At 45.6% G+C, this 57,671-nt stretch carries 48 protein-coding genes, 1 tRNA gene and 1 riboswitch; of the genes, 27 read left to right on the top strand and 22 right to left on the bottom strand.

All coding sequences use genetic code 11. From position 1 onward, the window contains the following. Nucleotides 1-15: 15 nt before the first annotated feature. Nucleotides 16-1,758, top strand: a complete 1,743-nt coding sequence (locus ACYVGR_RS11230) for a hypothetical protein (RefSeq protein ID WP_460956558.1) — start codon at nt 16-18, stop codon at nt 1,756-1,758. 151 nt (nt 1,759-1,909) lie between these two features. On the opposite strand, the gene ACYVGR_RS11225 is transcribed toward ACYVGR_RS11230, so the two are convergent. The 3 genes from ACYVGR_RS11225 to ACYVGR_RS11215 all read right to left on the bottom strand — a co-directional run bounded on the left by ACYVGR_RS11225 (nt 1,910) and on the right by ACYVGR_RS11215 (nt 4,911). After that, nucleotides 1,910-2,794: a hypothetical protein gene (locus tag ACYVGR_RS11225; RefSeq protein ID WP_460956556.1), complete on the bottom strand. Its 885-nt coding sequence runs from the start codon at nt 2,792-2,794 to the stop codon at nt 1,910-1,912. A 391-nt stretch (nt 2,795-3,185) separates the two neighbouring features. Continuing rightward, nucleotides 3,186-3,980: an SDR family oxidoreductase gene (locus tag ACYVGR_RS11220; RefSeq protein ID WP_460956554.1), complete on the bottom strand. Its 795-nt coding sequence runs from the start codon at nt 3,978-3,980 to the stop codon at nt 3,186-3,188. 136 nt (nt 3,981-4,116) lie between these two features. After that, on the bottom strand, nt 4,117-4,911 hold the full coding sequence (locus tag ACYVGR_RS11215; protein WP_460956552.1) for a TetR/AcrR family transcriptional regulator: 795 nt from the start codon (nt 4,909-4,911) through the stop codon (nt 4,117-4,119). A gap of 66 nt (nt 4,912-4,977) precedes the next feature. Here ACYVGR_RS11215 and ACYVGR_RS11210 point away from each other — a divergent pair, with 66 nt between their 5' ends. The 3 genes from ACYVGR_RS11210 to ACYVGR_RS11200 all read left to right on the top strand — a co-directional run bounded on the left by ACYVGR_RS11210 (nt 4,978) and on the right by ACYVGR_RS11200 (nt 8,088). Then, entirely contained in the window at nt 4,978-5,922 is a 945-nt protein-coding gene (locus ACYVGR_RS11210) for an AraC family transcriptional regulator (RefSeq protein ID WP_460956550.1), read from the top strand. Between the two features lie 165 nt (nt 5,923-6,087). Further along, nucleotides 6,088-7,527 (top strand): MFS transporter, encoded by a 1,440-nt coding sequence (locus ACYVGR_RS11205; RefSeq protein WP_460956549.1) that lies wholly within the window; start codon nt 6,088-6,090, stop codon nt 7,525-7,527. Between the two features lie 243 nt (nt 7,528-7,770). Then, a complete protein-coding gene (locus tag ACYVGR_RS11200; protein ID WP_460956547.1) occupies nt 7,771-8,088 on the top strand; it encodes a hypothetical protein in 318 nt (105 codons plus the stop codon). A 292-nt stretch (nt 8,089-8,380) separates the two neighbouring features. Here ACYVGR_RS11200 and ACYVGR_RS11195 read toward each other — a convergent pair whose 3' ends face one another. Then, the gene (locus ACYVGR_RS11195) at nt 8,381-9,133 is read right to left on the bottom strand and encodes an SDR family NAD(P)-dependent oxidoreductase (protein ID WP_460956545.1); all 753 of its coding nucleotides are present in this window, start codon (nt 9,131-9,133) and stop codon (nt 8,381-8,383) included. 103 nt (nt 9,134-9,236) lie between these two features. Here ACYVGR_RS11195 and ACYVGR_RS11190 point away from each other — a divergent pair, with 103 nt between their 5' ends. The 8 genes from ACYVGR_RS11190 (at nt 9,237) to ACYVGR_RS11155 (ending at nt 19,655) form a co-directional block, all read left to right on the top strand. Next, on the top strand, nt 9,237-9,620 hold the full coding sequence (locus tag ACYVGR_RS11190; RefSeq protein ID WP_460956543.1) for a winged helix-turn-helix transcriptional regulator: 384 nt from the start codon (nt 9,237-9,239) through the stop codon (nt 9,618-9,620). Between the two features lie 423 nt (nt 9,621-10,043). Beyond that, nucleotides 10,044-11,387 (top strand): M16 family metallopeptidase, encoded by a 1,344-nt coding sequence (locus ACYVGR_RS11185; RefSeq protein ID WP_460956541.1) that lies wholly within the window; start codon nt 10,044-10,046, stop codon nt 11,385-11,387. A 76-nt stretch (nt 11,388-11,463) separates the two neighbouring features. Further along, entirely contained in the window at nt 11,464-12,840 is a 1,377-nt protein-coding gene (locus ACYVGR_RS11180; protein WP_460956539.1) for a M16 family metallopeptidase, read from the top strand. 118 nt (nt 12,841-12,958) lie between these two features. Further along, a riboswitch (cobalamin riboswitch) is annotated at nt 12,959-13,168 on the top strand. Nucleotides 13,169-13,257: 89 nt separating this feature from the next. After that, nucleotides 13,258-15,210, top strand: a complete 1,953-nt coding sequence (locus tag ACYVGR_RS11175; RefSeq protein WP_460956537.1) for a TonB-dependent receptor plug domain-containing protein — start codon at nt 13,258-13,260, stop codon at nt 15,208-15,210. 3 nt (nt 15,211-15,213) lie between these two features. After that, the gene (locus ACYVGR_RS11170; RefSeq protein ID WP_460956535.1) at nt 15,214-16,269 is read left to right on the top strand and encodes a YncE family protein; all 1,056 of its coding nucleotides are present in this window, start codon (nt 15,214-15,216) and stop codon (nt 16,267-16,269) included. Next, nucleotides 16,266-16,997, top strand: a complete 732-nt coding sequence (locus ACYVGR_RS11165) for a Dph6-related ATP pyrophosphatase (RefSeq protein WP_460956533.1) — start codon at nt 16,266-16,268, stop codon at nt 16,995-16,997. The genes ACYVGR_RS11170 and ACYVGR_RS11165 overlap by 4 nt, the downstream gene beginning before the upstream one ends. 307 nt (nt 16,998-17,304) lie before the next feature. Beyond that, the gene (locus ACYVGR_RS11160; RefSeq protein WP_460956531.1) at nt 17,305-17,835 is read left to right on the top strand and encodes a gluconate 2-dehydrogenase subunit 3 family protein; all 531 of its coding nucleotides are present in this window, start codon (nt 17,305-17,307) and stop codon (nt 17,833-17,835) included. A 107-nt stretch (nt 17,836-17,942) separates the two neighbouring features. Beyond that, entirely contained in the window at nt 17,943-19,655 is a 1,713-nt protein-coding gene (locus ACYVGR_RS11155; protein ID WP_460956529.1) for a GMC oxidoreductase, read from the top strand. 96 nt (nt 19,656-19,751) lie between these two features. Here the strand turns inward: ACYVGR_RS11155 and ACYVGR_RS11150 are convergent, their stop codons facing one another. From ACYVGR_RS11150 to ACYVGR_RS11140, 3 genes are all read right to left on the bottom strand, one after another. Next, nucleotides 19,752-20,312, bottom strand: coding sequence for an RNA polymerase sigma factor (locus tag ACYVGR_RS11150; protein WP_460956527.1), 561 nt, complete (start codon nt 20,310-20,312; stop codon nt 19,752-19,754). 211 nt (nt 20,313-20,523) lie between these two features. Next, nucleotides 20,524-20,796: a hypothetical protein gene (locus ACYVGR_RS11145; protein WP_460956525.1), complete on the bottom strand. Its 273-nt coding sequence runs from the start codon at nt 20,794-20,796 to the stop codon at nt 20,524-20,526. Nucleotides 20,797-21,676: 880 nt separating this feature from the next. Beyond that, nucleotides 21,677-21,895 carry a hypothetical protein gene (locus ACYVGR_RS11140; protein WP_460956523.1) on the bottom strand — a complete coding sequence of 73 codons (219 nt, stop codon included), beginning with the start codon at nt 21,893-21,895 and terminating at the stop codon, nt 21,677-21,679. A gap of 316 nt (nt 21,896-22,211) precedes the next feature. On the opposite strand from ACYVGR_RS11140, the gene ACYVGR_RS11135 reads away from it, so the two are divergent. Beyond that, nucleotides 22,212-22,763, top strand: a complete 552-nt coding sequence (locus ACYVGR_RS11135) for an RNA polymerase sigma factor (RefSeq protein WP_460956521.1) — start codon at nt 22,212-22,214, stop codon at nt 22,761-22,763. Between the two features lie 83 nt (nt 22,764-22,846). Here the strand turns inward: ACYVGR_RS11135 and ACYVGR_RS11130 are convergent, their stop codons facing one another. From ACYVGR_RS11130 to ACYVGR_RS11115, 4 genes are all read right to left on the bottom strand, one after another. Then, entirely contained in the window at nt 22,847-24,067 is a 1,221-nt protein-coding gene (locus ACYVGR_RS11130; protein WP_460956519.1) for an IS256 family transposase, read from the bottom strand. Between the two features lie 84 nt (nt 24,068-24,151). After that, on the bottom strand, nt 24,152-25,624 hold the full coding sequence (locus ACYVGR_RS11125) for a BCNT domain-containing protein (protein ID WP_460956517.1): 1,473 nt from the start codon (nt 25,622-25,624) through the stop codon (nt 24,152-24,154). Between the two features lie 86 nt (nt 25,625-25,710). Next, complete coding sequence (locus ACYVGR_RS11120) at nt 25,711-27,162, bottom strand: S41 family peptidase (RefSeq protein WP_460956515.1); 1,452 nt, start codon at nt 27,160-27,162, stop codon at nt 25,711-25,713. A gap of 84 nt (nt 27,163-27,246) precedes the next feature. After that, nucleotides 27,247-27,600 (bottom strand): YraN family protein, encoded by a 354-nt coding sequence (locus ACYVGR_RS11115; protein ID WP_182459917.1) that lies wholly within the window; start codon nt 27,598-27,600, stop codon nt 27,247-27,249. 96 nt (nt 27,601-27,696) lie between these two features. Here ACYVGR_RS11115 and lipB point away from each other — a divergent pair, with 96 nt between their 5' ends. The 5 genes from lipB to ACYVGR_RS11090 all read left to right on the top strand — a co-directional run bounded on the left by lipB (nt 27,697) and on the right by ACYVGR_RS11090 (nt 32,392). Continuing rightward, nucleotides 27,697-28,461, top strand: a complete 765-nt coding sequence (gene lipB / locus ACYVGR_RS11110) for a lipoyl(octanoyl) transferase LipB (RefSeq protein ID WP_460956512.1) — start codon at nt 27,697-27,699, stop codon at nt 28,459-28,461. 17 nt (nt 28,462-28,478) lie between these two features. Further along, on the top strand, nt 28,479-28,883 hold the full coding sequence (locus ACYVGR_RS11105; RefSeq protein WP_460956510.1) for a hypothetical protein: 405 nt from the start codon (nt 28,479-28,481) through the stop codon (nt 28,881-28,883). A gap of 69 nt (nt 28,884-28,952) precedes the next feature. Then, complete coding sequence (locus ACYVGR_RS11100) at nt 28,953-29,690, top strand: 3'-5' exonuclease (protein WP_460956508.1); 738 nt, start codon at nt 28,953-28,955, stop codon at nt 29,688-29,690. Between the two features lie 76 nt (nt 29,691-29,766). Next, a complete protein-coding gene (gene rnr / locus ACYVGR_RS11095) occupies nt 29,767-32,244 on the top strand; it encodes a ribonuclease R (protein WP_460956506.1) in 2,478 nt (825 codons plus the stop codon). A gap of 76 nt (nt 32,245-32,320) precedes the next feature. Beyond that, nucleotides 32,321-32,392: transfer RNA gene (locus tag ACYVGR_RS11090), tRNA-Arg, on the top strand. A gap of 350 nt (nt 32,393-32,742) precedes the next feature. Here ACYVGR_RS11090 and ACYVGR_RS11085 read toward each other — a convergent pair. From ACYVGR_RS11085 to ACYVGR_RS11075, 3 genes are all read right to left on the bottom strand, one after another. After that, nucleotides 32,743-35,250 (bottom strand): S8 family peptidase, encoded by a 2,508-nt coding sequence (locus tag ACYVGR_RS11085; protein WP_460956504.1) that lies wholly within the window; start codon nt 35,248-35,250, stop codon nt 32,743-32,745. Continuing rightward, a complete protein-coding gene (locus ACYVGR_RS11080) occupies nt 35,243-36,247 on the bottom strand; it encodes an AAA family ATPase (RefSeq protein WP_460956502.1) in 1,005 nt (334 codons plus the stop codon). The genes ACYVGR_RS11085 and ACYVGR_RS11080 overlap by 8 nt, the downstream gene beginning before the upstream one ends. A 606-nt stretch (nt 36,248-36,853) precedes the next feature. Further along, the gene (locus ACYVGR_RS11075; RefSeq protein ID WP_460956500.1) at nt 36,854-37,546 is read right to left on the bottom strand and encodes a porin family protein; all 693 of its coding nucleotides are present in this window, start codon (nt 37,544-37,546) and stop codon (nt 36,854-36,856) included. A gap of 832 nt (nt 37,547-38,378) precedes the next feature. Between ACYVGR_RS11075 and ACYVGR_RS11070 the strand changes: the two genes are divergently transcribed. Next, nucleotides 38,379-40,082, top strand: coding sequence for an AMP-binding protein (locus ACYVGR_RS11070; RefSeq protein ID WP_460956498.1), 1,704 nt, complete (start codon nt 38,379-38,381; stop codon nt 40,080-40,082). Nucleotides 40,083-40,530: 448 nt separating this feature from the next. Here the strand turns inward: ACYVGR_RS11070 and ACYVGR_RS11065 are convergent, their stop codons facing one another. Further along, nucleotides 40,531-41,445: a ClpXP adapter SpxH family protein gene (locus tag ACYVGR_RS11065; protein ID WP_460956496.1), complete on the bottom strand. Its 915-nt coding sequence runs from the start codon at nt 41,443-41,445 to the stop codon at nt 40,531-40,533. Nucleotides 41,446-41,534: 89 nt separating this feature from the next. Between ACYVGR_RS11065 and ACYVGR_RS11060 the strand changes: the two genes are divergently transcribed. Beyond that, a complete protein-coding gene (locus ACYVGR_RS11060) occupies nt 41,535-41,828 on the top strand; it encodes a winged helix-turn-helix transcriptional regulator (RefSeq protein WP_460956494.1) in 294 nt (97 codons plus the stop codon). 265 nt (nt 41,829-42,093) lie between these two features. Here ACYVGR_RS11060 and ACYVGR_RS11055 read toward each other — a convergent pair whose 3' ends face one another. After that, nucleotides 42,094-42,546: a LytR/AlgR family response regulator transcription factor gene (locus tag ACYVGR_RS11055; RefSeq protein ID WP_460956492.1), complete on the bottom strand. Its 453-nt coding sequence runs from the start codon at nt 42,544-42,546 to the stop codon at nt 42,094-42,096. Nucleotides 42,547-42,820: 274 nt separating this feature from the next. On the opposite strand from ACYVGR_RS11055, the gene cysM reads away from it, so the two are divergent. The 4 genes from cysM (at nt 42,821) to ACYVGR_RS11035 (ending at nt 48,275) form a co-directional block, all read left to right on the top strand. Next, nucleotides 42,821-43,693, top strand: coding sequence for a cysteine synthase CysM (gene cysM, locus ACYVGR_RS11050; protein ID WP_460956490.1), 873 nt, complete (start codon nt 42,821-42,823; stop codon nt 43,691-43,693). Nucleotides 43,694-43,744: 51 nt separating this feature from the next. Next, nucleotides 43,745-44,788, top strand: a complete 1,044-nt coding sequence (locus ACYVGR_RS11045) for a quinone-dependent dihydroorotate dehydrogenase (RefSeq protein WP_460956488.1) — start codon at nt 43,745-43,747, stop codon at nt 44,786-44,788. Between the two features lie 171 nt (nt 44,789-44,959). Then, a complete protein-coding gene (locus ACYVGR_RS11040) occupies nt 44,960-47,533 on the top strand; it encodes an FtsK/SpoIIIE family DNA translocase (RefSeq protein ID WP_460956486.1) in 2,574 nt (857 codons plus the stop codon). Between the two features lie 100 nt (nt 47,534-47,633). Beyond that, nucleotides 47,634-48,275 (top strand): LolA family protein, encoded by a 642-nt coding sequence (locus ACYVGR_RS11035; RefSeq protein ID WP_460956484.1) that lies wholly within the window; start codon nt 47,634-47,636, stop codon nt 48,273-48,275. Nucleotides 48,276-48,359: 84 nt separating this feature from the next. On the opposite strand, the gene upp is transcribed toward ACYVGR_RS11035, so the two are convergent. Next, nucleotides 48,360-49,007, bottom strand: a complete 648-nt coding sequence (gene upp, locus ACYVGR_RS11030) for a uracil phosphoribosyltransferase (protein ID WP_460956482.1) — start codon at nt 49,005-49,007, stop codon at nt 48,360-48,362. Nucleotides 49,008-49,141: 134 nt separating this feature from the next. On the opposite strand from upp, the gene ACYVGR_RS11025 reads away from it, so the two are divergent. Next, entirely contained in the window at nt 49,142-50,935 is a 1,794-nt protein-coding gene (locus ACYVGR_RS11025) for a hypothetical protein (protein ID WP_460956480.1), read from the top strand. Nucleotides 50,936-51,019: 84 nt separating this feature from the next. Then, nucleotides 51,020-51,592, top strand: a complete 573-nt coding sequence (gene lpcA / locus ACYVGR_RS11020) for a D-sedoheptulose 7-phosphate isomerase (RefSeq protein WP_460956478.1) — start codon at nt 51,020-51,022, stop codon at nt 51,590-51,592. Between the two features lie 128 nt (nt 51,593-51,720). Here the strand turns inward: lpcA and ACYVGR_RS11015 are convergent, their stop codons facing one another. The 4 genes from ACYVGR_RS11015 to ACYVGR_RS11000 all read right to left on the bottom strand — a co-directional run bounded on the left by ACYVGR_RS11015 (nt 51,721) and on the right by ACYVGR_RS11000 (nt 56,124). Beyond that, the gene (locus tag ACYVGR_RS11015; RefSeq protein ID WP_460956476.1) at nt 51,721-54,075 is read right to left on the bottom strand and encodes a carbohydrate binding family 9 domain-containing protein; all 2,355 of its coding nucleotides are present in this window, start codon (nt 54,073-54,075) and stop codon (nt 51,721-51,723) included. A gap of 119 nt (nt 54,076-54,194) precedes the next feature. Next, entirely contained in the window at nt 54,195-55,046 is an 852-nt protein-coding gene (locus tag ACYVGR_RS11010) for a TPM domain-containing protein (RefSeq protein ID WP_460956474.1), read from the bottom strand. Beyond that, nucleotides 55,039-55,473 (bottom strand): TPM domain-containing protein, encoded by a 435-nt coding sequence (locus ACYVGR_RS11005; protein WP_460956472.1) that lies wholly within the window; start codon nt 55,471-55,473, stop codon nt 55,039-55,041. Before ACYVGR_RS11005 ends, ACYVGR_RS11010 begins: the two co-directional genes overlap by 8 nt. Before the next feature lie 69 nt (nt 55,474-55,542). Further along, nucleotides 55,543-56,124: a LemA family protein gene (locus ACYVGR_RS11000; protein ID WP_460956470.1), complete on the bottom strand. Its 582-nt coding sequence runs from the start codon at nt 56,122-56,124 to the stop codon at nt 55,543-55,545. A gap of 177 nt (nt 56,125-56,301) precedes the next feature. Here ACYVGR_RS11000 and ACYVGR_RS10995 point away from each other — a divergent pair, with 177 nt between their 5' ends. Beyond that, on the top strand, nt 56,302-57,090 hold the full coding sequence (locus ACYVGR_RS10995; RefSeq protein WP_460956468.1) for an SDR family oxidoreductase: 789 nt from the start codon (nt 56,302-56,304) through the stop codon (nt 57,088-57,090). Between the two features lie 93 nt (nt 57,091-57,183). On the opposite strand, the gene ACYVGR_RS10990 is transcribed toward ACYVGR_RS10995, so the two are convergent. Continuing rightward, the coding region (locus ACYVGR_RS10990) for a response regulator transcription factor (protein WP_460956466.1) at nt 57,184-57,671 on the bottom strand (488 nt) is incomplete at its 5' end.

Raw genomic sequence — 57,671 nt, 5'->3', positions numbered from 1 at the left:
TCAGCAAGCGCTACTATGAAAAAATTAGTTGTATTCGGCAGCCTGCTGCTGGGGCTAAGCCCGCTTAACCCCAGCAGGGCTCAAGGCAATAAATCTAATCTGTTAATGGGGATCGGCAATGATGTCTCCCATGGCAGTTATAATACCAGCTATGGCTGGCTGGACAATCTAGCGGGTGTTCCTAACCAGCCAGATTATCCGACCGGCTCGGGCAATACCTTCATGGGAGCTAACTCGGGCACTGACAACCGAGGCTCCGACAACACCGCTGTAGGCTTTAATGCCGGGGGCTGGTTTATTAAAGGGTCCCAGAATGTGTTTATTGGTTCCGGTGCAGCTGCCTATGCGTATACCTCAGATTATGGCGATAGCGGCCCCGGCGTTACCAGTAGAATGCTGACGGGTAACAGCTTTTTGGGCTATCAGGCCGGCTATTATAATCGGGCCGATTATAATGTATTTATTGGCTATCAGTCCGGCTACGCCAATGTAACCGGTATCCGTAATGTGTTCGTGGGAGCGGGTGCAGGCTATGCCAGTACCTTAGGTGATAATTCCTTTCTGGGCTACCAGGCTGGTCAGAACACCACTACGGGCACCGACAACACCTTTCTAGGATCGGTAGCTGGCCAGAGTAATACCACGGGCTCGTTAAACACCTTTGTCGGCAGTTATAACGGCCAAGCTAATACGACGGGTCGGCTCAATGCCTTTGTCGGCTTTGCTTCTGGTTCAAGTAATACCACAGGTGGAGTCAATACCTTTGTTGGGGCCTACGCGGGAACTGCCAATACGACTGGCAATCAAAACACATTTTCAGGCTACTCTGCTGGACAAGCAACCACAACCGGCAGCAATAATGTATTTACGGGTTATCGGGCTGGCAATGCCAATACCTCAGGCTACAGTAATGTGGCTATGGGTATAAAGGCAGCTTATAAAAACAGCACCGGGAACAACAACGTAGCGGTGGGAGATTCTGCTGGCTATAATGCCACAGTGTCGGCCAATACGTTTGTGGGTTCCAAGGCTGGTTACAACAACCAAACGGGGAGTCAGAATACGTTTGTCGGCTACCAGTCGGGCCAGAATGTGACCACGGGCAGTAACAACATCATCATCGGTCCCAATTCCGGTACGGCCATTACGACGACTGATGACAACGTGTTGATGGGCTACAACAGCCAGGCAGACGAAGGTATTTTCAATGGCATTGCCATTGGGGCAAACAGCCGGGTAGCTGCTAGTAATGCTCTCATATTAGGCAATGGCGTTAATGTCGGCATTGGAACCTCAAGACCTACAGCTCGATTGCATGTGCGTAGTCAGCAATTGAATGAATCTGGACTCCGATTGGAACAGTTAACCAGCCAAAGCCCAGCCTGGCTGACCACGGACCAATTCCTGACTGTTAATGAGAACGGTGAAGTAGTCAAAGCGCGATACCAACTACGAATCAACAAGGCCAGCGAATGGAGCGATAAAGTGTTCGCGCCAAGTTACACCCTACGCTCATTGAATGAAGTAGCCACCTATGTGCAGACTCATCAGCATTTACCTGGCGTACCATCGGCTGAGCAAGTAACCAGAGAAGGTGTCGATCTGGTCAAGATGAATGTAACCTTGCTAGAGAAAGTGGAGGAATTGACCTTGTATAGTATCCAACTTGAGCAAGACCTGCAATCAACTAAGCAAAAGCAGCAGGCTGAGATTGACGAGTTAAAGCGGTTATTGAACCTAGTACTTGATAAGAAGTGATGGGTGATAATCTCAAAAAAGGCTTGTTTGTGCAAACTGTTGACAGTTGATGTGGACAGACATTAACTTTTCTTTGTAGGGCATCAACCCGCCAAATCCTTTACAGGTCGCTGGGCGGTCCAGATACTTAGTGAAGCCTTTTTGAAGATAATTACTCCTTTTTTTTGAGTTGATCACTGAAAGCAACCCTGTACAAATGATTAGGCTTTAGGTAAACCACCTTATGCTGGAAATCAAGAAACGAGTTGAAACGCTTCAGCACATCATTGCCTAGAATATGAATATTTTTGCCTTTCACAGGCTTGCTAGTTGTTACTTGTTGAACAGGCACATTCCTTAGTTGGTACTTGCCGATTGTCAAGGTATTCAGGTTGGCAGTAATCACCGGAATCTCATTGCCCTGTGCTCCCTTCATTACCACCTTTTTGATAATGGCCATTTTGTCGGTCGGAAAGCCGCCTTCTCGTAGCAGATCGTTATCTAACATCACGCTCCTTTGGTAGCCCGAGTCGAATAAGAACAGGTCTTCATTGATCACCCCATCTTGCTCAATTGATCCCTTTACCAACATGAGATCCTTGATAAAATCGATGTCGAGTTTTGTATACACATCACTTTCTGCCACAGCCCTGGGCAGGGCTGAGTGCACGATTAGTAAGGACTTGTCGTAGTCGACTTCAACAATCTTATCTTTGAAGAGATCCCAGCCAAATCTGCCATCGGTTTGGTGAGCGGTCAGCTCAGCGTCATACACTTTGGTGAGGTAGGTTGTTCTGCCAAGCTGCAGCGGGTAGACGGTAGTATAAAGCCTGGGCGTTTGTTTTAGTTTACCGCTCAGAACGGTGTTGATTAACACTAATTCAGTGGTTCCGGTATCAAAATTCAGATTCAGTGTGTCGCTGTAATTAAACACTGCTTTGACGAACAAATTATTTTGCTCATTCATGGCGAAGGGAATCGTGTCACTGAGCGCTCTTTTTTGGGTAAACCCTGAGATGGATACTAGCAGTAGGTTAATCAACAGTAAGGGCTTCATAGGGAGAGATTGATGGTTAGGAGCAGGTAGAGCCAAGGCTAAACGCATCTACACATGAGGCCGCCTGCATCAAGCTCACAAGGTAACGAATGCCAGTCAAGATTACTGCAACCCAAGCAGCATTTCCTGATTGACGAACCGATTTGATAATACTGTTTTGTCTTACTAAAGGCAATGCTAGTCGTAGAAAATTCTCTCAATTCACATTCTCACTGCGATCTGCTCAAACAGGAAACCGGCAAAACGGCCATTGAACTGATTCACATTGGCCTGGTACCGGAAACTCTACTTTCAACAGTCTGAATATCCTGGAGGACGTCAGGAAATCATAAAACCTTACACCACCGTAAGCAAGTAACCGGCAGGGTGAACCCTGCCGGTCCTACCTGGGCTAAACGACCGGTAAATTGCCGCCATCCACCGCGATATTTGTCCCTGTGATGTAGGAAGCCCTGGGGCTGACCAGGAATCCAACCACCTCGGCCGTCTCGGCCGGGTCAGCCATCCGGCCCAGGGGCACTCCGCCCACCCGTTGTAGTAAACTACTGGTCATCTGTTCAGTACTAATGCCTGCTGATGCTGCTAGTCCCTCGAGGAAATTTTTCATCGCCCCGGTATTGTTCAGCCCGGGCGACAACGTAATTACCCGTACGCCTTTGGGCGACACTTCGCTGGCCAGCGACTTGCTGTATGCATTGAGTGCAGCCTTGGCCGCACTGTAGGCCATCGTCGTATCCCAAAGCGGGAACATGCCGCTGGTCGAGGAGACATGAATAATCACCCCGCTTCCTGCCTGGATCATGCCGGGCAGGAAGGCCCGGTCGAGCCGTACGGCGGCAAGCAAATTGATCTGCAGTACATGGTCCCAGTCCGCGTCGCTCAGTACGCTGAACCCACCTGCCGGTGCCGTGTTGGCGCCCAGGTTGTTGATCAAAATGTCCAGGCTCCCAAATTGGTCCTGGACCTGGGCGACGACTTTCTGGACCTCATCGGCCCTGGACAGGTCTGCCGCAATGAAGTGTTCGCCTTCCAAGGCCTGATGCGGGATACTTCGGGCAGTCACGATGACAGTGGCCCCAGAGGCTTTCAATCGTTGGGCAATAGCCTTACCAATCCCTTTTGTCCCGCCCGTCACCAGGGCAATTTTTCCTTCCAGCTCTAAGCTGGCTACTTGTTGGTATTCCATTGGCTGTTAATTGTGAAATGATTGTTTCAAAATTTAGGCTGGGTTTAGCTAGTTCTTTTGTAGGCTCATGTCAATTGATCTGGGATTTTATTTTTGTTTCTTTTTGAAGCGATCGTTTCAGAATGGATCAAAAAAATTAGCGCAGCAGTTGCCGGGCCAGATAAGCGGCAAGCTTCTTGATCTGCACCGGATCCTGGTGCAGGATATAGAGCTCATACCAGCCCGTATAGGTACTGATAATGTGGTCGGCCACCAGGGCAACATCGCAGTCCTGGTCAAGTTCGTCTTTTTGAACGGCTTCCCGGATAAGCCTGCTTAGGAATTGGTGGGTAAAGTCATTATCCTCTTTAAGTAGGGCCTGGATATCCTTGTCTACCGGGGAAACCTCAAAGGCGGTCTTAATCGCAAAGCAGCCTTGCGCGTCCTTAATCACCACATCCGCAACATCGTGGATAAAGCTCTCGAGCGCTTTTTTGGGCGATTTGAAGCTATTGGCGCGCTGCTCCAGGAGCAACCTTCTTTTGAGGGTATAATGCTTGACGCAATGGATAAAGAGCTGGTGCTTGTCACCGAGTGTATTGTAGAGGCTACTCGAATTGATTTGCATGGCATCGGTCAAATCCCGCATAGACGTCCCGTGATAACCCTTTTGCCAAAAGACATCCAGGGCTTTCTCGATTGCTTCGTGCTGGTCAAATGCAAGGGTGCGTGCCATACTTATTAATTCCTTCGGGCCAAAGGTAGTCAAATTCTGAAACGATTGATTCAGAAATGTAAATTTTTTTTGCCAAACCTGCTGTTCGGAGTATTCGCGTAATTTTAAAACTATAATGCCCATGTTTTTATTACTATGGAATGAAAGCCAGAATTCGCTGTTCAGTAGAAGCAGGTATAGTACATTCAGCTTGCTTCCCTTGGTCGCCAGGGACATACGTTTATTTCCCGATCCTGAATGGGTCGGTTTGCGTAGAGTCTATCCATAAATCATGTTGATACCTTGATACCAGTTACAAAAGAATTAAAGGAAATTGACCACCTGAGGGACATAGCGGATATGATGCCGGTAAGAAGGGACGCCTTGTTTGACCGGGATATTCTTGTCTTTGACCGTTCTCATCAGCCCTGTAGAAATTATTTATCCCCGAGCAGACGCGAGTTTTATAAGATTGTTTTCATTAATAAGGGGGCAGGTATTTTCATCATCGGCACCAATACGTACCAAATTGATCAACCAACGATTGTGTTCATTCATCCGAATGAAATTGTATCGTGGCAAAACGTGGGACCTCACGAGGAAGCTACTGGCCATTTTTGTTTATTCAGGAAGACATTCATGGATGAGTATCCAGTTTTGAAAGATATGATCCGTAAATACAGCCTGTTCTCGGCGAGTGGTCGAAATGTAATTAAACTATTGCCGGAAGAGGTGTCCCGGATCGATAGTCTTTTTGTGCAAATGCACCGGGATCAAAATGGTAAAGATCCATTCAATCATGACGTCCTGCAGGCCTATCTTCAACTCATCATGGCTGTGAGTCAGCAATCCGCAGTTGCGGTACGACCCAATGCTATCAGCAAGGAATATAGACACATTTACGAGTTTTTCGAGTTACTCGAAAGTGAATTTTCTATGGCAGGCCGTGCATTGCCAATTCGTTTAAAGACGGCAAAGGAATTTGCCCAGGTATTGGCAGTTCATCCAAGCCACCTAAATGCGCTCCTTAAAAAACATACTGGACAAACTGTGAGTACCCATATCAAAAACAGGCTATTGGAAGAAAGCAAAGCTTTACTGATGCAAACCGATTGGACATTACAGCAAATCAGCTATGTTACCGGGTTTACCGAACAACCTGCTTTTAGCCTGTTTTTTAAGAAGAATGCCGGCCTTACACCAGCTGAATTTCGCAGAGCTTGCATTCCTCAGCGACACCCTAAATAGACTATATTGAACAATCCATGCTACTATTTACCGTCGTTTCTAACTTTCTGCTTCTACTAGCCATGTTACCTTCGATTTTCATATAAAAAGCTTCGAAACGGATATAAGAGGCCTCCGCATCCGGGAAGATATTTGTACCGAAAAAAGGATACAAATTCTCAGCGTATGGAAGAAGGCACAAAACAGGCTATTCCCGATCCTAACCGGTGGTTGGCTCTGGCTGTATTACTTATAGGAACCCTATTACCTCCACTTGATTTTTTTATTGTTAACGTAGCGCTTCCCGCTATCCGAACTGATCTACAGGAACCTCCAGCGGTATCCCAGCTGGTCGTTTCGGTTTACGCAGCAGCCTATGCGGTTACGCTCATACTGGGTGGACGACTGGGCGATATCTTCGGTCGTAAGCGGGCCTTTATCAGCGGAATGCTCGGCTTTTGTCTGGCGTCTGCGCTATGCGGACTGGCAACCTCGCCTACTATGCTGGTAATTGGAAGGCTATTTCAGGGAGTTACCGCAGCCGTAATGGGACCACAATCATTAGCAACGATCCACTCCATTTTCCCGGCGAATGAGAAAAACCGCGCCCTTAGCCTTTATGGTGCGACGTTCGGCCTGGCTTCCGTATGCGGTCAGTTACTGGGCGGTGTACTGGTATCTGCCAATCTGCTGGGATTGGGATGGCGCTGTGTCTTTTTGATCAATATACCCATTATAATTCTTACCATTCCGGCGGCTTTCCTATTAGTAAGAGAAAATCGTGCTGAACGTTCGGCGAGGCTTGATATTTTCGGCGCATTTCTGCTTGCCGCCGGACTATTGGCACTTGTAGTTCCCCTCATCGAAGGACGCGAAAACAATTGGCCCTGGTGGTGTTCAGGACTACTGATTGTAAGTGTTCCGACACTTTACCTATTTTGGCGATACGAGAAAAAGCTGGAAATAGCAGGGGAATCACCATTGGTATTGCCATCTTTATTCATGGCGAAGGGGTTGCGTCGTAGCCTTGGCTCTGCATTTTTCTTTTATGCCTTGGCTTCTTTTTTTCTACTCTTCGCTATCTATGAACAATCGGGTTTGCACCACAATACGCTCACAACAGGTTTTGCCATTTTACCACTAGGTATTGGTTTTTTCCTGGGCCCTTGGTGCAGCCCCCAAATCGCTGGCAGATTCGAAACCCGCACGGCGGCATTCGGCATGATACTGGAGGTTGTAGGATTGTTACTTACAGCAATTTTCGCTCTGGCAGACATCTCCGTGTGGTTACCCGCTCCGCTGTTTATGATAGGGCTGGGACAAGGCATTGCTATTCCTGCACTTGTACGCTTAAATGTAGATCAGGTCGATGCACGTTACTCAGGACTGGCCGCCGGTCTGGTAAGTGCAACATTGCAGATTAGTGCAGCCGTATTTGTTGCCCTCATTGGCGGTCTGTTCTTTACTTATGCACCAGATGGAGCAAGTGCATGTCAAGTAAAAGTTGGATTTTCCACAGGTGTTTCGGCGATTGGCATATCATTGGGTGTAGCAGCGATCCTTTGTTGGAAAAGCCCGCCAGTTTCAACGTCAGAATCTACGATTTATCCTGTTGGCATGGAGTGAAAAAAGTAGATTTTTGAACAGGCTCAAATTACGTCTTAGAATGGAAAACATAAGTAGTATTCCACTAAGCTGCTTCCTAGTGGAATACTACTTATGGGCAGAGTAGCCGATCGGCGACAGTCGTTCTTTGTTCCGAATCCTATTTTATAGTTTCTCACAAATTGCTCTTAACTCACTACACTTTAGATTCAGCTCCCTTGTTTGCTACCCGCCTAAGACTTTACTGCGTATATTGGTCCCACCATGGAAAACCAAAGCCCGATCCTTCGCCACCTGTTAACGGCTTACCGAGAACAGACGCCCGTTATGTCCAACACCAATTCGTGCGTGAGCCGCCTAACCATTATCACGGAAGATCCCCTGTTATTTGAGGTCGAGTTAACCATCGGCGCTGATCAAGTGCGGACTTACGCTATCCAGAAGCTGTCCACCGAGCCGATCGACAATCCCATCTATCAAGTCGCGCCGGTGCATCAGGGGGCAACGGGATCTTTCTCTAAACTATCTGAGTCGGACTTGTACTACATGGTTACCGGTAAATCGTTGAGCGACGAGGAGTAACAGATACCTTCCACAAGCCGCGGCTTAAAGGGCTGTCTCTCAACCCGTAGTACATCTGAAAAGTAACTAACCATTCTGGGGTGAATAATTTCTGTCCAAATCTCACAAAATGCTGCTGCTTTAGACAAAGAGAGGTCCATGTATCTGTTTCTTACATAGAAGTAGGCTAAAACAGTATCGATTAACAAGGTACCAATCTGAGTCAATACATCAGCTTAAGCAGACATTCGTACCCGACCGATAGGAGACTTGTTTTTAGTACCCCTAGCTGCTCGCTAGAGTCGTATCCGTTTTAGCGCATTCCTCCCGAAACAGCTAATTTTTCACCAGTGATCCAGCCCGCGTTATCCGATGCTAGGAAAGCAACGGCTGGGGCTATTTCAGCTGGTTTGCCGAATCTACCCATGGGTATAGCGGCAATCATGCCCTTTTCGATGGCACTACCTGCCAGTCCCAGCGCCTTTGACCCTTCGGTATCCGTTGGACCTGGTGCCACTGTATTGACCCGGATGTGGCGGTCCACCAGTTCTCTGGATAAAGAAACGGTTAAGGCGTTCAGGGCCGCCTTCGATGAGGTATAAATACTGGTGTATGGCCCTGGATTCTGTCCGCCTACTGAACTGATATTGACAATGCTACCGCCTGTTTGGGGAAAATACTTCAACGACTCCTGGATCGTCAGCAGGGGCCCTAACACATTGACCTGGTACTGTTCCAGGAAATCTTCCTCCGTAACCGCTTCAATGGGTCCGAATCGGGCGATACCAGCGTTATTCACCAGCACATCCAGCTTGCCAAACCGCTCCTTCACCTGTTTGAACAAATCAATAATATCGGCATGGCGGGCCATATCGGCTTGAAGGGCAATGGCCTGTCCGCCTGTCTGCCGGATGGCGTTAACCACGGTTTCAGCATCGCTTGCCGCCGAATGATAGGTAACAATGACAATCGCGCCACAGGCGGCAAGTTCCTTAGCTATGGCAGCGCCAATACCCTTTGAGCTGCCGGTAACGATGGCAACCTTCTGCGTCAAATCTATTTTCATGAGCTCTCTTTTTTGACAAAGCTAGATGAACGAACTTTACCCTGGATATGGGTTTCCCTTTAGAAAGTAGTTTCCTTCGAGAAACTAAGTTGCGCCAAGACGGATGAACAAGAAAGTATTTATTGATCAAAAGCCGCTGCACTGTCCCAGTCAGCTCAAGGCTATCCATGATACGATGGATATTTTAAGCGGCAAATGGAAAATCACGATCATTGGGTGCTTGAGCTTCGGCGACAAACGGTTCATGGACTTAATGCGCGAAGTAAACGGGATTGGCTCCAAAATGCTGTCCAAGGAGTTACAAGAGCTGGAGATCAACGGTTTAATCAGTCGCACGGTGCAGCCTACCAAACCGGTTACGGTGGAATACGCGCTTACCGCTTATGGTCAGACCTTGAGACCTATCCTGTGGGAAATGGCTGATTGGGGGCACCATCACAGGATAAAAGTAAAAGCAACATTGAAGGGGGAAGTTGGCAATGACTAGAACCTAGCTTGAACCCATCTAATTTTTACGTTGGCTCCATAAATCAACTTGTTATACAGCCTGTCGAACGGATGTGGCAGTTTGGTGGGCGATGTGAGCTACCGGCTTGACAAGGCGTGAATTTGGCGGGGTGATTAGGTTGAAGCCAATTAACGACAAGCCTATGGGGCGAGTACAGCCCTACAAGCCAGTCTTATTGACCCTGATTATATATCACCAATTTTATAGTCTCAAAAATACCCTCTTTATGGGAAATGCTTGCTCACTTATTGCAGAATAACTATTACAGGAATTCTCACCCCTTGTCTTGCCTAAAGCAACACAAGGGGTTTTTCCCTTGTCTATTGGTTGGGGTGGAAAAGCTCTTTTTGGCAATCCCCTGTTTGACAAGTATTTTTAGATTTCCCAATTATAACTACACTTATGAACAAACGAACCGGGCTGCTGGTCGGGTTGACGCTCGTGGCGGGCAGTCTCCTGGCACAGAATAAGCCTAAGCCGGAGGACGTACAAACCTTTACGCTCAAAAACGGGATGAAATTTATGGTTCTCGAAGACCATTCGATTCCGAACGCAAATTTCTATTCATTCTGGAAAGTTGGCTCTCGTAACGAAGTACATGGCATAACGGGGCTATCGCATTTTTTTGAGCATATGATGTTCAACGGGGCCAAGAAATACGGCCCTAAACAGTTCGACCGTGTTATGGAAGCCAATGGGGGTTCTAATAACGCTTACACGACTGAAAATAATACGGTTTATACCGACTGGTTTCAGAGTGGTGCGCTTGAAACAATCTTTGATCTGGAAGCGGATCGCATCCGGGATTTAGCCATTGATCCTAAAATGGTGGAGAGTGAGCGGGGGGTCGTTTTATCGGAGCGTAGCACGGGCCTGGAGAATAGTAACTATCGGGTTATTAATGAATTGGTCCAGTCGGTGGCTTTTGTGGAGCACCCATACATGTTCCCGGTGATTGGCTTTGAGTCTGATATTAAGAAATGGACGCAGGCCGATCTGGAGAAATACTTCAAGACCTATTATTCGCCCAATAATGCGGTTGTTGTTGTGGTGGGCGATGTGACTGCTGCGCAGGTTAAGAAATTGGCTGAGCAGTATATTGAACCCATTCCAGCTCAGAAACTGCCTGATAGCTTGCGGACTGTAGAGCCTCCCCAAAATGGCGAACGTCGGGCAACGACTTATAAAGACATAGCCACGCCTAATATTTTGCTGGCTTACCACACGCCCGCCACTCGGCACCCTGATTATTATGCCCTCGACTTGCTGAGTGGTGTACTTAGTTCCGGAAATTCATCGCGTCTGGTGAAGTCGCTGGTGCTCGATTCTACCATCGCATCGCGGGTATTTACCAATATGGATCAGTCGTTCGATCCGAGCTTGTTTTCGATTTATGCCATTGCGGCTAGTAACATCTCGGCTGAGCAACTGGAACGATCGGTATTGTATCAGATTGATAAGGTGATCAACGAAGGGATTACAGATGTAGAATTGCAAAAGCTGAAGAATCAGAAATTAATGGAATTCTATCACACCATGGAATCGATCAATGGAAAGGCGAACTCATTGGGGACTTACGAATTGTTTTTCGGCGATTACAAAAAGTTATACGAAGCGCCAGCCCTCTACGAGAAAGTAACTAAAGAAGATGTGCAACGCGTGGCCAGAACCTATTTGACTAGCCGAAATCGCACGGTGGGTTATCTCTTGCCAGAGCCTAAAGCGAATCCAGTTAAAAACAATTGATTCCCCAAATTTAACTCAAACCTATAAACCGGACTGCCGAAGCGGAGCGGTTTTAAAACTATATAGGTTTCGCTATATGAAATCGATACTCACTCTATTTTCCGCGGTATTACTAACGAGCGCGTCGTTGGCGCAGACGTTTAAAGTGCCGCCTTATCAGAAATTTAAGCTCAAGAATGGCCTGACGATTTATTTGATGGAGCAGCATGAAGTGCCACTTATCAATATCTCGGCGGTGTTTGATGCCGGTGCCGTGCAGGATGGAAGCCGCTATGGGTTGTCGAATATGACAGCAGAAGCTATTCTGTTCGGAAGCTCGAAGTACACGAAGTCGCAGCTCGAAGAAAAAATCGAATACGTTGGCGCTAGTGTCGATACCTATGCGGGTAAAGAAGTGGCTAAGCTGACCTCGTCATTTGCCGTAAAGGATCAGGATCTGTTGTTCGATATTATTCAGGATGTCATTACAAAACCAACCTTCGATCAAACAGAATTCGACAAATACAAACAGCGTCAACTGCTTCAGTTAACCCAACAGAAAGAAAGTCCGCGTGGAGTGGTCAACTCCTATTTTAATCGGTTTGTGTACGAAGGCCATCCTTATGCGAACCCACTGACCGGTACTCCCAGCTCTGTTTCGGCCGTTTCGGCAAGTGATGCCCGGCAGTTTTACCAAAAATACTACACGGCAGATCGGGCCGCCATTGCCATTGTAGGCGACTTCAATACGGCAGACATGAAAAAAAGGGTAACCGACTTATTTGGAAGCTGGAAAACGGCACCGTCCACATCTCCCGCGCTAACAGAACCTACGTTCTCGTTCGATAAAAACCGGGTTTTATTAGTCAATAAGGACGATGCCCGCGAAACAACGTTCCTGATTGGTGGAAAAGGGATTACGCAAAACAACCCCGATTTTATTCCGGTCACGGTTGTTAATACGATTCTGGGCGGCCGATTCACATCCTGGCTAAATGATGCGTTACGGGTAAATTCAGGCCTGACCTATGGAGCTGGCAGTCGTTTCGGGACCTATCGTAAAAGTGGCACATTCGCCATTTCGACCTTCACCAAGGTTAGCACGACCACGCAGGCCATCGACATGGCGTTGCAGGTACTCGATAGTTTGCATCGGACGGGTATTGATGAGAAAACCTTAACATCGGCTAAAAACTACGTGAAAGCTGATTTCCCTCCGAAATACGAATCGGCCAGTGAATTAGCGAACTTATTGACGGATATGTTCAGCATGGGTTTTGATGAATCGTTCATCAACAATTTTCAGAAGAACGTCGATGGGCTGACAGTGGCTAAAACTCGTCAGATTATTGACCAGTATTTTCCAAAGAATAACCTCCAGTTCGTCCTGATTGGTAAAGCCGAAGCCATTCGCGATAAAGTGAAAAAATACGGCACCGTCACCGAGAAAGAAATCAAAGCCGACGGATTTTAAAAAGTAACGTGGTGGTGCGGCATTCCGACCTCCTGTCCGCATAGTCAGAAGCTTTAATTTAGGCTATGGCTATGCGGACAGGAGGTCCACTTTACATCTATTCCATAAATTTCCCCTACCTTTGTCCTGAGTTTTTGGTGCCTAACGTCATTTCGTGATGACTTTCAAGGCTTAAAAGGGAAGTTGGTGCAAGACCAGCGCTGTCCCCGCAACTGTAAGTCTTTTACAAGATCGGTTCAATCTACATAACCACTACGCAACTGATGAGCGTGGGAAGGTCAGAACCGACAAGACGAGCCAGGAGACCTGCCTAAAACCATCCGTTGTTCTGGTGTTCGGAGGAAACACCCCAACCGCGTGCTAACGGTCAGACTTTGGCCCGATGCATCGAGATGTACACATTGTTCAGAAGTTATAGTGGTAAAGCAAGCCCTTCATGGTTGGGTATTGATGCTGGCTATTGCCCTGTTTGTAGGTCGTAGCAGTTTCGCACAAACTGATTCGCTGGTGATTCCGTCGAGCCGTTTAGGAACGATCGTATCTTTATCGGCCGTAACGGTGCGCGCTATTGCGCCTGAGCGATTCCTGGCCGGGCAGAAACTCCAACGGATCGATTCGACTACATTGCTTCAATTTCGATTTGGATCGTTAACCGATCTATTGGCGCTCAATACGCCCCTGGCTTTCAAAAACTACGGGCCTGGTCAGTTGGCAACAGTTTCGTTTCGGGGTACATCGGCCAACCATACCGCCGTTCTCTGGAATGGTATCAACATCAATCAACCGAATCTCGGTCAGACAGATTTCTCTACACTGCCTGTTGCTGGTTTCGACAGACTAGCTGTGCAATACGGTTCTTCAGCCAGTGCAGTAGGGTCCGACGCCGTAGGGGGGAGTATTCTCCTGGGTAGTACACCCGGCTGGCAGTCTGGGATTCGTGTAATGCTTGGGCAACAGCTAGCCAGCTTTCAGAATAACCAGACGCAGGTGGGAGTGCGTTATGGTGCGACTTTAGGAACAAGCTGGAAACTATCGGGTAAGACGTTTGCCTATCGGAACCAGTTCAACAACGCTTATCCATACACCGAACGCCAGCATTATTTTCTGGAGCCATCAACAACAGCTCAACGTGGATTTATCCAGGATCTCTATTTTCTGCATAAAAGCGGCCGACAGTTTTCCGTCAATGCCTGGCTAACCGACAATGATTTAATTATTACGCCCCAGGATACCATAGCACGCGAACGTACCCGAACCCAGTCGGCACGGTTGCTGGCTACTTACGAGGCCAATCGCATGACGTTTCGAGTGGGTTGGATTCGCGATGTGCTGGATTATGCAAAAGGAAATTTTAATGCGCCCAGTCATACCGAAACTGAGCGGCTAATTAGTCGGGCAGAGCGCGAGTTCCAGCTTTTGTCTGGTACAAATTGGCAATTGAACCTGCGCTTGGGCGGTGAATGGTCGCATTACCGGACCCGAACAGATGGTTACGGCGGGCAGTTGATTCAGGAAGATCGAGGAGATTTATATGCACTCCTACGCTTCCAAACGACGCGCTGGCTGGTATCGGCCAATATTCGACAGGCTTTTGTAACGCGGTTTAATCCGCCCATTACGCCATCGCTGGGTGCCGAATATCAGCTTGTGCAGCGTGACCGATTTAAGTTGACGGCAAAAGGGTCACTAAGCCGAAATTACCGCGTTCCAACCTTAAACGAACGCTACTGGATTGATTTAGGTAACCCAAATCTCTTGCCTGAAAGTGGGTTGAATTTCGAGGGCGGTTTAGCGGCTAATACGCCCTTATCTGATCGAATTAACCTGACGACTGAGCTGACGGGCTATCACAACCGCGTTGACAACTGGACTTATTGGAATCCGACCAATAATTACCACGTCGAAAATCTGCAACTGGTAATTGCTCGTGGCCTTGAGTTTACGACTAATCTAACCTATGTCCAGAATAACTGGCGCGCAGGCTTGCGCCTTGGGTATGCGCTGACCCGTTCATCGCAGGAGCGGGCCTATGATGCCTATTCGCAGGATGTGATCGGGAAGCAATTGGTGTATGTGCCGATTCATACCGGTACGTTCAATACCTACGTGCAACATGGCCAAACGCGCCTTAGTGTACAAATGCAGGCCAATTCTCGTCGATATATCACCTTCGACAATACTCAGTTTTTTAAAGGAACTATGCTGACTAATGTGTTATTGGAGCACACCGCCCGCTGGCATTCGATTCCTGTTCGAATTCAGGGACAAGTCAATAATGTGTTCGACGCGCTGCTGATTGGCGTGAAGCGAAACGCACTTCCGGGCCGAAACTGGGCAATCAATTTAATTATCAATTTTCCTTCTTTATAATTCATGAAAAATCAATTGACCAAATCAATTGCCGTTGGGCTGGTAGCCTTGAGTGTCTGGAACTGTAAAACGTCTGACCCAACGCCAACACCTTACGAATCGGGGGTGTTTATCCTGAACGCAGGTAACTTCTCCAGCAACAATGGAACGGTCTCGTTTTTGTCACGCAATAGCAATGTTGTTGCGACCAATATTTTTCAGACGGCAAACCCGTCGTTAGCCTTGACGGGTGGGGTACAGGGGTATACTGAAGTAAATGGTAAAGGGTTGATTCTAGTCGATAACAGTACGGCTGGCCAGGATAAAGTTGAGATTGTGGAGGCTGGTACGTTCGTTTCTCGCGCTACCCTAAAAACACCCGATATTGAGAATCCCCGTCAGGTGATTTCGGCAGGTCCTAACAAGGCCTACATCAGTTGCTGGGATGTTTCCGGCGATTATAGTGCGGGTACGTTTTATAAAGACCCCGGTTATATCGCGGTTGTTGATTTGAATACCAGCACCGTGACGAAAAAAATTCCGGCGGTGAAAGGCGTCGAAAAAATGGTTATTTCGGGTACCGAAGCGTTTGTAGGTAGCAACACCTATAGTGGCGATCAAACACTCTTGATCATCGACTTGAACACCGATACCGAAAAACAACGGATTGCTTTCGGCTCAACACCCGAGCCACTTGCGCTCGATGCGAACGGCAAATTGTGGATTCAGGCCGGTAAAGATCTGGTTCAGCTAGATCCAACGAGTCGGGCTATTGCTAAACGCCTTACTTTTTCTGCTGCTCCCGGATCGGTAACCATCAGTGGCGATAAACGTAATTTTTATTATACCCTGGGTGGTAAAACATACACTATTTCGATTGATGCAAACACGGCTTCGGGAAGTGTAGTGGTGAATCGCTCATTTAGTGCCTTGGGTATTGATCCACAAACGAATCGAATTTACGGTACTGTTATTCCTTCGTATGCCCAGGCTGGTTACGTAATTCGCTACGAATCGACCGGAACGTTGGTTGATTCGGTTAAAGCTGAAATTGCTCCTTCTGGTCTTTATTTCCGATGAGTCGGCAAGGGGCCATTATGAACTGGAGCGGAGGTAAAGACTCTGCTCTTGCTTTATACCATAGTCTGCGGTCAGAACGCTGGGATATACAGAGTTTGCTCACATCGGTAAATGACCTGCATGGTCGGGTAAGTATGCACGGCGTTCGGATGGAATTGCTGTATGCGCAGGCAAATCGGCTGGGATTACCTCTACAACTGCTGCGATTGCCGGGCGACGTATCGATAGAGACCTACGATGCTCAATTGCAACAGGTACTGCAAGGATTTCAACAACAAGGCATTACCCATTCTTTGTTTGGCGATATTTTTCTGGAAGACTTACGACAGTATCGGGAAAGCCAATTACAACGCGTAAATCTGAAAGGGGGATTTCCCCTCTGGCAGCGTAACACGACCGAGTTAGTTCATGAATTTGTTGATCTGGGTTTTCGAGCCGTGCTGGTTTGCGTCAATGAAAAGCAACTGGGAGCCGAGTTCGTCGGTCGGGAGTTAGATCTGGATTTATTGAGAGACTTACCCCCAACAGTTGACCCCTGTGGCGAAAATGGCGAATACCATTCGTTTGTGTACGATGGCCCCATTTTCTCTCATCCTATTGGGTTTCGTAAAGGAGAAGTCGTCCGGCGTACGTACAGTCCATCAGGGAGCACAGATTGCCATACCGACGACACTGATCGGAGTTGGGATACAGGCTTCTGGTATCAGGATTTGCTTCTGGATGAATAAGGTAAGTGAATGAATAATGAATACATAAAAAGAGTCAGCCCTGCTAATTAATGAATTGGTAGGGCTGACTCTTTTTTATGCCAATTCATTTGTAATGGCATTCGTTATAGAACAGTCTGAAGAAGATTGATGACCGTTGTGCTTTCGTGTAAGAATCGTTTTTGTCTCAAGAAGAGGATATTTAAGACCCTTTGGTCTTCTTAGGATTAAAAACACATGATTTTGCCTTAATGTCAACCGGCTTAGCTTATTTGGTTTTAACTTTCTTCGTTGAAAAATAAACTTATTACAAATACCTATTTAACCTATGAAACGTAGAGAAGCCTTACAACAGGCGGCCCTGATGATGGGAGGAATCCTGTCGGCTCCCACGCTGGCGGGAGCTATGGGTCGTATTACGAACATGGGCCCGAGTGTAGACGTCACTGTTGAGCAGGAAGCGTTATTAGCCGAGGTCGCCGATGTAATTATCCCAACGACCAGTACGCCCGGAGCTAAAGCGGCCGGGGCCGAGAAGTTTATTGTTCGGGTCATGCGCGATTGTTACCCCAAAGCCGATCAGGAGCAGTTTTATGCTGGACTTGCCAAACTGGACGCCAGTAGCAAAACCAAATTCGGTAAGGACTTCGTGAGTCTGGATACGGCTCAGAAAAACGAAATGGTCAAACAAACTATGACCGACGATAAGCCTTTCTTCCTACGAATGAAAGAACTAACCACAACGGGCTATTTCACGTCTGAAATTGGTGCAACCAAAGCACTGGAGTACCTGCCCGTACCCGGTCAGTTTAACGGATGTATGCCACTCAAACCCGGCCAGAAAACCTGGGCATTATAACTATAGTAGTAGGAGTGAGGAGATAGGAGCGAGAATGGCTGGCGCATCGATTGGGCCGCCAAATAGCTCCTCACTACTCATTCCTGTCTCCTCACTCCTAAAAAATTATGAACCTCAATATTGATTCCATAAAAGAACAGACCTACGATGCCATCGTTATTGGCTCCGGGGTTACAGGTGGGTGGGCTGCCAAAGAGCTAACCGAGAAAGGGTTGCGTGTGCTGATGCTTGAAAAAGGGCATCAACTTGAACACGTTAAGGATTACGAATATGCCATGAAAGACCCCTGGCAGACTAAGTATAACGGTCGGCTGACGATGGCGCAGAAAGAATCACACCCGAAACTGGCCCGCGACTATCCGTACAATGAAATGACCGAAACGTATTGGATGAAAGATACCGACTCGCTTTATAAAGAAGACAAGCGATTCGACTGGTATCGGCCTAATATCGTAGGGGGTAAATCCATCATGTGGGGACGCCAATCGTATCGGTTGAGTGACATCGACTTTGGTGCCAACTTAAAAGAAGGTATCGCCATTGACTGGCCGATCCGCTACAAAGACGTAGCTCCCTGGTATTCATACGTTGAAAAATTCGTGGGTATTTCCGGCGAAAAACTGAATCTGCCCCAATTGCCCGACAGCGAATTTCTGCCACCCATGGAGATGTATTGCGTGGAGAAAGAAGTTCGAAAGCGGATAGAAAAGAACTTCCCCGGTCGGGTTATGACGATTGGTCGTGTAGCTAACCTCTCGAAAGCTGGTGAAGCTCAGCTAGGCATTGGCCGCGCTCCATGCCAGTATCGGAACAAATGCTCACTTGGCTGTCCTTATGGTGCCTATTTCAGCACACAATCCTGTACGTTGCCCCCCGCTGCCAAAACGGGTCGTTTAACACTCCGTCCTGATTCGGTAGTGACGGAGATCATGTACGACGAAAACAAAAAACGGGCAACCGGTGTCCGCATTGTCGATGCCGTTACGCTTCAGCCTAAAGAGTACTTTGCTAAGGTTGTTTTTGTATGCGGTAGTGCGCTTGGGTCAACGGCGGTTTTACTGAATTCAAAATCGAACCGTTTCCCTAATGGCTTCGGAAACGACTCCGGTGAATTAGGCCACAACTTGATGGATCACCACTTTCGTACCGGTGCGTCGGGTGTTTGGGAAGGCGATCTGGACAAATACTACATTGGTCGGCGGGCAAACGGCATTTACGTGCCACGTTACCGGAATATCGGTACCGATAAACGCGACTATCTGCGCGGCTTCGGTTATCAGGGTGGCGGCAGCCGTACAGGTTGGCAGCGTAACATTGCCGAAATGAGTTTTGGTGCTGACTATAAAGATGAACTGACCAAACCTGGCCCCTGGACAATGGGATTGGGTGGATTTGGTGAAACATTGCCTTATCACGAAAACCGCATGTATCTCGACAAAAACGAAAAAGACAAGTGGGGCATGCCGCTTGTTGTATTCGACGCCGAGTTGAAGGAGAACGAGAAAAAGATGCGTGTAGATATGATGAACGATGCCAAAGAAATGCTGGAAGCGTCGGGCCTGAAAAACGTCAAGTCGTACGATAATGGCTCTTATCTAGGTATGGCGATTCACGAAATGGGAACAGCTCGTATGGGACGCGATCCAAAAACGTCGGTCCTCAATGCCAATAATCAGGTTCATGGCGTTAAGAACGTCTTCGTAACTGATGGAGCCTGTATGGTTTCGGCTTCCTGCGTAAACCCTTCGCTAACCTACATGGCTCTGACGGCTCGTGCGGCAGACTTTGCCGTCAAGGAAATGAAGCGGCAGAACATCTAGATGCGTAAAAACGATGCTCCCCCGTCATACTGAGAAATCAGACATGGCGGGGGAGCATCGTTTTTGTATATATCGTACGTATTAATGCAAGCTGGGTCAGGCATGTTGAATTGAATACTGTTGTAAGCAAAATTGATGCATTCGCTCACGACCACGCTTCAATCGCATTTTTACGGCGCTGATTGTAAGGTTGTGTAGTTTAGCAATTTCCTCAATACTCATTTCATCTTCGTATTTGAGTTGAAGTACCACCCGCTCGTTCGTAGAAAGTGCATTAAGTGACTGCTTGAGCAATTGGAGCGTTTCCTCATGTAAGCGGGCTTCCTGCGATTCGGTAATCGACTGCTCCAGATTGGCATTAATGGCAACTGTATTTAACCGTTTCGACAATCGAAGTTGATCCAGGCAGTAGTTGTAGGCGATAGCGTATAGCCAGGTTGAAAAGCTAGACTTTTCCTGAAATCCATCCAACTTATCGAAAGCTTTGAGAAATATATCGTGGGTAAAGTCTTCTGCCTTGTCGGAATCTTTTGTCATTGACAAACAACGCTGATAGACTTTATTAACATAACGCGTGTAAAGTGTCTCGAAACATTGATTTGGTTTACTGGAAAGATATTGACGAATTGTTTCTTCATCGGTTAAGACAGTATTCATGGTGGATTCGACAAGTTAAGATGTAGTGTTGTCTACGAAAACGATTTATTGATTTTAAATTGTTTTCGTAACCCCTAAAATAGTTAATAAAAATTATTGAAAATATACTCGGTGGTGCTTTCTATTAGGAAATAGGCGTTTATATAGATGAATAAGCGATTTAAGTAGTTGAATAGCGTATATTTTAAAGATAGATTATATGATGGTATACTTATTTAGCTAAATCCTGACTCATATGTTTAGCAATAATTTGTAATGACCGGGCTTGTTTGTCGGGTGTTCGGGCATCAAAAGCGAGTCTTTCAATTGCAGTAAGTGGAAATATCCACCCCTGCTTTTTCGTGTCCCATTCGTTGGAGCAACGGACAACTTCCTCAAATTCTGCTTCAGTCCACTTGTCAAGCGAGTCTAATTCACGTAGTCGCTTTTTTTGTCGGAGTAGAATTAAGGCGACTTCTTTAGGTATTGCCTGTTTCGTTTTCATAAAAGCTTGCCTCTGGCCTTTTTCTGGCAAACGCTAGCAAAACCAGAGCCAAACTGCTACTGATTGATCTGCTTAATTATCAAGTATTTATTTGTTCGTCCTGGAGTATAGACTAGTTTGGAACAGGTTACCTCACGAACCATAATAACTCCGTTAGACTAAGGGAAAAGAAAAAGTAACAGGCAACTAGAAGAAGAACAAGGCAAGTAAGTTATATCCGTAAACAGTTCGCTTAGGCCGATTATAGACTAATTCACTCCGTTTTTAAAGTTAAACCCTCTGATGATATAGTCTCACATTTAAGACTTTATGGTTGCTATAGATTTGATAAAAGACTGAATGCTATTCAGCACAGCACTTGCTACGTATGCCGATTAGTTACTTATCTGTCTGTAATTTAGCCTTAAGAAGTTCTTCTATTAATCGAAAAATTCTATAAATTATTTCCATAATCATACATTATTGTTTTCGATAATATGATTGAGTTAATTGATTAGGTGCAAAGGACAGAACGAAAATAAAATGATGTATAGCTGGTATGACTCTTGCCATACCGGTGTTGAGCGGAATGCTGATAGAATAAATAGCAGTATGAACGAACTATATAAAACCCTTGAGCAATGGTATCGGGAAGAATAAACAGGGTTTGCCTTTCTCTACTGGTTATTGCCAGTTTTTTAGTAGGCTTTACAATGTACTGCGCAGTTCTAATTCATTGGGTAAAAACGATTTCGAATTGGAGCTTCGCTGATTATCCCATCCAGATTATTGGGGAAACAGCTTTCTTGTTGATTTATACATTTTTAGGTGTTCGTTTCTGCCGTAAAAAAATTAATTTCCTTTAGGCTCGATAGTCTACTTGGTAAGAGTAAAAAGTCGACTAAAAGGCTCCACCGAATTGATCTTCAATATCCCGAACTGCCTGAATGGCATCGACGACATGAAGTTTCTGATTCTGTGCGACCCACAGGACCGTATCAACAATAGTATAAACATCTGGGTCCTGACGATATTCCAGCCAGACGGTATAAGCATCTGCATAATGGCGCCCTGTTTGGCTAGCAATTTGGGTCAGCAATTCAACATTCACTGGCAACATAGTGGAATCTAAAAATGGCTTCTATTTTTTGTGGATGATCCTCTATTGGTAACAATCTGGGATTTGCATACACAAAAGAGATACCAATTGTGCTACTATTAGGCATAATACTCGCTAAAGGAACGAATTGAGTACATACCAACAAAATTAGCTGGGTAAACCTGTTTACAAAGGAAGTCTAATTAGTAAGCAGAAAGACCATTTAATATATTTTTAGTATCTTATTGAAGAGGTGTCCGTCTTAGGCTCATTACTAACCAAACCTGGACCAAGTTCAGCCTTACACCTACACTATATGCGAGCTGGTAGTTTATCAATGGACACTTCATTAACAGACGAAGAAATGATTCGGCAATACTTAACCAGCCGGCCGAACCAGTGCTTCGAAACGCTTTATAATCGCTATGTGAATAAGGTTTATCGACGCTGCCTGTCGATGACCAAAGACTCTGATAAAGCGGAAGACTTTACGCAGGACATATTTCTGAAGGTATTCTCTAAGTTAGACGCCTTTCAGGAGAGGTCTACTTTCTCGACCTGGCTTTATTCGATTGCCTTCAACTATTGCTCGGATCAACTCCGGAAAGCGAAGCGATTTAGTTTTTTCTCTATTGAGGAAGGGGTACAATATGATATACCCGATATGGAAGATGGCCAACTTCATGAAGAAACGCTGCAATTGGTCAAACAGATTATGGCGTCGCTTACAGAGAGCGAGCAGGCGTTACTGCAGTTGAAATACGAAGATGAGCTAAGTATTGAAGAGATCGCGCAGATCTATCAAATCAATCCTAGTGCGGTAAAAATGCGGTTGAAACGAAGTCGTGATAAGATTAACCGGCTCTATCAGCAGCAGTATAATAGTTGAGAAATAAGATTAGCCAGCTATTCTCAATGAATTCGGGAGAGAATAGCTGGCTGAGAGTGCTCGCTGAACTGTGTCAGCAGGATTTATTCGAAGCGATGGGATTTAATTCGTTCTTCAAAGATAATACTGAATTGATTAATGATCTCTTTCCAATTGTAGGTCGTCGTCTCCCATTTGATCTGCAAATTCTGAATCGTCAGATAGACCAGCTTTTGTAAAGCCACATCCGAGGAAAAGGCCCCCTTCGTCTTGGTCACTTTGCGCAGCTGGCGGTGATAGCCTTCCACCGTATTAGTCGTGTACATCACTTTACGAATTGGGGTTGGATAGTCGAAAAACGGCGATAGCAATTCCCATTTCTCCAGCCACGATTGGACTGCTTTAGGATAAGTCGAGCCCCATTTCGCCTGTACCAGCAACAGGTTTTCCAGACCTTGTTCTCGGTTTGGTGCCTGATAAACGGTTTTCAGGTCATTAGCCAGCTCTTTCAATAACTTATCGGGCACAAACCGAAAACTATTGCGGAGTTGATGAACAATGCAGAGCTGCACGGTAGCGGCCGGGAAAACGCTGGCAATGGCGGTATCGAAACCTTTCAAACCGTCCACGCAAGTAATCAGCAGATCTTCTACACCCCGTTGTTTTAAATCAGTTAGCACCGATAGCCAGAACTTGGCCGACTCACTTTCCGCTGTATAGATGCCCAGCACCTGTTTTTTGCCCGATAAACTTAATCCGATCACGCTGTAGAGTACACGCGTGACCACTTTCCCATCCTGACGTACTTTGTAATAGATGCCGTCGAGCCAAACCAGTGTGTACAGACTTTCCAAAGGCCGATTCTGCCATTCTCGCATAGCCGGAATGACCTTGTCGGTAATCGCGGTTAACTCGCTGTCAGACAGCGAATAGCCGTACATCTCTAACAGGTGATGACTAATATCCGAGTAACTATTGCCTACACTATAGAGTGATAGTACTTTTTGTTCGAGCTGAGGAGTTAGTACCACCTGTCGCTTGGGTACGATCTGAGGCTGGTAGCTGCCCGTACGATCACGCGGTGTTTGTAGCTCTAAGGGGCCAGCACTGCTCTTGACCCGCTTGGTGGTTTTACCATTCCGTCGGTTCTGTTCGGAGAGTCGGGTTTGGTCTAAATGCCCATCCATTTCCCCTTCTAAAGCTGACTCCAGAAAGTGTTTGAGCAAGGGAGCGAACAGGCCGTTTTCGCCTGTTAGGGGCTTACCTTCGTAAAGGCCTTTGATAGCGGCCTGTTTAAAGGCCTCAAAATCGAAGTCGTTGGTCATAGTGGTGAAAATAAGAGTTTTTATCCCTTTATTCACCTGTGACACAGTTTAGCGAGCACTCCCCTGGCTAGCTATGCAACTAGCTTAATGGGGAGCGCTCTGCTCTTCTACCTGTTGTTGACGCACCTGCTGACCAATGGGAACATATTCTATTTCGCACGGATACCCAAACAGGCAGTTTGCCTTTATCTGCTCAGCTACACGATCAGGCACCATGTTTTCCCAACCATCTTCACCTTGTTGAATCATTTCCAGCACATGATCAGTGGATATGTGCAGATTCTGTTCGTTATAATCGGTTATATCTTCGATTTTATCGTTCCGAACGAGGTACTGAAAGAGGGGTTCCAGCGTAGCCGGTAATTTGAATTCATTACAGGTATAGATGGCTCCTTCGCGAAGCGTTGGGTACACGAATAGTTTTACCTTTCTGCTGAATAAGGTGGCAAATGATTCCAGAATACCACCCGGTAAAAATTCATAGTGACCTTCTTCGAAGATGTATTCCAGGTTCGGAATACCCACAATCAGGCCGATTTTGAGTCGCGTCAGACGAGCTAGGTAGGCCACCAGCTTATAGTATTCCAGATAGTTGGAAATCATTACCGTCTGACCCATAGAGCACAGAATATCTACCCGATCCAGAAAGTCTTTCTCGTCGATACCTTGCTCGTTGGCTTTCAAATTGTGCAATGTCAGCTCAGCCATCGAAATTACCCGATTAGCATCTACATCTGCTTCGTCTTTAAACTGCTTTAGGCCGTTTTCAATCATATCCATCTGGACATTCGTAACGGGTCGTAACCGACCGCGCATGACCAGGATATGTTTTTTATAAAGGGCTTCGGATGGTTGCAGTACCTGACCATCAGGGCCGAATAGAGCAGCATCTGTGAATCCGTTTTTAACCAGATGCAGACTCATCAGTCGGTTATCGACATCTGCAAAATCAGGCCCATTAAAGCGAATCATATCAATCTGAATCCGTTCTGGCGTCAGATCGTCCATAAGCGACAATACGAGTGTTTCAGGCGATTTTGCGTAGTAATAACAACCATAAATCAGGTTAACGCCAATAATACCGAGCGCCTGTTGCTGAAGAATGTTCTCATTATCAGCCATTCGGACGTGGATAATCACGTCGTTGTAGCCAGACTGCGGGTTTAACTGAAAGCGGCAGCCCAGCCAGCCATGCGCTTCGTTGGTTTTCTGGTAATTAAGGGCAACAACAGTATTGGCAAACGCAAAAAACGTGGTGTCGGGACCACGTTTTTCGGCTAATCGTTTCTCGAGAAGGCTATATTCCTTATTCAGCATTTTCACCAACCGGGACTCAACTACGTAGCGGCCACTTTCTTCAACGCCGTAAATAGAATCGCTGAAGGTCATGTCGTAAGCTGACATAGTTTTGGCGATAGTCCCCGATGAGCCACCTGCTTTGAAAAACATGGCAGCTGTTTCCTGACCAGCACCAATCTCCGCAAAGGAGCCATAAATACGTCGGTCCAGATTAATACGTAAAGCTTTCTGCTTCGTACCTATATTCTTTTCGTACATAGTGATGGGAACTTTTAAGGCTAAGTTACAATATAAAACACCAAAAGCAGCCTTTAGAGCTGCTTTTGTGTTAAAATAATACAATATTAATGTTGATTATCCAAGAAATTATTGGTAATAAACATATTTCCCCCACCAGCCTTCTGGTCGAGCGATGATCCAAGGATGGGTTGGGTAACTTCTGTAGAAGCAGCCCGGCGTGCCATTCGGGTACCTGAAATCTGGAAAATGGCTTCACTCAGCATTGGCTCTGTCACATCGCCAAATGGTTTCATGCCGTAAGATGGCTCGTGCACCTCAACAGACGGTGTAAATCCAGCCGCATAATCCGTAAATCCCACTGCATTGGCCGATTTGAACGTAATAGGCTGTATGCCCCATTTTATGCGGCCACTCTTATCGTAAATTGTAAGCGAACCCACATTTTTTCCAACGGTAGTTGTCCCAATAGTAGTTACCGTCATGAAAGGACGTAAGCCATTAATAACCAATTCACTGGCCGATGCTGTGCTGCCTGTCGTTAGCACAACTACGCGACTCAGGTTAGCGCCAATGTTCGTCGATTTCGTCAGGAAATTCTGTGTGTTCCAGCCCGCACCATATTCCTTGTCATTGGCGGCAGTTACAATGCTATTCCATTTCTGTGTGTAATAAATCTTAGAGGCATCAATATTTTTACCGATCAGGCTAGCCAGATTGGTCGAGGAACTTACATAACCACCCCGATTGTAGCGTAAGTCAAGAATCAACTCATTGACGCCCTGTTGCTTGAACTTGCCAAAAATATTGTCCAGCTTCAAATCATAGGTGTCATCTAACTTGGAGCTACCTGCTTTATACAAACCTGGAATAAACTGATTGTAGATAAGGTAGCCTATCGTTTTACCGCCAATAGTATAGGTTGTATCCAACAGAATAGGATCTTCCTGAAAGACAACAGCGGTAGCCTGCTTGGTTTGGGAAACATCCGTCAGAACATTATTGCTAATGGTTGCAAATCCGTACGTATAGGTATCGGTCGTGCTACCAGTGCCAGCCAGTAAAGCCTGATAATTAGCGAGGGTCAACAACTCGCCATTTACTTTCGTAATAATATCTCCGCGTTTAATGCCTGCTTTGGCGGCCGGAGACCCAGGCAGTACATAGATGATCGACGCAACGATATTGGCCCTGGTCTGATCTCGGTAATACAGATTATATTCGATACCCGTTGTCTTCGACTGCCCACTTAGCGATGCTTTCAGGTCGTCGGCACTTTCCTGAAGCCAGGAAAAACGATCCCGATCGGGGTTCGTCGTGTTGTTGTAATCGTAAAGTAAGGTCGGGAAAAAACTTTTGGGGGCCAGCGAAGTATCCGGGTTGGCGGGTAATTTATCGTTCCAGAAATAATAGTTTTTCATATTCTCCAGAACCCAATTGTTCACCTCACCATTTGATGTTATAGGACTAACATCGGTCTCCTTTTTGCAGGATGTCATCAGCAATGGGCCACCAATCGCCAAAAGCAGGGCCAATCTACTGGCAAAAAATAGTCTCATGTGTACTTGTTGATGTGAAAAGCTTTATCGCTATAAGAACGTAATAATCACCTAAATAATTTTCGGAGAATGCAACAAGGAGGATTAGCAAAAGGCATCTTCGATGTGCTTTATTCGTAGTTCGCTACCTGCTATAGTTACGGCGATAATATCAAATCGGATGTCATATAGCCAGTCGTTAGCGAAAATATACTGTTCTGCGGCTTTCATGACCAGTTTGGCTTTGGTGTAGGAAACAAACTCTTCGGGATTGCCATAACTGAGGTTCGTGCGGGTTTTTACCTCAACAAATACCAGAAGCTTCCCTTTTTTGGCGATCAGATCAATCTCTGCATGTTGGTAACGGTAGTTTCGGAACATGATCTCGTAACCTTGTTCGCGTAGATAGCGAGCAGCTTCCGCTTCACCCTGTTTGCCGGTTTCGTTATGTTGAGCCATTATAGTAGGATAAGGTTACAAATAACGATAAACCGAACGAAACTTAGCAAGCTCGTTGTTAGTGAACTAGCAGAAGACCTCTTCTTCCCGGAAACAATGAATAGTCGTATTAACAAACAAGTTGAAGTTCGGGCGTTAGGATTGATGGAGTACCAGGCTGCCTGGGATGAGCAGGAGCGCCTGTTTTCAACCATTGTCGATCAAAAACTTCAGAACCGAACAGTCTCCAGTGCGGAGCAGCAACCAACTCCCAATTATTTGCTGTTTTGTGAGCACCCGCCCGTGTATACACTCGGAACGAGCGGCCATGCCGAGAATTTATTGATCGACGAAGAACGGTTGTCAACTGAGTTTGGCGCAACTTTCTTTAAGATTCGGCGTGGAGGAGATATTACGTTTCATGGACCTGGTCAGCTAGTGGGTTATCCGATTCTGGATCTGGATAACTTTTTCACCGACATCCATCGCTACATGCGTCTGCTTGAGGAAAGTATCATTTTGACCTTAGCCGATTATGGTCTGGATGCCGGACGGATTGAGGGCTTAACGGGTGTTTGGCTTGATTATGGCACCGATGCCGAAAGGCCTCGTAAAATCTGTGCCATGGGTGTAAAAGCCAGCCGTTGGGTAACGATGCACGGATTTGCACTGAACGTGAATACGGATTTGCGTTATTTTGACCATATTGTCCCTTGCGGGATTACCGACAAAGCGGTTACGTCGCTGGCAACCGAGTTAGGTCATGAAGTGCCATTAAATGAAGTGGCGAATCATGTTCAGCGTCATATGGCTACTTTATTTGAGATGGAATTAGTCGAGGCTAGCTTGACAACTGAGTTGCCAGTGGAAAGCCGCAATTAAAACCTATGTTAGATTGAATGAAAAAAGACATTAATTTTTTGCCTGTTGAAGGCGTACATATAGCGATTGCCCGGAAAGATAATCTGATTGGTGGTTATGATTGGCAGGTTTTCCTGATTAACCAGAAAGATGTGCCGATCACAACAGTATTTGTCACGTCGAAAGGCTACGGACAGAAAGACAAGGAGGAACAGAAAACATCGACGCTACGCCACTTTTTTGTGGAAGTTCAGCCGGGAGCGCATGAAGTTGTCGAAACGATTATGCCCGATGTCTTTCATCTGAATAACGAGTATTGGGTAAGTTATTTTATTGGCAATCAGATTTTCGATAAGAAGTTTATCTTCGTGCCAGACAGCATTGTAGAAGAAAATCTGGTGCTCATACCCGCCCTGGGCCTGGAAGGAATTTTGCATGCGTAAGTAACGCGGACATCCTGTCCGCTGTATGTTTCCAAATGCGGACAGGATGTCCGCGCTACCCTAAATCGTATGCCTCAACCCGTCTCCTGGAAACGTCGGCTCAAAAACCTTCTATTCATTGATCTTAAAACGGTGGCGGGTGAGCCATCTCTCCTGTCTGTCGACCCACGTTTGCAACGTCAGTGGGAAGAAAAGAGCCGGTATTTCAAAAACGATGATGAGCTCTCTGCGGCTGGATGGTACGACCGCCGGGCTTCCTTTTTTGCGGAGTTTGGTAAAATTATCTGCATTAGTGTAGGTGGATTGTTTTTTGACGACGACGACCAACCGCATCTAAAGGTGAAATTGATCAGCAACGATGACGAACTGGCGTTGCTGGGAGAATTCCTGACGATCGTGAACCGATACCCACCCGGTGAACTGACGTTATGCGCCCATAACGGAAAGGAATTTGATTTCCCATATCTCTGTCGACGGTTGATGGTAAATGGCTTGCCGCTTCCGCCAGCCCTCCAGATTTCCGGTAAGAAACCCTGGGAAATTCCGCATCGGGATACGATGGAGCATTGGCAGTTTGGCGACAAACGTCATTTCGTTCCGCTTGATCTTTTGGCTGCTGTGTTGAATATCCCAACCCGACCACTCGAATGGACGGGCGACCGTACCAGCGAGGTGTATTATCGGGAACATGACTGGCCTCGTATTGAGCAATACGCCCGCGATTCGATGGTGATGCTGGTACAGGTTTATCTAAAAATGGTGGGTGCCCCGCTCGTGGCCGACGAGCATATTGTATTAAGTGATTGAGGAAGTTTCATTATTCATTACTTCTTCCACACTGTAGTTAAACATTTTAGCCTAACTCATTAGTTAGGCAAGTAACATGAGAGGAAAACCAAAACAAGATAAATACTCGAAGGCCGCATCTGGCCGACCTACTTCGGGGCAGTCGCCAACGACTCGCCCGCGCGAAAAGGGTTTCGAGAAATCAGCAAAAGCCAAGCCTATTCAACAGGCCGACTCTTTTCTGGATGAAATGAAAAACGACATCATGGCGTTTTTCCAGATTAATGACGATCACTCCTTTACCCAGGAACAGGTATTAGACCATTTCGGCACTGGCGATCGGCGAATGAAACTCATCATGCACGGCCTCATTGGCGAACTTACCGATGAAGGAACACTAGTTCGTCAGGCAGATGGTAGTTATCGGGCTGATGCTGATGCTAACCTGATTGAAGGTGTTGTTGAACATGTAAATTCGCGCTTTGCCTTTGTGGTGCCCACGACCGCCAGCGGTGTTCGGGGAGATCGAGATGAGGATATCTGGGTTTCGACGGATGACCTGGCCGGGGCCGTTGATGGCGATCGCGTACAGGTAATTCGTTTTACTGATTCACGCAGCAAAGGACGCCGGATCGAGGGCAAAGTTGCCCGCGTGATCGAACGGGGACGCACGGAGTTAGTGGGGCGTATTGAAGTATGGCCAACTTATGGGTTTGTTGTTCCTGACAGTAAAAAGATTTACGACGACATTTTTATCCCGGAAGAAAAACTGGGTGGCGCTACTGATGGCGAAAAGGTAATTGTTCGACTCACGAAATACCCTGATCCAGATAGTCGCAAGCAACGTTTCGAGGGTGAAGTAATTACCGTACTCGGGAAAGCAGGTCAGAACAATACCGAAATGCACGCTATTCTGGCGGAGTTCGGCTTGCCAATCGTTTTCCCCGAAGACGTTGAACAGGAAGCAGAAGCTATCCCGACCAAAATCGAAGAAAAGGATATCGCCAATCGGCGGGACATGCGTGAGATAACTACGTTCACGATTGACCCGGTTGATGCCAAAGATTTCGACGATGCGCTGTCGGTGCAGGTGTTGGACAATGGTAACTTCGAAATTGGGGTTCACATTGCCGATGTAACGCACTATGTGTTGCCGGGTTCTAAACTGGAAGCCGAAGCCTATAAACGGGCTACATCGGTTTATCTGGTTGATCGGGTTGTTCCAATGCTCCCCGAAAAGCTGTCGAATGGTCTTTGTTCATTGCGTCCGAACGAGGATAAACTCACGTTCTCGGCGGTTTTTGAGTTAACACCTAATGCACACATTGTAAAGGAATGGTTTGGCCGGACTATCATCCATTCGGACCGCCGGTTTGCCTACGAAGAAGCGCAGGATATCTTAAATGCCAACAGTGGCGATTATCTGGAAGAGCTTCGGCTGCTCAATGAGCTGGCCTACAAGCTCCGCGACGAGCGTTTTAAAAACGGGGCTATCAACTTCGAAACGGTTGAAGTACGGTTCCGATTAGATGAGAATGGCGTGCCCTTAGCTGTTTATCCGAAAATTCGGCAGGATACCAACAAACTCATCGAAGAGTTTATGCTGCTGGCCAATAAGCGGGTGGCGGAATTTGTGCATTCGCTGTCGAAACGCAATAAAAATGGCGAAGAGAATACGATGGTATACCGTGTTCACGAAGGCCCTGCTGAAGATAAGCTGCGTAGTTTCTCCGAGTTTGCTCGTAAGCTGGGTTACAAGCTCAATGTAGATGACGAGCATTTATCCAGTTCAATGAACCGCTTTATGGCGAGTATTGAAGGCAAGCCCGAAGCCGGCATGCTCCAGCAATTGGCTGTGCGAACTATGTCGAAAGCGCGCTATAGTACAGAAGACTTAGGGCACTTCGGGCTGGCGTTTAAGCGTTACTCGCATTTCACGTCGCCTATTCGCCGTTACCCTGATATGATGGCCCACCGATTGCTTCAGCATTACCTTGACAAAGGAAAACCTGCTGATCGGGAAGAATACGAAGAAAAGTGTCGACACTCGTCTGAGCGTGAACGTTTGGCTTCAGAGGCCGAACGGGCTAGCATCAAATACAAACAGGTTGAGTTTATGAGCCGAATGGCACCCAACCAGGTATTTGAAGGCGTGATTTCGGGCGTTACGGAGTTCGGTATTTTTGTTGAGATCACCGAAAATAGTTGCGAAGGGCTCGTCAGAATGCAGGATCTTAGCGACGACTATTACGAGTTCGACAAGGATAATTACCGAATTATTGGTCAACGCCATAAGAAAATGTACACTTTCGGCGATCCGGTTGTGGTTAAAGTAAAAGAAACCAATCTGGCACGCCGAAGTATGGATTTCACCCTGGTGAGCGACAAAGCAGGTCGTGCCACGGATGCGGACTCGAAACGGTTGAGTTCTGAAAGAGGCAAAGATAGTCGAGGTTCCCGTTCGGGTAGTTCCAAAGGAGGACAAGCCTCTGCCCGCCGATCCAGCAATCCTGGCAAAAAACAGGGGACAGCGCCTAAAGGTGAGAACAGGCGTGGTGGTCGTGGTCGGCGTTAAAAAGTAGAAGGTTGTTGGAGAGCCCTCTTGCGTTTTAGGCGGCAAATTCACTATATTTGCAGTCCCAAACGGAAATGCTCTCGTAGTTCAATGGATAGAATTATGGTTTCCGGTACCATCGATAGGGGTTCGAATCCCTTCGAGAGCACTTTGAAAAGTCAAAAAGCCGCTTAAACGATCTGTTTAAGCGGCTTTTTGACTTTTCGACACATTTTCTAGAACGAACAACACCGTGACAATTTTACTCCAGACCTATTTAACGGTTCCTTAAATATTCATGGTAAATTAGCTCATAAGTTTACCGTCACTGTACAACGTGGTAAGAACGGCCAACCATACATCGAAACACTGTCTTCAGCCCCTTCAAATGAAGCAATGTTGAAGGAGATGAATGAGGAAATGGATAGGGCTTATCGAGGAGAATGAGTAAATGAAAAAGAAGAGCATTCTAACTCTAGAATGCTCTTCTTTTTATTACCCTTAAAGTTTTGGTGAATACTAAAGCGTTGGTATTGAAATTGGGATTGCATTATTTATTTTATTTATAACTGGTGTGTAAAGGTCAATATTACTTGCTGGAGTTCTTAACGATATTAATACTGAATAACGAGCCGAAGAGTCATATTTTTTCAAATTATGTCTCTCTCTCCACCATCCAATCACAGGGAAAATAGCTAATAAGTTACAAGATGCGATTTCAGATGCTGTACCATACCAACGATCTGAACTAATAGATCCCAAATTTCGAGCTTTTTTACCTATTTGCCATCTGTTACTTCCACTATCAGAAGTTATAACTTCATCTTCATCTCGGGCTTCAGCATTTATCCTTTTTTTAAACTCATCTTCAGGCTCTAATGGTGCATTTAGATCAAACCTTAAGCCAAAAGATTGGTAACGATATTTATCTTTCCACCCAACTTGACCAGGTCCAGGTTCAATAAAATATGAAAGTGTTATTTGTAACTCAACGGATGTATTTTCCATTGCCAAAAGCTCATCTTTAGGCCAAGGTATTTCATAGAAGTGCATTTCATTTGACTTATAAGAGCTTCCTTCTTTAATAAATGGCTGAATATGCTGTTGGCTAATAAACGTGAGACTACTTTTAGTTGTAAATAAAGATTTATCTAAGCTAGGCATCCCATACCCAAATATTCTAAGTAAGTCTTTAACCTGTGCCTTTTTTGAAATATCAATATTAAACTGATTTAGCATCTGATCACTCCAACTAGCGGAATGAACAATTAAACCTCTTATTGTTTCAGGCCAAGCATTTGGGTATTGATACATTAATTTGGCTGCCATCCATGACGCTTGGGCAGTTGCTGCACTTGTGGCATTTATAGTATCAAAATGACTTTTTACTACAAAGAGTTTTGACACTGTTAATAGACCATACTCAGCATAGTTATAATAATACTCTCCTGAAGGTGAAAGCAAAATGTTTCCTCCTTCAAAAACAACATCAGGTTTATTTGGCCAAGCCTTTTCCCAAACAATTGATGTAGAACTGAAGGGAGATAAACATCCGGGAGGAGCTAAGGGGTTATGTCCTAAATAGGTTGAATCATTTATAACTACTTTTTCAGTATAAGCGCCTACTGTTAATGCATTCCAAGATTGTGCAGGATTAAGAATAGAATAGGTTAAGTTGCTGTCTGGATAACTTTCCCAATAAATCTGTTCAGCAACATTTCCAGCACTTATGATAATCAGCCGTTTTAGATCTTCAGTTCCAAATGAAATTTTGTCAACCGCTCCTGACCAAGAAGAAGGCCTGCCTTGGTCTACATCATCAAAAGCTGTTACTGCCATGCAGAAGACCATATTGTGGGTTGGAGATTGAATCTCCGCTCGACTTATGGCTTGTTCAGTAATATTTCCCCATAATTCCGTTTTAGTTTGAGGTAGATTTGAAGGAGGTAAAATTTTGACAGAGCATAATGTGTGAGTGATTTCGACAGGATCTGTTTGTTGAAGTACACTCTCAAGGCTACCATAGGCTACTACTCCACCCATTGGGGTGCCATGTCCGCTTCCTTTAGCATGATCACTTGTTCCCCATAAAGGATTGACAGTGAGACAATCATCATTGCCTAAAATAGGTGATAGTAGCGGATGCCCATTAGCTATTCCAGTATCAAGAATACATACTTTGACATTAGAATCAATTAAGTGCATTCTTGATAATAATTCAGAAACCCATTCTGCTTGATCAACGTTTTTCTCTTCAACCCAAAAAGCAGCCGTTTCTTGTCCAGCTCTAAACTCAGCAATATTATTACTTAGCTCGATTAATTCCTCTAGATCTTTTCTATTTACAAAGGCTAAAAGGATAACCCTTTCTGGAAAAGAAATAATATTTTGCTTATATTGTATTTGGTTTTGCTCTAATATGGAACGGAAATTATTTACAACATTTTCTTCACTCTGTTCTTCTGAATTTACTTCTGTTCTAAGCCAAATTTCGCACCAAGATTTATTGTTTTTAGGGAGGTATTTTAATGAATCAGTCCAAAGAGATTCTACTAAAGCAATCTTAATATCCTCAATACTATTTACTAGATTTTGATTTTTAGGATTCCCACTTTTTGTTTCTGACTCTTGATAATCAACAATTTTTTTTAATAAAATTGATTCCTTTCCTTTAGGGATAAAAACAGTGGCAATAACTGTTTTCGCTTGATCATCAGTATATTTTACATTTAACAATCTAACCCCACTTCTAATGTCTTCTAAGCTCTTTGTTACAAGCTCTTTACCTGCTTGGCTACTAAATTCAAGATAAGCACCATTTTTAGTTGGCAATGAAATAGCTGTACGAGCTTGTTCTTTTATTTTTATTTTACTCCAAATAGCTTTTAATTGATTGTTCAGCTTTTGGCTATGTGAGTTCCGATCTCTGTTAGGGATCAATAAATCTGCTCCTTTTTGTTTATTAGCTGTGTAGCTAATAGATACTGGTAGTTCATTTAAAAAAATATGACTATAAGTTTCATTCATCTGGTTTATACTTTTTTAGTGGATAGGCAGAGTTGCGCTCATTTATTGTTCTGATTAAGTCTGTTTTACTTACCTGTTGTTTGTCATGTAAGATTGCATCTTTGATTGCGTCAAGACAGGCTTGACTAATTTCTGAATGACTTAGGTTAGAAACATAGCTTACTAACGAATCTACTTTATAATTTCCTTTAAAACTCGCTAGTCTATTACTCAACAAATCAATAACTTCTTTTTTAGAAGGATATGTATAATGAAGTACATCATCAAATCTTCTAAACAAGGCTTGATCCAAAATATTTAAATTGTTTGTTGCGGCAATTATTAAACTTTGAGAATCATCCATTTCAATAAATTGTAGAAAAGAGCTTAAAACTCGGCGCATCTCTCCTACATCATTGTCTTTTCCTCTCTCAGAACCTATAGCGTCGAATTCATCAAATAGGTAAACACCTTGTCTTTCTGTGATAGTCTCAAAAACCTGTCTAAGTTTTGCACTAGTTTCTCCCATAAACTTAGTTACCATCTTGTCTATAAGTATTACATAAAATGGTAATCCTGTCTCCCGAGCAATCACAGAAGCAGTCATAGTTTTACCTGTGCCTGGAGGTCCCGCTAGCAAAAGCTTTCTACGATTGGTTAATCCATGCCTTTGTAACTTGTCTTTTTGGCGAAATTCTAACAATATTCGTTCAAGTCTTCCTTTTAATTCAGTAGAAAGGATTAAGTCGTTTAATCTACTGTCTGGCTCTCGTTCAGCTATTAACCCTTGTAAATCAGAAGAAAAAGCTTTTAGCCTTGGCAACGTAAGCTTATGCTTATCAACTAGCTTTTTAATATCATCCGCTAATGATGTATGCCCTTGCCGTGCTCTATGTGCCGCAATTTGAAGTGAGAGAGTAACAAATCTTTCTTTATCATCATCAAAATGCGATTTAATTAATGCTTTTATCTGTTCACCAGCTGCCATTTCTGGGCTATTCTTTGTTGAGCTATCCATTTTAATATCAAGATAAATACCGCTTACAGTAAAAAAAAACTATATACGCCTGTAAATCAGTGTATTGAGATTGTAACACAAACAAAGGAAAACTAGAAATAATTTAGTTTTCCCTATACAATATACTAACTAGGCACTATTTCTCCAAGCGATCTATTGTCTAATTTTATCTAGGTAATAGTCTGATTTTTAGGTATTTAACTGAGGGGAGCTAAGCGAATTAGTTACCTTTTTCGTGTATTTATGTATTACTATTGGTATTACAATTGTAAAACAACCTAAATTGCTACAATTATGCTACAAGTTGTATAACAATATTGTAAGTATCTGGAAACTAGCGTATTTCATTGAACTCTATGAGAGCACTTAGAAAAAATCAAAAAGCCGCTTAAACAGATCATTTAAGCGGCTTTTTTAGCTTAGTCTGAATATGTAGGAGCTGTTTAACTAAGCTGCTTTTTGTCATTTCGACGCAGGAGAAATCTCAAATTTCGCGATAGTCAAGCTTGAGATTTCTCCTGCGTCGAAATGACAAAAAAACTATCCAGTTGTAATGGAATTTGGAAAGTTTGAACAGCTTGGTTTAAACTTTCTAAAGCCAGCACCCTAAAACTTGTAATCTACAAATAAGGAGGCATTTCGATTTTTATAGCTGCTGACATAGAAAGGGAAATAGGTATCGCTCTGAGGGCGTATATCTCGGAAGCCTGCTTCATAGGTAAACCCGACAACAGTTTGACCAAAATCGACACCAATTCCAGTTCCTATACCCAAATCGAGCCGCTGAAGACCACGATTCCCAAACGTCTGCTCCTCAATAGTGCCGTGATCAATCATATCTCCATAGATAATGTCGCCCGTTAGTTTGGTTTTGCCGCCCAGGCCATAGGCAACATAGGGACCTGCACTAAGCACAAGCTTTGTCCCTGGTGTTAGCGCTAGTTTGTAGCCGAGATAAACCGGCGCTTGCAAGTACAATTGATTGCTTATAAGCTGGGCATCTTTACCCGCTACCAAGGCCCATCCTGGAAAGCCAATAGGCGCTTTGCCTTCTATTTTCGCTCCCTTCATGCTTAAGGAAAGGCCAGACTGTAAAAAGACGTTTTTACTGAAATTGGCCGTGGCTGTCAAACCAATATTGACTCCAAATTTAGCACTGGGAAGGTCGTTGTTTAAGGCCAAAGAGGATCGATTTAAGCCCGCTTTCAATCCGAATTCGAAAGGGCGATTTTGAGCCGATAGCGTAAAGGCTGTAGTAAGTAATAACGTTATTAATGCGAGTCCGAAAAAGTGTCTCATGCCTGTTCAGTTAACTTATTAGATAAGGGTTCTTATCCTGAAGAGCTGAAAAATTAGAGAAGCGTTGGAATGAGTTGGAATTTCTTTTTTGATTAGACAAGCTAGTTTATTTTTCCTGACAATACTGCGATTGGATAGGTCTGTGCCGCCATATTGGGGCGAATCGTTTAATTGGGTTAGCTTGTACATCTCATGTCTCATGGCCAGATAAGCCCAGAATTGCTTCGATTCACTAAAAGTACTCAGGCTCAGTAGTATACACTAAATTGAAGTATGTGTAATCTTGCTATTTTTTTGTATCTGGGAGGTTACATAAATCTGCCCAAGCCTGGTTGTTTTTAAAAATATTAATTATCTTGCAGACAGGGTGCCTGGAAATAAAAACGCCGGACTCATCATGGTTCCGGCGTTTCCGCATTCATTTCTTAACTTAAACGCTCTTGGGCGTCGAATTAATGACGCATTCTCTACGACAATGTTGCATAAAGTAGCCACTGTTTTATAAGTGGTCAAATACGTGTACAAGTGGTCAATAAAAAAAGCTAGGATTGATGGTCCTGGCTTTTTTGCGTTTGTGCTAGAAAGGGGTACAATTGTTTAAACTGGAATTGAACAATTTCCTTAATTTTGTTGTACAGATCAATGATTGTTGGCAATAATTCGATTGGTTCATTCGCTATTAGTATGGTAATAAATGCCGATAAGCCTTATTTGCTGTTGGGGGTTGTAAATTCGATTCCGCCGATAGTAATACTAACCGAACCGATCACCAATTGCCCATCTACCTAAGCACTAAAGCGAAGTACATTTGCTTTCAAACCAGCATCTCTACATGAATACGGATTCAACACTAGACCTATACCCCTGGCGACGCTTTTACCCTAAAGGTGTACCCTATGAAATTAACCCAGATGCTTATACGTCACTAGGGGCACTTTTGGAGGAAGGATGTCATCGGTTTGCCGATCGCCCTGCTTATGCCTGCCTGGGTAAGCAGATTACATTCGGCGAATTAGATAAGCTATCGGCCCAATTTGCCTCATTTTTGCAAAATGACTTAGGTCTCCAAAAGGGCGATCGGCTGGCTATTCAGATGCCAAACACATTGCAATATCCAGTCGCTATGTTCGGGGCTCTGCGGGCAGGTTTGGCGGTGGTCAATACCAATCCGCTGTACACCCCCCGCGAAATGCAGCACCAGTTCAAGGATTCGGGGGCGAAGGCGATTGTAATTCTGGCCAATTTTGCCAGCCATCTGGAAAAAATAATTGACCGGACCGACATTAAGCACGTGGTGGTTACGCAGCTTGGCGACTTATTGGGCTTCCCTAAAAAGCAAATTGTTAATGCTGTGGTGAAGTATGTCAAGAAACTGGTGCCAGCCTACAGCCTTCCCGACGCTATTTCGTTCAATGATGCACTAAGCCGGGGCAGCACGCAACCACTAAGACCTGTGTCGGTTCAGAATACCGATTTGGCTTTCGTTCAGTATACGGGGGGCACAACAGGGGTATCGAAAGGAGCCATGTTGACCCATCGGAATATTATTGCGAACGTGGAGGGGCAACACTGCTGGATGAAACCCGCAGGTGTAGCCGATGGCGAAGGTATTTATGTAGCGGCTCTTCCGCTTTACCACGTTTATGCGCTAACGACAAATGCATTGGCGGCTCTGAAGAGTGGTTCTATGAACTTGCTCATTACAAATCCCCGCGATATGAATGCGTTTATCGATGACTTGAAGAAGTATAAATTCACCGCATTTACGGGGGTTAATACGCTCTATAATGGGTTGCTCAATCATCCCCGTATTGGTGAGGTTGATTTTAGTCATTTAAAGGTCACATCAGCAGGGGGAATGGCTCTTCAAACCGCCGTGGCCGAACGCTGGACAAAACTAACTGGTAACACCCCCTGCGAGGGTTATGGCCTTACCGAAACATCTCCGGTTTTGTCGTCAAACCCCATTGATGGCACAGTTCGAGTCGGAACAATCGGTATTCCCTGGCCTAGTACAGAAATGAAACTGATTCGGGAAGACGGTACCGATGCTCCCATTGGCGAACCCGGTGAAATTGTCGCTCGCGGTCCTCAGGTTTTTAAAGGTTACTATAATCGCCCTGAGGAAACAGCTCAGGCTATGCTGGGCGACTGGTTTAAAACAGGTGATATTGGCGTGATGAATGAAGATGGTTTCTTCAAGATCGTTGACCGGAAGAAGGACATGATTCTGGTATCGGGCTTCAATGTGTATCCGAACGAGATCGAAGACGTTGTATCGCAGTGTCCAGGGGTGATGGAAGTTGCCTGTATTGGTATTCCCGACGAAAAATCGACGGAAGTCGTTAAAATCTTCGTGGTCAAGAAAGATCCGAATCTTACTGTCGATACCATCAAAGAATTTTGCCGGGAGAATCTCACCCCCTACAAGGTGCCTCGCGTAATCGAATTCCGTGACGAACTCCCTAAGTCGAACGTGGGGAAAATCCTGCGCAGGCCCCTGCGAGACGAAGAATTGGCGAAGTTGAAGAAATAAGGCGTATTGACCTTGTTTATTCAGTCAAAAGATGGTGTGTTTTTGTCATTCCGACGCCAGGAGGAATCTTAAAGTTGACTATAGTGGACTTTGAGATTCCTCCTGGCGTTGGAATGACAAAAAACTAGTTAATCAAAGCCATTTTAGAAGGTTTAAACAGACTCATTATCAATAGAAATAGGTCAGAAGATTATCACTAGTGCTTTGGCAAAATAGATTCTAGGGGATTCTATCGATTCTCGGGGCCGCCCGCGCGGTTGGTCCTATTGTGCTGATAGTCAAAGACGATAGAATCCAAAGAATCGATAGAAACTAAATTGGACGAGTACTAGCATACCTTCTGACTTATTTCTGTTTACTGTAACTGTTACGAAACAAGAATGGTATACCGTTCAAGGTCAATGATTTTCCTTAAACAAAGCTATGTATGGCTTACTCGTTCATAAAATCAGGGACAAATCCACAACACGTCATTCTTAGTGGCCACTTTGTTCAGTAAACTCTGATCAGCCAGGTTTTGCAAATACGTATCGACTTCCTGTCGATTCTGGCCCGACAGTTCCGCAAACTCTCGGGAGGTTAGCGTACGGAAATTAGAAAATAAATTCTCCCAGGCTGAATCGATGGCGGTTTTAGTAATGGATGGCAGTTGTTTCTTCAACGCGTTTTCATACTCAGCATAGGGTTTCAAACCGTATACTTTTTCCGACTGACCTTGACTATCGATAAAAAACATAGTGGGGAAACCGCGCACACCCAACTGTCTGCCCAGTGCTAAATCTTCCTGAAAAAGCAATTGCGCCTGACCGTTATAATCGGCTTTGAATCGACCTAAGTCCAGGCCTACCTTTTGCGCAGCAGTTTCCAGATGTTCCCATTTGGCAATATTCTTTTTATGAAGAAAGACCATTTCGCGGACTTCCCGCAGGAAAAGAAGGGCTTTGTAAGGCGCTTGTAATTGGGCTGCTTTGAAGGCTATGGAAGCTGGATAGGAGGAATCTAAAGGGTCTTCCAACCACACATCCCCATCAATAGGCATATCATAGCGGAGGCTTACTTCGTCCCAGTGATGGGCTACATCAGACGGTTTACTAATGCCGCCACTGTTGTAACTCCAGTCGGGCAGCAGGCCCCCCATCCGATAGTCGATCTCAATGGCGTGCCCGTACTCAAGTTTTAGCTTACGCAATTGGGGTTCAATCCCCCAACAGGTTGAACAGATCGGATCGGTAAAGTAAATGATTTTGACAGATTGGGTAGTTTGCGGAAAAGCCGCTTTGGGGGCTTCTGCGGCCAAAGTGGGTAGCTCACAGAGACCCGAATCGATATCGCACAGAAGTGGACTTGTTACTTGAGTTTCCATCTTATTGTGGTTTACTTGTATGTTCATACAAAGTTGCCACCTGATATAGGATAGGATCAATTAGTCAAAAAAAGTTGACTGGTATAAAAATGCAAAATTTAGAAAACAGGTGCCCGGCCGAAGAGCTACTCAAACGGCTTTCCGGAAAATGGAAACCCCAGATTTTTCGGAAGGCAATGGATGGCCCACTTCGATTAAATACACTGCTGCGCGAAATTGAAGGCACGAATAAGCAATCGCTCGCTAACTCGTTGAAAGAGTTGGTAGACGAGGGCTATCTTGACAAGATAACCATCAGGCAAAAACCTTTACATATCGAATATAGCCTATCCGCAAAGGGTAAACTGTTAATTCCTGTCTTGCTACAAATGGAGTCATTGTAGGAAAAATCCCTGCCTCAACACAACGCTATGTTTCAGCAGGGATTTTTGGCGAAAGCTTAAATGATGAAGCTGTTTAAACTTTCTTATTGCTATTGAATTTGAATCGTTTTTTGTCATCCCGACGCCAGGAGGGATCTTCGGTAAATAACCAGTTGCCGAAGATCCCTCCTGGCGTCGGGATGACAAAAACAGCCCAGATTCTTCTATAAAAGGAAAAGTTTAAACAGCTTCGATATTAAAACTTATTGGGCTGAACAACCTTTTATTAAGCAGCCAGCATAGAGGTTGTCGGTGTACTGTTGAGAACCAGTAGCTCTCGTTGAAAGCCTTTCACCTGTTTGATAAATCGGCTGGCTTTTCGGCGCGACACCTCAACCCGGTCGCCATTGACTAAGCTAACGATAAGCTGCTGATTGTCGGGATGTAGTGCTTCTAGATAAAGTAGATTGATAATGTTTTTTTTATGGGGCCGGGCAAATACTTTAGGCGATAGTCGGCTTTCCATTTTCTTGAGCGTTAGGGATACGATTAACTGACTACCATCGGCAAAATGAAATAAGGTGTAGTTGCCTTCGCCTTCTAAGCGCACAATCTGGTGCATGGGCATTTTCCTGCGACTTCCCCAAAAAGGAAGCGTCAAATCAGGCATGTCAAATTGATGGGCAATTTGTTCGACATGTACATTCGTGAGCGGTTTGGCCAATAGAGTTTTTTTCATTGACGAGTAAAGTATGGGGTGTGAATAAGGAAAACATAAACTATCTGGGTCAGTAAACTGAAGACGTTGAGCTTTCTAATTAGCAAGTTTACACAAAATTCATTATCAAGCAATTAGATGATTTAATTATTATTTTTACATAAAATATTACACTACGTTGGCTTCTGGAAGAGCAAATCGATGAGGGATATTGATGATATAAATAGACCTGCTGACGAACTTATTAAGCCGCTTTGGCCTTCACAACTGAAAAACCAGTCTCATACGAATTCGCATGGCAACCCTGCTTGATTTAGTCGGCAATACACCTTTAGTTGAGTTGAACCGGCTGAATCCTAATCCCAACGTTAAGTTATACGGCAAACTCGAAGGCAATAATCCGGGTGGTAGTGTAAAAGACCGCGCTGCGGTGAGCATGATTCAAGGGGCTCTGGCCAGGGGTGATTTGAAACCAGGTATGAAGCTGGTTGAAGCCACGAGCGGTAATACAGGCATTGCGTTAGCCATGATTGCACGGCTGTATAACATCGATATTGAGTTGGTCATGCCCGCCAGTTCAACCCGTGAGCGTGTCTTGACAATGGAAGCCTTTGGGGCAAAAGTTACGCTGACCGAAACGATGGAAAGCGCGCGCGACTATGCCGAAGAGCAGGTAACAAAAGGAGACTATCTGATGCTTAATCAGTTTAGTAATCCTGACAATTACTTAGCGCACTATCGCACCACAGGGCCTGAAATCTGGCGTGATACCGACGGGTATATTACCCACTTTGTATCGTCTATGGGCACTACGGGCACCATTATGGGCACGTCTCGTTATCTGAAAGAACAAAACCCTGACATACAGATTGTGGGCTGTCAACCGACCGACGGGTCTTCTATTCCGGGAATTCGTAAGTGGCCGGTGGAGTATTTGCCGAAAATTTTTGAGCCACAGCGGGTCGATCGGATTCTGGAAGTGTCGGCCGATGACGCCACGACCATGACCCGTAAACTAGCCAGCGTTGAGGGCGTTTTTGCAGGTATGAGTAGCGGGGGAGCCGTCTATGCCGCTATTCAACTGGCGCAGGAACTAGAGTCGGGTGTGATCGTCTGCATCATCTGCGATCGGGGAGATCGCTATTTATCGTCAGACTTATTTGGGTAAACCGATGAGGTTTTCAAAACCTTATAGGTTTCGCAGCGTATTTTTGCGTTTATGTACAAGCGCATTATTCTCCCGTTATTGTTTCGTATCGATGCCGAAACAATCCATCATACTGTTACAACCTTACTCAAATTTATCCTATCAATTCCGGGCGCATCGGCTATTTGCCGAAAAGTATACGTTCTGGAAGACAAGCGTTTAAACCGTACCGTTTTTGGCCTGACGTTCCCAAATCCAATTGGTATGGCGGCTGGTTTCGATAAAAACGCTGACCTGGTAAGCGAATTAAGCGATCTTGGATTTGGGTTTGTCGAGATCGGCACCGTAACTCCCCGGCCCCAGCCAGGTAATCCGCGCCCTCGTTTATTTCGTCTGAAAGCCGATGGTGGTCTGATCAACCGGATGGGATTTAATAACAAAGGCGTTGAACCAGCTGCTGAACGACTTCGGCATTTTGCCCGAAACAAGGGAAATCGGCAGGTGATTGTTGGGGGTAATATTGGAAAGAACAAGGACACCCCAAACGAAAGCGCCCTTACAGATTATCTGATTAGCTTCCGGGCGTTGTTCGATGCAGTCGATTATTTTGTGGTCAATGTTAGCTCGCCTAATACACCAGGCTTACGCGATTTGCAGGAGCGTGAACCCCTGACGAAGCTCCTGACGGCTCTGCAACAGGAAAATCACCAGCAGCCTACCCCAAAACCTATTTTACTGAAAATTGCCCCCGATTTGACTGATGGCCAGCTAGATGACATTATTGCCATTGTGGCCGAAACGGGCATTGCGGGTGTTATTGCAACAAATACAACCATTAGTCGGGCTGGGTTAAAAACCAGTTCAACCGATATTGAACAAATAGGCGCTGGCGGAGTAAGTGGCCGACCTCTACGCGACCGATCAACCGAAGTGATTCGCTATTTACACCAAAAATCGGGCGCTGCCTTTCCCATTATTGGTGTTGGGGGTATTTCGTCGCCTGAGGATGCGCAGGAGAAACTGAACGCCGGAGCTAGTTTGGTACAAGTGTACACCAGCTTTATTTATGAAGGACCGGCACTGGCCAAGCGTATCAATAAGGCCTTGCTCCGCTAACTTGTCTTTATGAGTTTGGATGGAGGTTCCAGGTGATTTCTATATAACTGATACCTATGGAGTCATCTAAATAGCCATTTGATAAGTAACCGCAATATTTTTCTATTGTACACGCTTTTTCGTTAAAAAGTAGGAAATTTACCCTGCTTCGACAGCTGCTAACCCAATATCATGGCACAACCAACTACGTCTCCCCGCCAGAATACAATCCGACGGCCTACTGATCGGAATGAACCTCGGCCGCGTATACCCAATGGTAAATCAGACAGTCGCCCTCAGCGGCCTTCTGTGAACTGGGGAGCTGCTCTTGATCGCTGGTTTACCGACCAACGTTCAACGCTTACGCTCGGTGTTTTGCTCATGGTTATGGCCCTGGGGTTGATGTTTGCGTTTATATCCTATTTACTCAATGGTTCAGCTGATCAAAGTGTAGTAGGTGCTGCTTTCTCGGAACCACTGGCCGAATCGGCTACCGAAACTCGTAACTGGGCCGGTTTAGTGGGTGCTTACATTGCCCACGCATTTGTGTTTCGTTGGTTTGGCGTAGGTGCCCTCACTATACCAGTCATTGTTTTCCTGGCGGGCTATAAGCTGACGTTCAAAATCGAGTTATTACCCTTGAGTCGCACGACTACGGCTCTACTGTTTGCTGCGGTTTGGTGTAGCCTGATGATTGGCTACATTGTACTGGTAACCGATTCGGCAGAGACTGCCAGTATTTGGTGCGGGGGGATCGGCTATGAGCTGAACGCTGCACTTTACGGTCTGTTCGGTTGGGGCAATCTGGCATTTATTGGCTTTCTGCTCTTCTTCTTTATTGTTTATTTCTTCGATGTAAAAGACATCAAGCTGCCCGATTTTTCGCGCCCGGTTCGTCCCCAGCCCCGGAAACGTTCTGATAACCCGTTGCAGACCTACGAGGAAAGCGAATTTGAACCGGAAGAAGAAAATGAGTTTGACGAGGACGAGCCGGCCGAAGAGTTTAACCGGAATCCAGAAGTGATGCCCGTTAATACCTTCATGACTCCGCCGGTTACCGATACGATTACGCCTACTGAACCATCAACACCCGAAGTTGTTGCGAAAACAACGGGGGTTACCCTGACAATCAAAAATCGGGAGGCTGTTTCAGAAGATCCGAGCGAAAGCCATGAGCTGGCTGCTACACCAGCACCTACCTTTGAACCCGATCCGTTCGAAGAAGATGATTTGGTGGCTGTTCATGGATTGTATGACTCTACACTCGACCTGCCGCAGTACCAATATCCAACGAATGATTTACTGACGGAATACCAGAACAGTCGCAAGGCGCAGGTTTCGGATGATGAATTGACGGCCAATAAAGAACGGATTGAAAACACACTCCGTAACTTCGGTATCGAGATCGACTCTATTCAGGCATCGATTGGGCCAACCGTCACGCTCTATGAAATTGTGCCCGCCAAAGGGGTCCGAATTTCCAAGATCAAGAGTCTGGAAGACGACATTGCCCTGAGTTTGTCGGCCCTGGGTATCCGGATCATTGCGCCAATGCCAGGGATGGGAACCATCGGGATTGAGGTACCGAATAAGAATCGCGAAATGGTCTCGATGCGATCGATGATCACCAGCGAAAGCTTTAATTCCACCAAGTTCGATTTACCAGTCGTGTTGGGTAAAACCATATCGAACGAAATTTATGTAGCCGATCTGGCCAAAATGCCTCACTTGCTGATGGCTGGGGCAACAGGACAGGGTAAATCGGTTGGTTTGAATGTGCTCCTGACATCGCTGATTTATAAGAAGCACCCGTCCCAATTAAAACTTGTACTGGTTGACCCTAAAAAGGTGGAACTGACGCTGTTTAATAAACTGGAACGTCATTTTCTGGCTAAACTTCCTGATTCGGATGAGCCGATCATCACCGATACTAAAAAGGTTGTCAATACGCTTAACTCGCTTTGTATCGAGATGGATAACCGTTACAACCTGCTCAAAGATGCGGGTTGCCGGAACCTGAAAGAATACAATGCCAAGTTTGTGAAACGCAAACTTAACCCCGAGAAAGGACACCGGTTCTTGCCATACATTGTCCTGATTGTGGATGAGTTAGCCGATTTAATGATGACCGCCGGTAAGGAAGTTGAACAGCCCATTGCCCGACTCGCTCAGTTAGCGCGGGCCATTGGTATTCACCTTGTGGTGGCCACACAACGACCTTCGGTAAACGTTATTACCGGCTTGATTAAGGCAAACTTCCCCGCTCGGTTATCGTTTAAAGTGACGTCCAAAATTGACTCACGAACGATTCTGGACACTGGTGGGGCAGAACAATTGGTCGGTATGGGCGACATGCTGCTCTCGTCGAATTCTGAGATTATCCGGCTACAGTGTCCGTTCGTTGATACAAATGAAATTGAAGAACTCTGCGAGTTTGTCGGTAATCAACGGGGGTATGACGATGCTTATGCCTTGCCAGAGTTCGTAGGTGATGAAGGCGGTCAGGGCGACGACAAAGATGTTGATCTCGATAATCGTGATCCTATGTTTGATGAAGCCGCTCGGCTCATCGTCATTCACCAGCAGGGCAGTACATCCTTGATTCAGCGTAAACTGAAACTGGGCTACAACCGCGCCGGACGTTTGATCGACCAGTTAGAAGCCGCTAAAATTGTTGGTGCGTTTGAAGGCAGTAAAGCTCGTGATGTACTGGTGCAGGACTTGCAGACATTGGAGGAAATTTTAAAGAGCCTTAAGGGTGAGTAGGGTGGGAGCAACCAGGAATGACGAGAAATATTAAACTTTTACCCCCGATTTCCCGTCTAAGAACCATACATAAACCTGGTTGAGAATACCATTCATAAAAATGAAAAAATTAGCATTAGCGCTGGGACTGGCTTTTGTACTAACCTGGCCAGCCTTAGCCCAGAAAGATAAACGGGCGCAGGAGATTTTAGACGCGATGAGTAAGAGCTATAAGGCACTGAAGTCGTATCAGGCATCATTTACATACACAAGCACAGGTGCTGGTGCCAAAGATGCTTATAAAGGCGATTTGGCCATAAAAAACGAGAAGTTTCGATTGCTACTGGGTGGGCAGGAAGTCTTTACAGATGGTAAAGTGATGTATACGTATGTCAAAGAAACCAACGAAGTAAACGTACAGGACTACGATGCCAGTGGCAATGGTGAATTAAATCCTACCCAGATTTATACGATTTACAAACGAGGCTTTGATTATAAATTCGTAAAAGAACAAAAGCAGGGTGGGCGAACGCTCGAGGTGATCGAGTTGACGTCTAATCGCCCGAAGAGTCCAGTGGCAACGGTTCAACTTTCTGTTGATAAAGCCGATAAGTCGATCCGTAACTGGTTGATTGTTAATAAAGATGGTAAGCGTGAGACATATACCATCACGAAATTTACGCCAAATGTAAATCTGCCGGATTCCTATTTCGTTTTCGACAAATCGAAATACCCTGGCGTTGAAGTTGTTGATTTACGGTAAGATTTGTGATATAGGATGTATGGTACATGATATACAGGTTTCGCGCCAGCTACATCCTACATCCTATATCACATATACATTTTCTCACACTTTCGCGCCAAAAGACAGATCGCCTGAGTCGCCCAGACCGGGAACAATGTAAAAATGCTCGTTAAGACAGTCGTCGATAGCACCCAGCCAAAGATGACATTGAGGAAGTTGCTGCTGTACATAACGAACTCCTTCTGGACTGGCAATAACAGCGGCAATATGGGTTTGCGCCGGAATCCCATAACGCAATAAAGCGTGATATACTTTTTCGAGCGAACGGCCCGTGGCCAGCATAGGGTCACAAAGAATGAGGGCTTTCCCGCTTAGATCAGGGCTGACAATATAGTCCATCGCGATCTCAAATTCGTCACTTCCCGATGGCGCACTACCTCGATAAGCGCCTGCAAAAGCGTTCTCTGCCTGGTCGAAGTAATTCGCAAAGCCCTGATGAAACGGTAGGCCCGCCCGCAGGATAGTTGCTAAAACGGGCTGATTTCGAAGTACTTGTGTATTCGAAATGCCAAGAGGTGTCTGCACATCAACATAGTGATAAGGCAGTTTCTTGGAAATTTCATAGGCCATTAATTCCCCGAGTCGTTCAAGGTTCCGGCGAAATCGAAGCCGATCTTGTTGAATAGAAACATCCCGAAGTTCGGCAATGAATTGATTGGCTAGTGAGGGCTGCTGAGCAAAAACAAACATGGTTTGTGGGCTTCTTCGCCGTAAATTAGCCCCAAGGTTGGCGTATATCCAAACCAATTGTCTAATTTAAGCGGCTCATTAGGTCTAATCGGTTATATAAAATAACCCAAATAAGCCAACAGCCAGTAAGTTACATGCGCAGCAACGTTTACGTTATCTGTTTTCTTTTCTTTTCGTTAAGTGTTCGGGCACAAAGCCCATTTGTGCCATTGAATGCCGATTATTATCATTTAATTGACCGACTTGAGATTCGGCAGAACCGTTGGGCGGAAGGATTTCATAGCTCCGTAAAACCGTATAATCGCCAGAGTATTATTCAGTTAACGGATAGCCTGATTGCTCATCCTACACGTAGTTTATCTAATACAGATTATTTTAATATTGACTATCTCCGTAACGATAGCTGGGAATGGGTAACGCCTTACGATACCATCCATAAAGACCCTTTTACCCGGAATCAGACTACGTCCATGTCAGTGGGCGATAGCCGTAAGCCTTTCTTAAACCATTTTTATCGGAAGAAGGCTGATTTCTATAGTTTACAAACCCCAGACCTTGATCTGCATGTCAATCCCGTTGTGTACGTTGGTTTGGGAGCTGATATTACATCCAGCTCAACGAACACATCGACGAATAATAATCAATCTTTATTTGTCAATACAAGGGGTTTAGAAGTCCGGGGAACGATTGGAAAAAAACTCGGCTTTTATACGTTCTTTTCTGATAATCAGGCTATTTACCCTGAGTATATACGGCAGTATGGCCAAACGTACGGCCAAACATACAGTGCGACAGGAGATCCTTCAACTACAGCACCAGGCGAAGGTTTTGTAAAGCCATTCCATACAAATGGCGCCGATTTCCTATCAGCACGTGGCTATTTCACACTCAATGCCCTTAAAATCATCAATATTCAGTTTGGCCACGACCGTAATTTCTTTGGTAATGGTTTCCGGTCACTATTCCTTTCGGATAATAGCCCGTCCTATTTGTTCCTGAAATTAACGACACGATTAGGCAGTAAGATTCAGTATACGAACCTGTTTACGAACCTCCAAAATACGCAGGCTCCCCGACCTCAGGACGATAAGCTAATTCCGCCAAAGTTTGCGGCTATGCACCATCTTAGCATTAACCTTAGCGATCATATCAATCTGGGCGTATTCGAAGCGGAAGTATTTAGCCGGGATCGGCTGGATTTGAGCTACCTGAATCCAATCATTCTCTACCGATATGTTGAATCGAGTTTGGGTAGTAGTGATAATGCGTTTATTGGTATCGACCTAAAAGCCAACTTCTTGTCTCATTTTCTGGTGTACACTCAGGTTATGTTAGATGAGTTTCGGCTTAAGCCTTTATTGGCGGGTAAAGGCGATTGGACAAACAAGTTCGCTATACAACTTGGTGGTAAGTACATCGATGCTTTCAACGTACCTAATCTGGATTTACAGGCCGAATTTAACCTGGCTCGTCCGTATACCTATTCGCACGAATCGTCGCCCACCGTTACCTCAGGGCAAACCAATTACGCGCACTACAGCCAGCCATTAGCCCATCCGCTAGGAGGTAATTTTATGGAAGGGCTGGGTATTGTTCGGTATCAGCAAAAGAAATTGTCGTTTAATGCTATTGCGGGCGTAATGATGTATGGAGCTGATCCTGCTGCTGATATTAATTATGGCGGAAATATCCTGAAAGACTACACATCCCGGATTCGGGATGAGGGTAATTTCATTGGTCAGGGGCGTAAAACCGTGATTACATATGCCGATTTGCGGGCATCCTACATGATTCGCCATAACGTATTTCTGGAAGGTCGTTTTCTGTACCGATTCCAGGATAGCCAGTACCGGCCTGATAGTTATTCCGAGCAGGTGGGTAGTTTTGCACTTCGTTGGAACTTGCCGTACCGAAACTGGGTGTTTTAAGAGCAGCTTGCAAACCATAGAGTTATAACGGCAATCTGCGGTAACTCCCTAACTTTACAGCTTTACAACTCTATAATTTTATCAATGCTTGACCTCATTCGTCAGGAACTGACAGAAGCTCAGTCGGTTCTGGATAAATTTCTTGGTAATCCGGATCATCTTTCTGCTATCGAACAGGCTGCTATTCTGATGGCCAATGCCCTTAAAAGTGGTCATAAAATTATCTCTTGCGGCAATGGTGGATCACACTGTGACGCCATGCATTTTGCCGAAGAACTTTCGGGCCGTTATCGCGATAATCGCCGTTCCTTAGCCGCTATAGCTATTTCAGATGTGAGCCACCTTTCCTGCGTAGGGAATGATTATGGCTACGAATTTGTGTTTTCGCGTTTTATCGAAGGCTTGGGCAATGAAGGCGATGTGTTGCTTGGCCTAAGTACAAGTGGTAATTCGGGTAACGTGGTTCGTGCTGTTGAGGCTGCCCGAGAAAAGGGGATGAAGGTTATTTTGTTAACCGGAAAAGACGGTGGCAAACTTGCCGGAAAAGCCGATGTCGAAATCAGAGTTCCCCACTTCGGTTATGCTGATCGAATTCAGGAGATACACATTAAAGTGATCCACCTGTTTATTTTGCTGATTGAAAAACAGGTTATTTGAACCGCGCGGGCGGCCCCGCCGGGATTTTTTTGATTTGACTGACTGACTTTGATTTTTTATGATTTAGCTTTCAAAGAAAGCCGAAGGCTAAAATCAAAGTCAGTCAGTCAAATCACATAAATCCGGGTTCAGAACTGCTTCAAATACGACAATTTACCGATAATGTGTTGCTCCTGCTGGCGATCGGTAGTTCGTAAAGAGCCCGCGTAAGTCCCGTTGTTGTAGACGATATACAGGAAGGATAGCGGTTGGAATTCCCACGATAATCGAATATTCCAGACGTTTTTATCGGTATAGGTGTTGCGCTGAAAGAAGCTGATTAGCTGTAAACGTGGGTTAACAGCCATCCGACTCTCAATGCTGTGTAAGCCAATCGTACCTGAATAGCCACCTACATTTTTAAAATTATTTAACTCACTACTCAGCGTAAAGGCCATGTGTGGAATGGGAGCCAGCACAAATGAACCCCGGCCATAATTTAGGTCTCCATCGTAATATCGGCCTGTCTCACCTGTTAACTGGAAGGATATCTTCTTGGATGGATCGGTACTGAATATAAGCTGGTAACGGGTGTAATGGTACTTGCCAGACGCGATCTTCAACGATAACGGGCGATAGTCCTCATCATCTAAGCGCTGAAAGGTAGGGTTAACAAACAGGCCAAGATTACCGCCGTTCTGAAAGGTTAACCAAACTGGGTTGAAATTATATTGGGCTTCCTGTAAGTAGCCTGTCGATGCCTTATGATATAACTCCATAAAGGCACCGGGTTCAAAATTACGTACCCATTTTGGGAGCCATTTCCCTCTGTTAACCAAATACATACCTGGAGTAGTGGCAATGACATCATTACGGGAGACAAATCCCATTTCTGGATTGAAACTCTTGGTCACTACCGACTGAGTCCACCAGGCTACTATCTGGTTCGTCCGGTAAAAAAGCTGGCTATAAGCCGACATTCCCTGATCGATGCTAGTCGATCCAAAGGTCCCCATGACCATAGCATTGTAAGCTAAGGTCTGGCTCAGCCGAAAGAAGCCGTCAAGTGCGATTGTGCCATTTTGGCGACCGTTTGAGCTATCGGTTGCATGTACGTTTTTAAGTGTTACTAGTCCGCCAATCCGATTCTGACGCCCCACATTTTCGCTGTAACGCCCCACAATAAAATCGGTGGTTGGGCTTCCGGGAATACCCCGTTGTCTGACGAACATACCACCGTAATTTCGGTTTAGCGAGCGATAAACAATGCGGGCTCCCGCATCAATCGGTACAGGGGCGCTGGTACCATCGGGGAGCGTGGCGAGGCCAATGGTTCGGCTGAAGAAAGGTTGAATAATCATGCTTCCTCCTTCGCCCGTGTCTTTATTGCCCGGTAAGCCTGCACCAAACAGGCTGGCATTTTCCAGGAAAAACGCTCGTCGTTCGGGAAAGAGCACCGAAAAGCGCGTTATGTTATTAACCTGACGATCGACATCGGCTTGTGCAAAATCAGTATTCAGGGTCAAGTCAAGAACAGTATTAGGATTGATCGCCCATTTTAAATCGCCCCCGAGTTTAATGCCTGCCTTTTGACTATACCCGACTTCAGTTCCATTAAAGCGATCGTCGCTGATTAGTAAATAAGGCTGGATACGGATATTGGGCGAGGGTGGAGGAGGTTTTAAACCGGTGATTAACCCGGCATAGGCTACCCGACTGGATGTAAACGCTCTTGGATAAGGAGACCAGGCCGATAACTCATTCGAATAGCGCCGTCGGCGAAAAAAATTTATGCCCCACGATTGGGTAGAATCGGCTGAACGAGCATACCGGAGCGTCTGCCAGGGAATCTGCATCTCTGCTACCCAACCCGAATCGGTACGACTGGTGCGCACTTTCCAGAAACCGTCCCAGTCGATATCGCTCAATAAATCATCGAATGAAAGCAAATCCCGCTGGGTGCCGTAGGGATTTGTGGAAAATGTCATGGCATTCCGCTTGTCGTTGAAGCCATCAATAACTACCCCGAACAGATCATGTGCCGTTGCCGAAAAATCGCGCTTGAAATTCGGTGCCCGAAGCCCTTTGCGGCCTAACGAATCATAATTAATAGCGGCAATGTAGAGAAAATGGCGATTGTAAAGAACTCGTATATCAGTATCGAAGTTGGCGCGCTTGCCCTGAGCAGGATCGACCTGTATAAAGCGATTTACGGGCTTTGCTCGTTGCCAATCTGCTTCATTCAGGTATCCGTCAATTCTGAGCTTATCGCTTATCTCAACGGCTTTAATGATCTTTCGTTTTGGAGAAGGAGCAAAAATAATGGCCTGCCCTGATGATGACTGCTGGTTCTGACCATCCTGTTCAGCTGTACTATTTCGAATGGTGTCTGGTACTGCAACGTCCGATTGTGCGGTCGTTGGAACAACTGGATTGGTTTGCGCGAAGGAGAGAACTGGAAGAAAGACTAGAAATAGACTCTGGCGGATAAAAATAGGCAACATAAAAAAGCATAGCTTACTCTACCAAAGTAAGCTATGCCGCATGAAAACAACAGTATTTTTTCGTTGAACGGCCTGTTAAGTCTGTTTACCGGCTATTAGTGAGGTACATACAGGCGAAGTTAATAGTCTCCACCAGCACCACCGCCCCCAAAACTACCGCCCCCAAATCCGCCAAATCCACCGCCACTATCGCCACCACCACTGCCCCAGCCACTACCGCCCGAGCTTCCCCAGCCTGGTGTTGGTAAGAAAATAGGGCCACCCCAGCCACCTCCACGATTGCGATTATTGCCACCGCCCCGGTTTCGACGTATGATGATGAAAATGATGATAAGAAAGATAATCAGGGCAACGAAAATGCCACTTCCCCCGTCGTCATCGCCAGTGTTAGCCGCAGGATCGCCTTTATATTCGCCTTTGGCTCGTTGAATGATCTCGGTTGTCGCATCATCCAGACCTCGGTAATACTGTTCCTGCTTGAAGGCCGGAACGATGACATTCGTGATAATTCGTTTGGCAATAGCGTCAGGAATGGCTCCTTCTAAACCATAACCGGGTGCAATAAAGATTTTGCGTGTTTGGGTAGCCCAGGCAAGCACTAACCCATTGTTTTTATCTTTTTGGCCAACTCCCCATTTTCGGCCCACCTGAAAGGCGAAATCGCCAATGGGATAGGGTTCCGTGGTTTTCACAATAACAATGGTAATCTGGGTAGATGTCGAGTCGTTGTAAGCCCGTAATTTCTGCTCTAATTGCGAACGCTCCGTACTGCTCAAAATGCCTACGAAGTCATTGACCAAACGAGGTGGATTGGGCTTATCGGGAATAGCCGTATTGGCACCATTATCGGTTGCCGTGTCTTGCGCCTGTAAATAGGCAGGCATACTCAATAAGGCAGCGAGTAGGCCAAACCGAACAAATCGTGTAATTGAATTAACAAAAGGGAGTACATTCACGGCAGTATCAGTCAAACGAAATATCGTCGGCGAGTTCGTTAGTATCGTCGCTGGCGTAAGGAAAATACTGTTTTAACTGTTGCCCGGCCCGTTCAATGCCACGGCTTAACCCTTCGGCATAGGCTCCAGCTGCAAAATGGGTACGGAGCAGGTTCTTCGTGCTTTCCCAGAAGTCGGAGGGCACTTTGGCATCGATTCCAGTATCGCCTACCACTGCAAATTTGCGGTCGGTATAGGCAAGATAAAAAAGTACGCCGTTCTGGTCCTTAGTCTGATGCATACCTAACTGAGCAAAAACCTCAATGGCTCGTTCTACAGGATCGGCTTTAGTACAGTGCGCTTCAACATGCACCCGAATTTCACCCGATGTCGCCTTTTCGGCCTGTCGGATGGATTCCACAATGCGCTGTTGCTCGTCGGAGGTGAAAGGGTTCTTTTGCATGGAGCAAGGTGCATGGAGCGAAGTGCAAAAAACAGAAAATCTCTGCTCCCTGCACCTTGCTCCGTGCCATTAAAACTGGACCGTTGGGGCGCTCTGTGCTGCCTGCGAAGCTTCGAAGAAACCTTTCACGGGGAAGCCAAAAATACCTGCGAAGATATTGTTTGGGAAGGAACGCACCGATTGGTTGTACTCTTTAACCGCTCCGTTGAAGTCATTCCGGGCTACAGAAATGCGGTTTTCAGTACCTTCCAATTGGGCTTGTAACTCCGAGAAGTTTTGCGTGGCTTTCAATTGGGGATAGCTTTCAGCTACGGCCAGCAATTTTGATAAGGAGCCACTTAGCTGATCCTGGGCTGCCTGGAATTTCTGAATATTTTCAGGCGTTAACTGATCGGCTTTCAGATTGATGCTTGTGGCATTGGCCCGCGCCTGAATAACAGCCGTTAACGTGCTTTTTTCAAAATTAGCTGCCCCCTGTACTGTCCGAACGAGGTTAGGAATCAGATCGGATCGACGTTGATACTGCGTCTGAACTTGCGCCCATTTTTCCTGTACGTTGGTATCATTCTGAACCAGGCCGTTGTAAGAGCTACAGCCATACATGCCCAAAATGAGGGCGATAACCACCACGATAATTAACGATTTTGACATGGTATGTTGAAATGCAAAGGTTATTATTGGATTCAAAGTTGGCCAAAACTACTAATTTGTTGATGTAAAACTACGTTAGCGGTGTTTTTACCTTCTTTACTCCCTGTTTGTATTGATGACTGGTAGTTTACTATGTTTGTTTCGGCCCAGCCGAAACAAATTAACCCTTTATTGCTCATGAATCTTGATTTGACTGGTAAAACGGCCTTAGTGGGCGGCAGTACGCAAGGAATTGGCCGTGCTACAGCCATAGAACTAGCGCTACTCGGAGCTAATGTTGTCCTGATGGCTCGGAACGAGCAAACCTTACAAAGTACCCTGACAGAGCTATCGACGGAAAAGGGTCAGATGCATCGTTACATTGTGGCTGATTTTAGTCTCCCAGGCGTAGTGGCACAAGCTATTGAACAACATCTGTCGGAATTTCCCGATCTACATATTCTGATTAATAATACGGGTGGTCCGGCCGGTGGCCCCTTGATTGAAGCCAAGGCCGATGAATTCGTACAAACCTTTCATAACCATCTGCTCAATAATCAGGTACTGGTGCAGGCGGTTGTACCAGCCATGAAGCGGGCGGGTTACGGCCGTATCGTCAATATTATTTCGACCTCAGTAAAGCAGCCTATTGTTGGGTTAGGTGTTTCGAACACCATTCGGGGCGCGGTGGCGCAATGGGCCAAAACGTTGTCGCTGGAAATTGCTCGCTTTGGTATTACGGTCAATAATGTACTACCAGGTTATACACAAACCGCACGCTTAGAGGCCGTATTGGCGATGCGCGCTAAAGCATCCGGTAAGCCTGAGGAGGAAATAGCGACGCAGATGGAAAGCGAAATTCCGACAGGACGTTTTGCCACTCCCGAGGAAGTTGCGGCAGCAGTAGCTTTTCTGTGTACACCCGCAGCCGCGTCAATTAATGGCATAAATGTTCCGGTAGACGGCGGAAAAACGGGAAGCCTTTAGAAAGGAGTTATATAGTTGGAAAGTTATAGGGTTATAGAGTTTTTGTGCACTAGCTTACAACTCTACAACCTTATAACTTTTCAACTGTATAACTCATACCAGATTATTCTTGAATGCGTAAGCGACCATTCCGGCGGTGTTTTTCGTGCCGGTTTTTTCGAGAATTCGTAGGCGGTGGCCCTCAACGGTACGGGGGCTAAGGAATATTTTTTCGCTTATTTCATTGGTTGAAAGGCCTTCGCAGATCAGGGTCAGTACTTCTTTTTCCCGCTCCGATAGTAAAATTTTGCTGTTGTAAAACGCATTGACGGGTTTGACAACATTTGGTTTGTTCGTCATCTTACGAAGCATGGCCTTCGAGACAAACTCATTCAGGTAAACGCCTTCATCAATTACTTTCCGAATGGCTTTCTCCACTTCGCCCGCTTCGGCATCTTTAAGTAGGTAGCCACTGACGCCTTTTTCCAGCAGATGAAGCACCATCCGATCTTCGTCGTGCATCGTCAGCACAACGATCTTAACGAGTGGATAATTATCGCGCAGATAGTCGGCGGTGGCAGTACCATCCATAACTGGCATTT

It is taken from the genome of Spirosoma litoris, assembly GCF_054776755.1.
The sequence above is the reverse complement of the archived record's forward strand: the minus strand, read 5'-3'. Positions and strand labels throughout refer to the sequence as shown.

Bases quoted from the DNA above. Each gene is read 5' to 3' on its own strand.
- ACYVGR_RS11230 (WP_460956558.1), top strand. From the start codon at position 16: ATGAAAAAATTAGTTGTATTCGGCAGCCTGCTGCTGGGGCTAAGCCCG.
- ACYVGR_RS11225 (WP_460956556.1), bottom strand. From the start codon at position 2,794: ATGAAGCCCTTACTGTTGATTAACCTACTGCTAGTATCCATCTCAGGG.
- ACYVGR_RS11220 (WP_460956554.1), bottom strand. From the start codon at position 3,980: ATGGAATACCAACAAGTAGCCAGCTTAGAGCTGGAAGGAAAAATTGCC.
- ACYVGR_RS11215 (WP_460956552.1), bottom strand. From the start codon at position 4,911: ATGTCCCTGGCGACCAAGGGAAGCAAGCTGAATGTACTATACCTGCTT.
- ACYVGR_RS11205 (WP_460956549.1), top strand. From the start codon at position 6,088: ATGGAAGAAGGCACAAAACAGGCTATTCCCGATCCTAACCGGTGGTTG.
- ACYVGR_RS11200 (WP_460956547.1), top strand. From the start codon at position 7,771: ATGGAAAACCAAAGCCCGATCCTTCGCCACCTGTTAACGGCTTACCGA.
- ACYVGR_RS11195 (WP_460956545.1), bottom strand. From the start codon at position 9,133: ATGAAAATAGATTTGACGCAGAAGGTTGCCATCGTTACCGGCAGCTCA.
- ACYVGR_RS11190 (WP_460956543.1), top strand. From the start codon at position 9,237: ATGAACAAGAAAGTATTTATTGATCAAAAGCCGCTGCACTGTCCCAGT.
- ACYVGR_RS11185 (WP_460956541.1), top strand. From the start codon at position 10,044: ATGAACAAACGAACCGGGCTGCTGGTCGGGTTGACGCTCGTGGCGGGC.
- ACYVGR_RS11180 (WP_460956539.1), top strand. From the start codon at position 11,464: ATGAAATCGATACTCACTCTATTTTCCGCGGTATTACTAACGAGCGCG.
- ACYVGR_RS11170 (WP_460956535.1), top strand. From the start codon at position 15,214: ATGAAAAATCAATTGACCAAATCAATTGCCGTTGGGCTGGTAGCCTTG.
- ACYVGR_RS11165 (WP_460956533.1), top strand. From the start codon at position 16,266: ATGAGTCGGCAAGGGGCCATTATGAACTGGAGCGGAGGTAAAGACTCT.
- ACYVGR_RS11160 (WP_460956531.1), top strand. From the start codon at position 17,305: ATGAAACGTAGAGAAGCCTTACAACAGGCGGCCCTGATGATGGGAGGA.
- ACYVGR_RS11155 (WP_460956529.1), top strand. From the start codon at position 17,943: ATGAACCTCAATATTGATTCCATAAAAGAACAGACCTACGATGCCATC.
- ACYVGR_RS11150 (WP_460956527.1), bottom strand. From the start codon at position 20,312: ATGAATACTGTCTTAACCGATGAAGAAACAATTCGTCAATATCTTTCC.
- ACYVGR_RS11145 (WP_460956525.1), bottom strand. From the start codon at position 20,796: ATGAAAACGAAACAGGCAATACCTAAAGAAGTCGCCTTAATTCTACTC.
- ACYVGR_RS11140 (WP_460956523.1), bottom strand. From the start codon at position 21,895: ATGTTGCCAGTGAATGTTGAATTGCTGACCCAAATTGCTAGCCAAACA.
- ACYVGR_RS11135 (WP_460956521.1), top strand. From the start codon at position 22,212: ATGGACACTTCATTAACAGACGAAGAAATGATTCGGCAATACTTAACC.
- ACYVGR_RS11130 (WP_460956519.1), bottom strand. From the start codon at position 24,067: ATGACCAACGACTTCGATTTTGAGGCCTTTAAACAGGCCGCTATCAAA.
- ACYVGR_RS11125 (WP_460956517.1), bottom strand. From the start codon at position 25,624: ATGTACGAAAAGAATATAGGTACGAAGCAGAAAGCTTTACGTATTAAT.
- ACYVGR_RS11120 (WP_460956515.1), bottom strand. From the start codon at position 27,162: ATGAGACTATTTTTTGCCAGTAGATTGGCCCTGCTTTTGGCGATTGGT.
- ACYVGR_RS11115 (WP_182459917.1), bottom strand. From the start codon at position 27,600: ATGGCTCAACATAACGAAACCGGCAAACAGGGTGAAGCGGAAGCTGCT.
- lipB (WP_460956512.1), top strand. From the start codon at position 27,697: ATGAATAGTCGTATTAACAAACAAGTTGAAGTTCGGGCGTTAGGATTG.
- ACYVGR_RS11105 (WP_460956510.1), top strand. From the start codon at position 28,479: ATGAAAAAAGACATTAATTTTTTGCCTGTTGAAGGCGTACATATAGCG.
- ACYVGR_RS11100 (WP_460956508.1), top strand. From the start codon at position 28,953: ATGCCTCAACCCGTCTCCTGGAAACGTCGGCTCAAAAACCTTCTATTC.
- rnr (WP_460956506.1), top strand. From the start codon at position 29,767: ATGAGAGGAAAACCAAAACAAGATAAATACTCGAAGGCCGCATCTGGC.
- ACYVGR_RS11085 (WP_460956504.1), bottom strand. From the start codon at position 35,250: ATGAATGAAACTTATAGTCATATTTTTTTAAATGAACTACCAGTATCT.
- ACYVGR_RS11080 (WP_460956502.1), bottom strand. From the start codon at position 36,247: ATGGATAGCTCAACAAAGAATAGCCCAGAAATGGCAGCTGGTGAACAG.
- ACYVGR_RS11075 (WP_460956500.1), bottom strand. From the start codon at position 37,546: ATGAGACACTTTTTCGGACTCGCATTAATAACGTTATTACTTACTACA.
- ACYVGR_RS11070 (WP_460956498.1), top strand. From the start codon at position 38,379: ATGAATACGGATTCAACACTAGACCTATACCCCTGGCGACGCTTTTAC.
- ACYVGR_RS11065 (WP_460956496.1), bottom strand. From the start codon at position 41,445: ATGGAAACTCAAGTAACAAGTCCACTTCTGTGCGATATCGATTCGGGT.
- ACYVGR_RS11060 (WP_460956494.1), top strand. From the start codon at position 41,535: ATGCAAAATTTAGAAAACAGGTGCCCGGCCGAAGAGCTACTCAAACGG.
- ACYVGR_RS11055 (WP_460956492.1), bottom strand. From the start codon at position 42,546: ATGAAAAAAACTCTATTGGCCAAACCGCTCACGAATGTACATGTCGAA.
- cysM (WP_460956490.1), top strand. From the start codon at position 42,821: ATGGCAACCCTGCTTGATTTAGTCGGCAATACACCTTTAGTTGAGTTG.
- ACYVGR_RS11045 (WP_460956488.1), top strand. From the start codon at position 43,745: ATGTACAAGCGCATTATTCTCCCGTTATTGTTTCGTATCGATGCCGAA.
- ACYVGR_RS11040 (WP_460956486.1), top strand. From the start codon at position 44,960: ATGGCACAACCAACTACGTCTCCCCGCCAGAATACAATCCGACGGCCT.
- ACYVGR_RS11035 (WP_460956484.1), top strand. From the start codon at position 47,634: ATGAAAAAATTAGCATTAGCGCTGGGACTGGCTTTTGTACTAACCTGG.
- upp (WP_460956482.1), bottom strand. From the start codon at position 49,007: ATGTTTGTTTTTGCTCAGCAGCCCTCACTAGCCAATCAATTCATTGCC.
- ACYVGR_RS11025 (WP_460956480.1), top strand. From the start codon at position 49,142: ATGCGCAGCAACGTTTACGTTATCTGTTTTCTTTTCTTTTCGTTAAGT.
- lpcA (WP_460956478.1), top strand. From the start codon at position 51,020: ATGCTTGACCTCATTCGTCAGGAACTGACAGAAGCTCAGTCGGTTCTG.
- ACYVGR_RS11015 (WP_460956476.1), bottom strand. From the start codon at position 54,075: ATGTTGCCTATTTTTATCCGCCAGAGTCTATTTCTAGTCTTTCTTCCA.
- ACYVGR_RS11005 (WP_460956472.1), bottom strand. From the start codon at position 55,473: ATGCAAAAGAACCCTTTCACCTCCGACGAGCAACAGCGCATTGTGGAA.
- ACYVGR_RS11000 (WP_460956470.1), bottom strand. From the start codon at position 56,124: ATGTCAAAATCGTTAATTATCGTGGTGGTTATCGCCCTCATTTTGGGC.
- ACYVGR_RS10995 (WP_460956468.1), top strand. From the start codon at position 56,302: ATGAATCTTGATTTGACTGGTAAAACGGCCTTAGTGGGCGGCAGTACG.